Below are 51,760 nucleotides of genomic sequence, written 5' to 3'. Positions count from 1 at the left end.
TCACTTCGATCAACTCGCAACCCGGAAGCTGCTTCGTCGCCGTCGTTTTCAGCGGAGCCTTCGATTATGACACAGTTTTTAGAACCAGATCAAGACCGAAGGGCCTTTTTTGTTCTCGGCGATCTTTCGATCTTCTTCTTGTAGTCCCCTGAAGTTTCCTTCGTGGAACCCGGCGAAGTTGCCTTCGCGTTTTGCCGAGCCCACGAGTATATGCCACTTTGGGAGCCTCGCCAGCACTTCGCTCCGATAATCGCTCCCACATGGCACTCATCACACTCCTCGACGCGCAACTCGCGTTCGGCCACGTCCCGCTGCTCGACCATGCGGACTTTTCTCTCATCGAAGCGGAGCGCATCGGCCTGATCGGCCGCAACGGCGCCGGCAAGTCTTCGCTGCTCAAGATACTGGCCGGGCTCGAGAAGCCAGACGACGGCACCCTGCAGATTCAACAGAATGTGCGCGTCACCTACGTGGCCCAGGAGCCGGTGCTGGACATGGAGGCGGATGTATTCACCGCCGCCAGCGCCGGCCTCGGCGAGGTGATCGCCATCCGTGATCAATATCTGTCGGGCGCCCCGGGCCTGGACCTGGACGCCTTGCAGTCGCAGATCGAGGCCTACGATGCCTGGAACTGGGAGCAGCGCGTGGAGGAGACCCTGCATCGCCTGCACCTCGACGGCGCGGCCCGCATCGGCTCGCTCTCGGGCGGCACGCGCAAGCGGGTCGCACTCGCGCAGGCGCTGGTGGCCGCCCCCGACGTGCTGCTGCTCGACGAGCCCACCAACCACCTGGACCTCGATTCGATCGAGTGGCTGGAGCAGCTGCTGATCGACTTCAAGGGCAGCGTGGTGACCATCACCCACGACCGCAGCTTCCTCAACCGGGTCGCCACCCGGATCGTGGAGCTCGACCGCGGCAAGCTCGGCTCCTACCCGGGCAATTTCGAGCAGTACCTTCTACAGAAGGAAGAGCAGCTGGCCCAGGAAGCGGTGATCAATGCCAAGGCCGACAAGCTGCTGGCGCAGGAAGAGATCTGGATCCGCAAGGGCGTCGAGGCGCGCCGCACACGCAGCCAGAGCCGCATCAGCCGGCTGCAGGAGCTGCGGGCCAACCGCGCGTCGCGGCGCGAGGTGCAGGGCAGCGTGAACATGGACGTGGCCTCGGGGCAGTCGAGCGGCAAGATCGTGGCGGAGCTGACCGAGGCGACGAAGTCCTTCGGCGACAAGACCGTGATCCGCGGCTTCACCGGCACCATCCTGCGCGGCGACAAGGTCGGCCTGATCGGTCCCAACGGCGCCGGCAAGACCACGCTGCTGAAGCTGATCCTCGGCGAGCTCGAGCCCGATGCCGGCAAGATCCGCCGCGGTGCCAACCTGCAGGTGGCCTACTTCGACCAGATGCGCAACGCGCTGAACCTGGACGCCACGCTGGAAGACTTCATCAGCCCGGGCAGCGAATGGATCGAGATCGGCAGCCAGCGCAAGCACGTCAAGAGCTACCTGGCCGATTTCCTGTTCTCGCCGGCGCGCGCCCATTCGCCGGTGAGATCGCTGAGCGGCGGCGAGCGCAACCGGCTGCTGCTGGCCCGCCTGTTCGCGCGGCCGGCCAACGTGCTGGTGCTCGACGAGCCGACCAACGACCTCGACATCGACACGCTTGAACTGCTCGAGGACCTGCTGCAGAACTACGACGGCACCGTGTTCCTGGTGAGTCATGACCGGACCTTCCTCGACAACGTGGTGACCAGCACCATCGCCTTCGAGGGCGACGGCCGCTGGCGCGAGTACGAGGGCAGCGTGCAAGACTGGCTGACCCAATCCAAGCGTGCACGCGAGATCGCGCAGCAGCGCGCCGCGGCCGCGCCGCCGCCGGCCGCCGCCGCCCCGGTCACTGCCGCGCCGCCCCCCGCGGCCGCCGCCAAGCCCGCCGCGGCGGCCCGCAAGAAGCTCAGCTACAAGGAACAGCGCGAACTCGAGACGCTGCCGGCGCGGATCGCCGAGCTCGAAGAAGAGCAGAAGCGGATCAGCGAGATCCTCGCGCTCGACGGCGGCGCGATCTACGCCACCGACGCCTCGCGGGCGGCCGAGCTGGCCGAGCGCCATGCCCGCATCGACGAAGAGTTGATGGCCGCGCTGGAACGCTGGGAAGCGCTCGGGTCCGCAGGCTAGCGGAGGCTTTGTCCGACGCGGGCGGTGACGGTGGCGCTCTATATATAGCGCCGTCCTGGCTCTTTTCCTCGCCGCATGCCCTTTAGAAACGCCCTCGGGCGAACCGCAGCCTGCCTCGCACTCGTCCTGGCCTTGGGCCTCGGGGGCTGCGCGGAACTGCCCAAGAACGTCGATCGGCCGGTCTCGACCGCGCTGGCCGCTCCCGCCACGACGCCGCTGGGCGAGCTGGTGCAGCAGCGGCGGGCCGCCGCCGGCACGCGCTACGAATCCGGCTTCGTGCTGCTCGACGGGCCGCCGGCGGCCTACGGCAGCCGGCTGGCGCTGGTCGAGGGCGCCCGCAAGACGCTGGACCTGCAGTACTACGCGATCCACGCCGATGCCAGCACGGCCCGGCTGCTGAAGGCGGTGCGCGAGGCGGCCGAGCGCGGCGTGCGGGTGCGGATCCTGCTCGACGATCTGCACAGCACCGGCCGGGACGCGGTCGTGATGCGGATGGCGCTGGTGCCGAATGTAGAGATGCGGATGTTCAATCCGCTGGCGGGCGCCCGCGCCTCGACGCTGGGCCGGCTGTTCGGCTCCATCGACGATGCCGCGCGGATCCAGCAGCGCATGCACAACAAGCTGTTCATCGCCGACAACGTGCTGGCGGTGGCCGGCGGCCGCAACCTCGGCGACGCCTACTTCGGCAAGGACCGCAAGGGCAACTTCATCGATCTCGACGTGCTCGTGGCGGGGCCCCTGGTGCAGGACCTGTCGCGCAGCTTCGACGCCTACTGGAACAACGAGCGCGCCTACCCGGTGCAGTCTCTGGTGACGGCCAAGGAACTGGACCAGATCCGCGAGCAGGCGCGCGCCGACGCCAAGGCCGAGCGCGAACGGCAGGCCGGCGACCCGGCGCCGGCCGATGGCGCAGCGGGCACCGGCACCTCCGCCGCCGAGGTCCGCGCACAGGTCTGGGACGAACGGCCGATGGACCTCCGGACCGCCGATTTCGTCTGGGCCCCGGCGGTCGTGCTGGCCGACAAGCCGGGCAAGATCCCGCCGGACGGCGCCAACGCCGATGCCGGCAAGGCACCCGGCCTGACGGTGACGCAGGCGGGCCGGCGCCCGCAGGGCGGGGCCGCGAAAAACGATGCGTCGCTGGCTGCGGCCGCCGACGCCGCGGCCGATGGCGAGACGGTGGTCGACGGACTGCTGCAGCTGATCGGCCAGGCCCGCAGCGAACTGCTGGTGATCTCGCCCTATTTCGTGCCCGGCGCCGACATGAAACAGGCCTTTGCCGCGGCCCGCGCCCGTGGGGTGCGCATCCGCGTGCTGACCAATTCACTGGCGTCGAACGATGCGCCGGTGGCCCATGTGGGCTACGCGCGGCACCGCGACGAACTGCTCGCCATGGGCGTGGAGCTCTACGAACTGCGCAGCGAGCAGGCCGGACTCGGCAACGCCTTCGGTTCGGGCAGCGGCGGCAGCGCGCCGGGCGGATCGCGCTCGATGCTTCATTCGAAAGTGCTGGTGATCGACGGCCGGCTGCTGGTGGTCGGATCGATGAACCTCGACCTGCGCTCGCAGCACCAGAACACCGAGATCGCAGTGCTGGTGCGCAGCGATGCGCTGTCGCGGACGGCCGCCCAGATGATCGACCAGGCGATGCGCGAAGGCGCCTGGCACGTACTGCGCAGCGACGGGCGCATGGTCTGGCATGCGCCCGAAGGCAGCGGCCTGGAGGACGCCACCGCCGAGCCCGACACCAGCGCCGGCCTGCGGGCGCTGGTGAAGCTCTTCGGCCCACTGGCACCGGACGCCCTGCTCTGAGCGCTGGGCACAGCCCCTGTCAGATCTGGTCGCGGACCCTCGCGAACACCTTCCAGAAGGTCGCGTCCTGCGCGGTCGCGAAGTTGATCCGCATCAGCGTGGTCGGCGGCCGCCGGGCATGGAACAGCGAGCCGGGCGCCAGCAGGTAGCCCTCGTCGAGCATGCGCTGGGTCAGCGCGTCGGTGTCGACGCCGGTGTCGACCCAGCCGAACAGGCCGGCCGGCTCCGAGGCCAGCGTGCAGCCGGCGGCCAGCGCCAGCTTGACCGTGCGGCCGCGGGCGCCGTCGAGCCTGACGCGCACCCGCTCGGCATGCCGGCGCAGCTGGCCCTGGTCGATGCACCAGGCCAGCGCGCGCTCGAACAGGGCGGGCGAGGTCAGGGTCGCAAGCAGCTTGGTCTCGAGCAGGCGGCCGATCAGTGCCGGCGAGGCGGCGACGAAGCCGATGCGCCAGTTGGGCGCCAGGATCTTGGCGAAGCCGCCGACATAGATGGTGCGCTGCAGGCCGTCCATCGCGCAGAGGCGGGTCGCGTGTTCGGGCGCCAGGTGGCTGTAGGTGTCGTCCTCGACGATGTGGAAGTCGTGCCGGTTGGCGAGCTGCAGCACCCGGTGCGCGCTGCCCGGCGTCAGGCTGTAGCCGGTCGGGTTGTGCAGCACGCTCACGCTGACGAAGAGCTTCGGCTTGTGGGCATCGCCCGCCGTGCAGTAGCGCTCCATCACCTCCAGGTCGGGGCCGTCGGCCTTGCGCGGCACCGGCAGGATGCGCATGCCCAGCGCCTCCAGTCGGGCGAACTCGAGCGCCCAGCCCGGCTCCTCGACCATCACGGGATCGCCGGGCCGCAGCAGGGTTCGGCTCACGATGTCGAGCGCATGGGTGGCGCCGATGGTGGTCACGATCTGCTCGGGCGAGGCCGGCACGCTGATGGCGGCCAGCCGGGTCGACAGGCTGCGCCGCAGGCTGCCGTCGCCCGCCGGCTCGCCATACTGCAGCGACAGTTCCTGCAGCGCCTTGCCGCTGGTCACCCGGCGCACCGCCGCCGGCATGAAGGTCGATTCGAGCCAGTCGGGCGGAAAGACGCCCATGCCGGGCTGCGGTTTGTCGCTCGGGCGATGGAACATGCCGCGGATGAGCGTGCTGGCATCGGCCGCCACCAGGGGCGCGGGTGCCAGAGCCGGTGCGGGGCCGGCGCTGTCCGGCGGCGGACCCGCGGCCGGGCCCGAATCGCGCACGTAGAAGCCTCGCTGGCGGCGCGCCTCGACCAGGCCCTGGGCCAGCAATTGATCGTAGGCGGCGACCACCGTGTGCGGGCTCACGCCCTGCTGGCGCGCACACTCGCGCACCGAGGGAAGCCGCGCGCCCGGCGGCAGCAAGCGGTTGCGGATGCGCTCGGAAAAGCGGTCGGCGAGCTGCCCGGTCAGCGACTGGGCGGAGGTTCGTGTCAGCATGACGCGTATTGTTCTGTGTCAATGAGTCGACTGATACAGACAGCATCTATGTTCGTTTATCTGTACCGGTACTGTAATGGTCATCAGTTTAAAGTGTGTCCCATGAACTGGCAAGAATTCACTGCGCTGCTGGTGTTGGCCACGGCGATGAGTTTCTCGCCGGGCCCCAACACCACGCTGTCTACCGCGCTGGCCGCCAACGGCGGCCTGCCGCGCGCCATGCGCTTCGTCTGGGCGGTGCCGGTCGGCTGGAGCCTGCTGCTCGCCCTGTGTGCGGCCGGCATCGGCGCCCTGGTGGTCGCGGCGCCTTCGGTGCGCTGGTTCATCAAGGCCTTCGGCATCGCCTACCTGCTCTGGCTGGCCTGGAAGCTCAGCGGCAGCCGCGCCCTCGGCCAGGCCGACGGCGCGCAGTTGCGGGTCGGCTTCAAGCAGGGCGTGATGCTCCAGTTCCTCAACATCAAGGCCTGGCTGCTGGCGCTGACCTTGGTCGCCAACTTCATCGCCGGTCAGCCCGATGCCTTGCAGCGCTACGCCATCGTGGCGCCGGTGATGCTGGTCTATGCCTTCGCCAGCAACTTCCTCTATGCGCTGGCCGGCGCCGTGCTGCGCCACTGGCTGGCCCAGGGGCAGCGCCTGCTGTGGTTCAACCGCGCGATGGCGGCCCTGCTGGCACTCACGGCCTGGTGGATGGCGGGCGCATGAAGACCCGGGACGAAACCCTCGGCATGTGGCTGGGCGTGCTCGGCGTCGCCATCTTCGCGGTGACGCTGCCGATGACCCGGCTGGCCACCGGAACGCAGGCCGCCCCGCAGCTGTCGCCCTGGTTCGTGACGCTCGGGCGGGCGGCGCTGGCCGGCGTCCTGTCGGTGATCTTTCTGCTCGTCACCCGCTCGCCGCGACCGCAGCGCGTGCACTGGAAGCCGCTCGGCATGGCGGTGCTCGGCAACGCGATCGGCTACCCCTTGCTGCTGGCCTATGCGCTGCGCGTGGTCAGTGCCAGCCACGCCGCGGTGATCACCGCCCTGCTGCCGCTGGTGACCGCGGCCTGCGCTGCCTGGGTGCTGCACCAGCGCGCGCGCCTGGGCTTCTGGCTCTGCGCCATCGCCGGCAGTGCGCTGGTGGTCGCGTTCTCGGTGCTGCGGGCGCAGTCGCACGGCGGCGGCTTCGGCTTCGAGTGGGCCGACGTGCTGCTGGTGGGCGCGGTCGTGGCGGCATCGCTGGGCTACATCTACGGCGCCCAGGTGACGCCGGCGCTCGGCGCCGAGCGCGTGATCTGCTGGGTCTGCGCGATGGCCCTGCCTGTGACCTTGCCCGGCACCCTGCTGCTGTGGCCCGAACAGCCGGTGGCGGCCTCGGCCTGGGTCGGCTTCGTCTACGTCGGCGTATTCTCGATGTGGATGGGCTTCTTCGCCTGGTACCGCGGCCTGGCCATGGGCGGCGCACTGCGCGTCAGCCAGACCCAGCTGCTGCAGCCGTTCCTCTCGATCCTGGCGGCCGTGCCGCTGCTCGGCGAACCGCTCGATGTCGTCACCCTCGGCTTCGCCGCGGCGGTGGTGGCCACCGTGGTCGCAGGCAAGAAGCTGTCCCAGCCGCGCGCGCCGCTGGTCGCCGCCGCGGCCTCCCGTTAGTCTCTCGCACTCCAAAGGAAACAACATGAACTGGAAACTCGCCGCCCGCGCCGAAAAGATGAATCCTTCGGTGCTGCGTGAAATCCTCAAGGTCACCGAACGCCCCGGCATCATCAGCCTGGCCGGCGGCCTGCCCTCGCCCAAGGCCTTCCCCATCAACGCCTTCGCCGAAGCCTGCGCCGAAGTGCTGCACAAGGACGGCCAGGCCGCCCTGCAGTACGGCGCGAGCGAAGGCTATGGCCCGCTGCGCGAAGCCGTGGCCGAGATGCTTCCCTGGCCGGTGGACCCGGCCCAGGTGCTGATCACCACCGGCTCGCAGCAGGGCCTGGACCTGGTCGCCAAGGTGCTGCTGGACCCCGGCAGCCGGGTGCTGGTCGAGACGCCGACCTACCTCGGCGCGCTGCAGGCCTTCTCGCCGATGGAGCCGGAGCCGGTCAGCGTCGCCAGCGACAGCGGTGGCGTGGTGGTCGACGACATGGTCGCCAAGGCGCCGGACGCGCGCTTCATCTACCTGCTGCCCAACTTCCAGAATCCGACCGGCCGCACCATGACCGAGGAGCGCCGCGCCGCGGTGTCGGCCGCCGCCGCCAAGGCCGGCCTGCCGATCGTCGAGGACAACCCCTACGGCGAGCTCTGGTTCGACAGCGCGCCGGCGCTGCCGCTCACGGCCCGCAACCCCGAAGGCTGCATCTACCTGGGCTCGTTCTCGAAGGTGCTGGCACCGGGCCTGCGCCTGGGCTTCATGGTGGCGCCCAAGGCGATCTTCCCCAAGCTGCTGCAGGCCAAGCAGGCGGCCGACCTGCATTCGCCGAGCTTCAACCAGCGCATGGTCCACGAGGTCATGAAAGACGGCTTCCTGTCGCGCCACGTGCCGACCATCCGGGCCCTCTACAAGCGCCAGTGCGAGGCCATGGTGGCGGCGCTGCAGCGCGAGATGAAAGGCCTGTCGGTCGAGTTCGTCAAGCCGGCCGGCGGCATGTTCCTGTGGGTGCGGCTGCCCGAGGGCATCGATACCGTGGCGCTGCTGCCGAAGGCGGTCGAGCGCGGCGTGGCCTTCGTGCCGGGCGCGCCTTTCTATGCCGGCCAGGGCGATCCGCGGACCTTGCGCCTGTCCTTCGTGACCGCCAGCGTCGACGAGATCGACACCGCGATCGCGGCCCTGGCCGAGGTCGTGCGCGAACAGCTCGCCCACCACATGGCGGCCGAGGTGCAGCGGCAGCTGGCCGCCAGCCCCGCCTGATACGCCCCGCAGCCCTCCGCGATGATCGACGCCGGAAGCTTCCTGCTGTTTCTCCTCGCGGTGCTGGCGTTGTTCGTCTCGCCCGGGCCCAACATGGCCTTCGTGCTCTCGCACGGCGTCTCGATGGGCCCGCGGGCCGGCCTCGCGGCCGGACTGGGCATCGCCGCGGCGGACCTCGTGCACACCGTGTCGGCGGCGACCGGCGTCACGGCGCTGGTGGCGGCCTGGCCGCCCGCCTTCGACCTGCTGCGCTACGCCGGCGCACTCTACCTGCTGTGGCTGGCCTGGCAGGCGCTGCGTGCCGGCAGCGTGTCGCCAAAGGCGCGGGCCGACGCCGCCAGCTTTGCGCGCGTGGTGCGCAGCGCCTGGCTCAACAACCTGGTGAATCCGAAGGCGCTGCTGTTCTTCATGGTGTTCCTGCCGCAGTTCGTCGACCCCGCGCGCGGCAGCGTGCCGATGCAGCTGGTGCTGCTGGGCATCACGTTGTCGCTGGCCGGCCTGCTCTTCAACACCCTGCTCGGCGCCTGCAGCGGGCAGGTCGGCCGCTGGCTGCAAAAACGCGGCGCGGCCGGCTTCCAGCGCGGACTTCTGGCTGCGATGATGGCGGGGCTGGCGTTGCGCCTTCTTCTGCTCGATCGCCCATCGAAGGGACTCTGACAATGCTCAATATCTGGGGGCGCATCAGCTCCATCAACGTTCGCAAAGTGGTCTGGTGCGCCCAGGAACTCGGGCTCGATTTCCAGCGCACCGAGGCGGGCGGCCGCTTCGGCGTGGTGCAGACGCCCGAATACCTGCAGCTCAACCCGAACGCCATGGTGCCGACCATCGACGACGGCGAGGGCCCGGACCGGGTCACGCTGTGGGAGTCGAACGTGATCGTGCGCTACCTGTGCGCCAAGCACTCGCCCGGCAAGCTCTATCCCGAGCCGCTGGCCGCACGCTTCGATGCCGAACGCTGGATGGACTGGCAGCAGACCACCTTGAACCCGGTCAGCGGCGGCGCCTTCAGGCAATGGATCCGCACGCCGCCCGAGCAGCGGCAGCCCGAGGCGATCGCCTATTCGGTGCGCGCCACCGAGCCGCTGTTCGCACTGCTCGACGCCCATCTCGCCGCCCGCGCGTTCATGTGCGGCGACCATTTCACGATGGCCGATATCCCGGTCGGCTGCGAGGCGCACCGCTGGTTCGGGCTGCCCCAGACCGAATACACGCGGCCTGCCTGGCCGCATGTCGAGCGCTGGTTCGCCGACCTGCGCACCCGCGCCGCCGCCCGCGGCGTGCTCGACCTGGCCCTCGAATGACCACCACCATGATCTCCCGCCCCTTCAAGCAGGTCGACGTCTTCACGTCGACGCCCTATATCGGCAATCCCCTCGCAGTCGTTCTCGACGGCAGCGGCATCGACGACGCCGCGATGCAGCGCTTCGCCGCCTGGACCAACCTGTCGGAGACCACGTTCGTGCTGCCGCCGACCGAGCCGACGGCCGACTACCGGGTGCGCATCTTCACGCCGGGCGGCGAACTGCCCTTCGCGGGCCATCCGACGCTCGGCAGCTGCCACGCGTGGCTGCAGGCCGGCGGCAAGCCGAAGGCGGCCGGCCACATCGTGCAGCAGAGCGCGGTGGGCCTGGTGCCGATCCGGCGCGAGGGCGAGCGCCTGGCCTTCGCCGCGCCGCCGGTGAAGCGCATCGCGCCGAGCCCGACCTTGCTGGCCAAGGTCGCGGCCGCGCTGGGGCTGAAGGCGCAACAGATCGTCACCGCCCAGCTGCTCGACAACGGACCCGCCTGGCTCGGGCTGCTGCTCGCCGATGCCGACACGGTGCTCACGCTCAAGCCCGACCACCGCGCGCTGCGCGAACTGGGGCAGAAGGTCGGCGTCGCGGGCCTGCCGTCGTCGGCCGCCTCGCCGGTGCTGATCGCGCGCTCGAACCGCGAGGCGCGCGCCTTCGCGCGCACCGAAGAAGCGCCGGCCGACATCGAGGTGCGCGCCTTCGCGGCGCCGGTCGGCATCGAGGAAGACCCGGTCACGGGCAGTTTCAACGCCAGCCTGGCGCAATGGCTGATCGCTGACGGGCATCTGCCCGAAAGCTATGTCGCGGCGCAAGGCCAGACCCTGGGGCGAGCGGGCCGTGTGCACATCCATCGCGATGCCGACGGCCAGGTGTGGGTCGGCGGCGACTCGGTGACCTGCGTCGACGGCACCGTGATGCTCTGACGACCACGCCGCGCTGAAACGGCCCGCGCCATGCCGACGCGCATCGACCACCTCGTGCTGGCCGCCCGCAGCCTCGACGAGGGGGTGCGCTGGTGCGAAGCGACCTTCGGGGTGACGCCCGGCCCCGGCGGCATCCATCCGCTGATGGGCACGCACAACCGGCTGCTGAAGATCGGATCGGCCGCCTTCCCGCGCGCCTACTTCGAGATCATCGCGATCGATCCGCATGCGAAGCGCGCGCGCGCCGGCGCCCGCCACCGCTGGTTCGACCTCGACGACGGCGCGCTGCAGGCCGCGCTGGCGCGCCACGGCCCGCGGCTGGTGCACTTCGTGGCCGAAGTGCCGGACATCGAGGCGGCGGTGCATCGGCTGGCCGCGCTGCGCATCGACCGGGGCCACATCATCGAGGCCTCGCGCGACACGCCGGCGGGCCGGCTCTCGTGGCGCATCACGGTACGCAACGACGGCCAGCGGCTTTTCTATGGCGCGCTGCCGACGCTGATCGAATGGGGGGCCGTGCATCCGATCGACAGCATGGACGAATCCGGCGTCGTGCTGCGCGCGCTGGCGCTGTCGCATCCGCGGGCCGGCGACCTGGGGGCGGCGTTGGGGACGATCGGGTTGTCGGAGCTGTCGCTGACCTCGGGGGCACCGGGCCTGCGCGCGATGTTCGACACGCCGCGAGGGCTGGTGACGCTATGGTCCGGAGGCGTTTGAAACACCCGTCGCAAGCCTGCCGACCCGCGACGTTGGCCGGGTTGGCTACACCTTTCCAGCCAAGTGCAGCGAGGCGCGCAGCGTGTCGTTGATGCGCGTTTGCCAGCCATCGCCCGTGGCACGCAAGGCGGCGAGCAGGTCCGCGTCAATCCGAAGTTTGACCGGTTCCTTGGTCACCGCCTGCACGCTACCCACCGGGCGGCCTCGCTTGCGCGCCGCCAGTTGCTCTCCGGTGGTCACTCGTGCGTACTGCCCGGCCTTGGCCTGGCGGATCGACAATGCCACGTCGTTGGCAAACGCCAACATTTCGGCATCCATCTTTGGGGTTGCGGTCTTAGGCATCGCAGGCTTCCTTCCACATCTTCAAAACGGCCAATGGCAAGTTGTCGAACTTGGCTTTGGCGTAGGCGGCACCGAACGCTAGCCACCCACCCCCAGCCAGGGCAGCAAGATCGCCGCATCCGCCCGTATCCGCAAATCAGCCGCCTCCCCGTCGTAGCGGCTGTTCACCTGCGCGATCTGGTTGTTGTAGTGGTCGTTCTCGGCGATCAGCACGTCCAGCAGGGTGCGCTTTCCGAGGTGGTACCACTGCTCGTAGAAGATCTTGCGAACGCGGTCGGAGTCCTTGATCAGCGGCGTGTATTCCTCGGCCCGGCTCAGCGCGGCGTCGCGCTGCTGGGCCGAGGTCCGCAGCCGGTACTCGAGGTCGCGCGTGGCGGCCATCGCCTTTTCCTCGCCGGCCTGGGCGCGGCCGAACGCCGCCCGCTCGGCCGCGGCCGCGGAGCCGCCCTGGAAGGCGTTCCACTGCACCGACAGGCCGGTCGCCCACGGCTGCGTGTTGCCGTTGATGTCCTGCTGCGTGGACTTCGACACCACCCAGTTGAGCTGCGGGTAGCGCGAGGCGTGCACGGATTTCGCATACAGGTCCGCCGCCTTGGCCTCGGCCCGCGTCTGGCGCAGCGCGGGATGCTCGGGCGCCGCGAGCAGCGCCTCCTGGACGTCGACCACCGGCGTGCCCCATGTCAGCTGCGGTGGCAGCTTGACCTCTTCGCCGACCAGCTTGGCCAGGTTGATCTCGACCTCGCGCATCTTCGCCACCACCAGGTCGCGGGTCGCCAGCGCCTGCAGGCGGCGACCGCGCGCCTGCACCAGTTCGCTGTCGCGGCCGCGGTCGCTCTTGACGATCTCGGCCAGCATCTCGACCAGTTCGGTCATGCGGCCGACGTACGCATCGCTGAGCACCATCGCCTGCTGGTTGCGGCGCAACTCGATCAGCGCATTGACGGTGTCGTAGGCCACCTGCTGGCGCACCTGCAGCATCTGTTCGCGTGCCGCGTTGGCGGTCTCGGTGCGGCTCTCGACGGTGCGGCTGATGCGCCCCCAGTCGTACACCGGCGTCGTCAGCTGCACGTTGCCGTAGGCATCGCGGGAGGTGTCGTTGGTGCCGCTGCCGAATGTCGTCGACGGCGAAGCCGCGCCGACCTGCAGCTGCGGCCAGCGCTGGCCCTTGGCCTCGTCGATATCGAAGCGGGAAGCCTCCCACCTGGCGGTGGCCTCGCGCACATCCGGACTCAACGCCAGGGCCTTGGCAACCGTGCGCTCGAGGAAGTCGTGAGCCGGCTCGCCGCCCGGCGCCGGGCTGCTGGCGGGGATGGAAGCAGGGGCCGGGGCGACGGCCATCGGCGGCGCGTCTTGCGTACCGCCGACCGGGACTGGCGCGCCGTCGGTCCACTTCTTCTCGGGCCCTGGCGGGACCGGTTCGGCCTCCGCCACGGGTGACGGCGGCGGAGGTGCCGCTGGCACCGGTGCTGGCAATGATGCTGGTGCCGCAGCGGCAGGTGCCGGCGCAGGCGCAGGCACAGGCGCCGCCCGGATCACCGGCGCAGGCGCCACCGGCTTGGCGACGGCTGCCGGACCATCGTCGGCAAAACTGCCCCACTCGAGCACCCTCGGCGGCTCCGGGGAGGCGTCCTGGGCCATGGCGTGGGCGCTCAGCGACAAAGGCAGCAACACCATGGCGCGCGCCAGTCGACGCCCCACGGACGGAGCACCCGGCGAGCGCTTCCTGAACTCGGAATGCTTCACGCTCAACGCTCCCGGAAGGCTTCACGCGCCTTCAGCACCGGCTTCAGCAGGTAGCTGAGAATCGATTTCTCGCCCGTGCGGACTTCCACCGTGGCCGTCATGCCCGGCATGATCGGGAACTCCTTGCCGCCGGCGGAAAGCGCGGCGCGGTCGGTGCGCACCATCAAGCGGTAGTAGGTCGCATCGGCGCGGCCCGCGCGGGCTTTCTCGTCGTCCTTCAACGTATCCGGGCTCAGGTGCTCGACCGTGCCATGCAGGCCGCCGTAGATCGCGTAGTCGTAGGCCGAGATCTTCACGGTGGCCGGCAGTCCCGGGCGCACGAAGGCCACGTCCGACGGCTTGATCTTGGTCTCCACCACCAGTTGGTCCTCGAGCGGGACGATTTCCATGATGTCAGCGCCCTGCTGGATCACGCCGCCGATGGTGGTCACGCGGATGTTCTTCACGGTGCCCTTGACCGGCGCCTTCACCGTGGTGCGGTTCATCACGTCCTCGCGGGCACCGACGTTCTCCTTCGACTGCGCGAGCTCGCCCTCGAGCCGGGTCAGCTCCGAGTTGGCGTCGGCCCTGAACTTGTTCTGGCGCTCGGCGATCTGCAGGCGGAATTCGTTGGCCTGGCGCTTCATGCGCAGGATCTCCACTTCGGACATCAGCCCGCGTGCGGACAGCGGCTCGGACAGCGAGACTTCCTTTTCGGCCAGTTGCAGGCTGCGCTGCAAGGCCTGGACGCTCTCGTTCAGGGTCTGGCGCCGGGCGTTGAAGGCCTGGGTTTCGTCGCGCACGATCGAGGGCACCGCCTTCACGTCGGGCGGGAAATCCAGGGGCGTCTGGTAGGCCTCGGCGCGCAGCCGCGCGATCGAGCCCTTGAGGGCCAGCACCTTGGAGAGGCCTTCGCGATAGGCCGCCCCGGCGCGCGTCGGGTCGATCTCGAGCAGTATCTGACCCTTCTCGACGATGTCGCCTTCCGCCACGTTCATGGTCTCCAGGATGCCGCCCTCCAGGCTCTGGATGATCTGCTCGCGGCTGGCCGGGATCACCCGGCCTTCGCCGTGCGTGATCTCTTCGACCCGCGCGAAGTGCGCCCAGACCACGGCCACCACGAGGATGACCGCGATCAGGTAGAGCACCAGCATGCTGCCGGGCGTCTTCTGGACCAGCATCGCTTCGCGCAGGTCCTGCACGAACGCGAGATCCTCGGCGCGAGCCCGGCCGCTGGGGCCGCGGGCCGCTGGGGTGGTCCGCGGCATGGAGGTCGCGAGGGCGACCGTGTTGGCTTCGCTCATGCCTGGCTCCCTTGTGCTTGATCGTTGTTGGCCGCGCCGTTGTTGGCGGCGCCGTTGTTGGCAGCATTCCCGCTGGTGCGCAGGCGTTCCATCACCACCGCCTTCGGCCCGTCCATGAAGACCTTGCCATCGGCATCCATGACCACGATGCGGTCGACCAGGTCGAGCACCGACAGGCGGTGGGTGGCGACCACCACGGTCTGGCCCTGCGTGGCCGCCGCCATGCGCCGCAGGAAGTAATGCTCGGTCTGCAGGTCCATCGAACTGGTGGGCTCGTCCATCAGCAGGATGCGCGGGCGCAGCAGCAGGCAGCGCGCCAGCGCGACCAGCTGGCGCTGTCCACCCGACAGGCCCTGTCCGCCTTCGCCGATGGGCATGTCGAAGCCGCGCGGATGGCGCGCCGCGATGGCGTCGAGGCCGGTCAACCGCGCCACCTGGAGGAACGCCGCGGTGCTCGCGCCCGGATCGCCGATGGTCACGTTGTCGCGCAGCGTGCCGTGGAACAGGCGCGGCTCCTGGCTCAACATGCCCACCGCCGCGCGCACGTCCGCCGGGTCGATCTGGCCGACGTCGACGCCGTCCATCAACACCTGGCCGCCGGTGGGCTGGTAGAGGGCCGCCATGATCCGCAGCAGAGTGGATTTGCCGCTGCCGATGTTGCCGAGCACGCCGACGCGCTCGCCCGGCCGGATGTCCAGGCTGACGCCCTGCAGCACCGGCGGCGACGGCTGCATCGGCGGCGCCGGGTAGGCGAAGTTGATGCGCTTGAGCGTGATCTGGCCCGCGAATTCGGGCTTGGCGAGGTAGCGGCGGTCGGGCGCCCGGTCGGAGGGGCGGGCCATCACCCCATTGAGCGAGGTCAGCGCCGTCTTGGCCTGCTGGAAGCGCACCGCCAGCCCCACCACCGCGGCCAGCGGCGCGGTCGAGCGCCCGGCCAGGATCACAGTGCCGAACAGCGCGCCCATGCTCAGCGTGCCGTCGTGGATCAGGTACCTCCGTGATCGTCACCTTCGACGCGTCAGGGGCCGTGCTGTCGATCACGACTGAAATCGTCTTGGGATTGCCTTCGTTGCCGGCAGAATGCCTGAAGGGAGCCAACATGACCGCCTTGACTGCCGTGGCCCTGGTCTGGGTCTTGTCATGAGCCGCGCCGCTGCCCGGCGCGCCGCGGTGCTGGCGTATTCACCCCGTTCGCGCGAACTCATCCGCCGCGTGCTGCGTGCACTGGGTCACTCCCCGCTCGTCTTCACGAATCTCGACGAATTCCTGGCACTGGGCCCGGGCGCTGCCAACCTCGATCTGCTGCTGCTGGGCGATGTGCCTGATACCGACAGCCAGGGCCGGTCCGTGGCCACCTGCACGCACGACCTGATCGGGTCCATCGTTCCGGTGCTCCGCGTGCCCATGCAGCAGCAGGGACGTGCGCTCCGCCAGCGCGGGGCGGTGGGCGGCATGGTCGCGGCCTCGCCGCGCTACTTCAGCGATCTCTATCGCGTCATCCTCTCGTTCCTCGATTCGCTCGGATTCGCCAGCACGCCGCGACAGCTCGCGTGGGACCGCTACGCATTCCATCCGACCGAAAGAATCGTCACCTTCAACGATGAGAAACTGAAACTCGATGCGGTGGACTTCGACATCGCGCTCGAACTGTTCTATGGCGCCGGCCGCCCGGTCGCCGGGGCTTGGCTGACGCGCATGCTGCCGGCCGGCGAGCACGGCGCCAACTGGCATCGCATCGACAACCTGGCCTGCACCATCGATGATCTGCGCGTGGCGCTCGCGCTCGACGGCTCGAACGGCTGGGCGCTGGAGGCCTTGCCGGGCGCTGCCTACCGGCTCGAGAACAGGCCGCCGCACAGGGGCCAGCCAGCGCTTGCGCGCGCACCGCTGGCCGCCGCCCCGAAACGCCGCCACGCGGTGCCGGCGGCCGATGTGGGCTGAGCGCGCAGCGCCCATGCCAAGCCCGGCCCAGCGGGCGCCGGCTGGGCCGTCGACTGGCGCGTCCTGCGCCGATCGTCTAGTCTCCGCCCGAGCGGTCATCAGATCGATGCGGAGTCTCCATGATCAAGGCGAATGTGCTGTGGCGGACTGTCGATTCGGGCACTGTCACGATGGCGTTGGCTTGCGTGCTCGGCATCGCGAGCTATTTCTTCGGCCAGCCGATGGCCATCGAGCTGCATTGGTTCTGGATGGCGCTGATATCGTTCAGCATCGTCGCGCTGGTGGTCATGCAGTACCTGCGAACCCGTGCCCGCCAGCGCCTCGACGACCAGATCCATGCCATCCTCGATGCGGTGCCGCACGGCCTGTTCTTCAAGGACACGGACTTGCACTACCAGGTCTTGAACGCCGAGTTCGAACGAGCCTTCGGCCTGCGCGCGTCGGCGGTCATCGGCAAGAATGATCTCGACGTTTTCGGCACCGCGCTGCACGATCGCTTCGTCGCCCAGGACCGCGAGCTCATCGCCTCCGGCCAGGCGCGCAGCTTCGACGAAGACATCGTGGTCGACGGCGTCCGGCGCAGTTTCCTGGCGAGCAAGCGCCCGGTGCGCGACCGTCACGGCGAGCTGCACGGCATCGTCGGCGTGGTGGTCGACGTGACCGAGCAGAAGCAGCTGCAGCGCGATCTCGAAGTGGCCCTTGGCCGGCTGCGCATCGCACTCGACGCCGCGGGCATGGGCACCTGGGAATTGAACCTGAGCACCGACGAAGTGCATGCCGACGCGCGGGCGCTGAAGATTCTCGGCATGAAGCGCGGCGAAGCCGGCCTTTCCGCGGCTTTTGCCCGGGTCCATCCGGACGACGCCGCTCAACTCGACCGGCGGCTGGCCAGCGCGCGGCAGTCCGACGAGGTGATGGCGTACGAGTGCCGTATCGTCGACGACGCGGGCGCGGTGCGCTGGGTCGAGGGCTTCTCCTCGCGGAACCGGCGGCGCGGCGGCCACGATTTCCTGATCGGCATCAACCGCGATATCACCGACCGGCGCCTCGGCGAGCTGGCCCTCCGCGACGCCAAGCGCGAGGCCGAGCGGGTGCTGGCGGAACTCGAGCAGTCCCAAGCCAACCTTGCGCTGGCACTGACGGTCGGCGGCCTCGGCGTCTGGCGCTCGGTGACCCGCGCCCACAAGGATTCCGCCGCCGCCGACATGGCCCTGGGCGACACGGTCATCACGGCCGACCCCAAGATCCGGGAGATCTTCCGCCGGCCGGACCAGACCGACATCTGCTATCGCGATCTGCTCAGGATGCTGCCTCCCGAGGACCGCTATCGGGCCGGGCGCGCCATGCGCAAGGCTTACCGGCGCGGCCATGGCGCCTACCGGGACCACCTTCGGATCTGCGGCCGCGATGGCGAGCTGCGCACGCTCGACGTGCGCGGCAGCGTGACGTCCAGCGTCGAGGACGGCGCCGATCCGGCGTGGGTCACCTTCACCGGCATCGTCAAGGACATCACGCGCGAAGAAGCGCTCAAGGCCGACCTGACCGCCAAGGCCGAGGAGGCGCGCGCGGCGCTCGACGCCAAGCGGCAGTTCCTGGCGATGATGAGCCACGAGGTGCGCACCCCGCTCGCCGGCGTGCTCGGGACCATCGATCTCGTGATCGACACGCCGCTCACGGATGACCAGCGCGCGATGCTCCTGCGCAGCCGGGAATCATCGGTCGCCTTGCTGACGATCATCAACGACATCCTCGACTTCTCCAAGATCGAGGCCGGCAAGCTCGAGCTCGAGAACCGGCCGCTGTCGTTGCACGGGCTGGTCGAGGACATCTGCCTCACGCTGGCCCCGGACGCGCAGCGCAAGGCGATCGGCCTGACATTCGACGTCGACCCGCGGATTCCCCAGTTCATCGTGAGCGATGCGGTGCGCCTGAGGCAGATCCTGACCAACCTGATCGGCAACGCGCTCAAGTTCACCAAGGAGGGTGGCATCACGGTGGCGGCGCGCCGGCCCTCCGAGACCTCGCTGGAGCTGTCGGTCGCGGACACCGGCCGAGGGCACGAGCTCCGATGAGGTCGCCGCGGCGCTCTGTGCCACGGCGCGCGGCGAACTGGTGGCGGCGCTGTCGCGCGCCGAGGCCTTCGCGAGCAGACACGGGAGCCTCGTCTGAGCGCTTCCAGCCGACTTTCGGAAATTTCATTGCCGAGTCGCGCCCCGTTCTCATTCTGCATTTGCGCCCTCTTCAATACAGTCCGCGACTCAAGCTGGTAGAGGTGGGTCGTCGATGCGATTCGGCGCCCCTCGGCAGTGCATCACAGCGGCGCCATCGAGGCCATGACAGCTGGTCGTGAAGCTCGGGCGACGAAGGGTCGATCGCAAACGGGAAGCGCAGGGGAGGAACCCGTTTGCTTTCGGGTGCTGCCGCTGCGGGCCCTGCTGGCCTGCAACTCGACCCGCAAATTGTTTGTTTGGTTTTTTCTATTCTCTTCACAGGGCTGGGGTATTCAGTGGCTAAAAAAAAGACGGCTGTAGTCATCAACAAGAACGGCAAGAAGGCGGGCGATCCGATCGCCCTGGATGGTGCGGCGCCGCTCAAGATCAAGGCTTTGCCGAATGTCAAATACCTCCTGAAGGGCGAGGGCGACGTCGGACCTGAAAACGCCACGTTGACGCGCGTCGGCGACGACCTCCATGTCACGCTCGAGGGCGAGGCCAGCCCGGCCCTGGTGCTGGAGGGCTTCTATGCCCTGGCCGAGCCTTCGGGCATCTACGGGGTGGCCGAGGACGGACAGCTCTATGCGTATGGGTTCGGGCAAGACGTGGTCCTATGAACTCCCTGCCGAGGAGGCACTGCTGCCGGGTGACAACTACTATGCCCAGGTGATGGTGACCGATCCGGCTGGCAATTCGACGGGTGATCTGTCCGACAAGTTCTTCTTCAGCGTCGACCTGCTGGGCCCCGACACGACCGCGAAGCTGGCCGATGCGTCCAACTCCGGCGACAAGAAAGACAACGTCACCAACGACAGGACACCGACGATCGAAGGCACGACCGAGGCTTTCGCCGACATCAAGGTGACGCTGCCTGGTGGCACCATTCTGGAAACGAAGGCCAATGACAAGGGTGTGTGGTCGGTGACGCCCACTGAGCCTTTGGACGAGCATGAGAACGACATCGTCGTTGTCGCCACGGATTGCGGATCACGCATGCCGCGTTCTGTTGAGGATGGATGCCGACGCGGGGTCGGCGGATGTCGATCGGCCTGTGATGGCCGCCTCCGGGATCGGCAGGAAGGCTGCGATGAATCGTACGGACCGCATCGATCGCGGAACATCAGAAGGATCTGAAAACACCCAGCGAAAAATCACACGAAGTACTACGGTGCCGTGCCTACCGTTGGTAAAACAATGCCGGGCGATCGCGCGACAAAAAGGGGCGCCATGCTCAGCGTGACGCCCCTTCTTCATTCAGCCGGACGCCGACTTACCAGTGGAAGCCGATGCCTGCGCTCACGCCGGCGTTGCCGCGCGTGTTGACCGTGCCCGCAACCTTGGTGACCCAGCGGCTGTTCTCCGACACCTTCGACACGCCGATGGCGAGGGCCGACTCGCCGCCCATGTTGCTCAGCGCGGCCGATGCCATGCCCCGCCCCGGGATGATCGACTGCGGCAAGGTCGCCACCGCCATGGCCGACGCGGCCGCTGCGTTCGAATCGCGCTTGACGCTGGCGATGTCCGACTGGACCTGGTCCATGCGCTGGTCGGTGTAAGCCTTGGCGCTGTCCGCGACCGAGTCGAGCTGACGCTTGTTGACGGCATCAGTGTCCATGACGGCATCCGCCACGTTGGCGATCGCACGCTCGTTGCCTGCCGATCCGACGGACACGGTGTTCTCGCGATTGCCGGTCGTGGAGCCGGCGCCGATCGCCACGCTGTTCAGGGCCGAAGCCGTCGCGCCGGCGCCGATCGCCACCGCGTTGTCGCCGCTGGCCACGGCCGCCTGCGTCGCATCGCCGCTGGTGGCCACATGCGCATTGGCCTGCGAGGTGCTCGTGACCTTCTCGACCTGGGTGATGCGATTCTTCGCGGAATCCATCGTGCCGGCCAAGCCGTTGAGGGCATCGGCCACGCTGCCGTACGTGGCGTTGTTCACCGTGTAGCTCGGTGCCACCATCTTGCCGTTGGCATCGATCGTGGCGCCGCCGCCCAGCGAGGAGGCGACATCGCGCAACTGCCCGACGTTGGCCGCATCGGTGTTCGCCATGCCGGCGCCGACGTTCTGCAGCAGCACCGCAGCGCCGCCCTGGTTGAAGGTCACCGTGCCGCGGTTGGAGCCCGCGTCGTAAGTCACCGCGTCGAGCGTGTTGCCGCCGGCGTCGACCAGGCCGGCCTTCTGAAGCTGACCGACGTTGACCGCATCGGTTTCGGCCTTGCCCGCGGCCACGCCGCTCAGCACGCGGTCACCATCGGTGCCAGCGAAGTTCACTGAGGTGCCGGCCTTGTCGCCCGCCACCGTGATCGCATGGGTCGTCGCATCCTGCTGCACCAGGCCCACCGTGCCGTTATCGAGCTTGTTCGAGATGTTGGTGATCTCGTTCGTGTTGCCGGCGATCTTCGTCTCGGCCGTGCCCAGGCGTCCGTTCGTTGCGTTCAGCTGCGACATGTTCACCGCGTCGTAGTCGGCGACGCCGGCCGTGACGTTCTTCAGCGTGCGGGTGTTGCCGTCCTTGTCGGCGAAGTCCACGGCCACGCCGTTGGTGGCCTTGCCCACCGTCAGGTCGGCGCCAGCTGCAGCTTGCTGCACAAGGCCCACCGTGCCGCTGTTCACGTTGTTCTTGAGATTGGTGATCTCGTCCGTGTTGCCGGCGATGTTGGTCGCGTTGGTCGTCACGCGGCTGTCGAGGGCGTCGACGTTCGTGTTGAGCGTGTCGATGCTGCCTTCGGCCGTGCTCAGGCGGCCGTTCGTCGCGTTCAGCTGCGTCATGTTCACCGCGTCGTGGTCGGCGACACCGGCCGTGACGTTCTTCAGCGTACGGGTGTTGCCGTCCTTGTCGGCGAAGTTCACCGCCACGCCGTCGGTGGCCTTGCCCACCGTCAGGTCGGCGCCGGTCGAGGCTTGCTGCACCAGGCCCACCGTGCCGTTGTTCACGTTGTTCTTGAGATTGGTGATCTCGTTGGCGTTGCCAGTGATATCGCTCTTGTTCTGCGTCACGCGGCCATCGAGGCTGGTGATCGCACCGCCCACGCCGGTGACCGCCGCGCCGCCCACCGTGTAGCTGGGTGCCGAGACCGTGCCGTCCGCATTGACCGCGGAGCCGCCGCCCAGGGCGCTGGCCAACGAGGAGCTCACGCTATAGAGCTGCGAGCCGTTGATGGCATCGGTACTGGCGGAACCGACCGAGCCTCTGGCAATACCCGTGATCTGGCCGCCATTGAGCCGGATGCCCGCGCCGGAAGCCGTGATGTTGAGACCGACGCCATTGCCATTGGTGGTCTGGACACCTGTCGTGATGCCGTTGATATATTGGTAGCCACCAACGGACATGTTATTGTTGGCAATAACCACATTGTTCGTTTGGTTTACGTTGTTGTAGCCAGAAAAATTGCTACACGCACTCCACGTCGGATTGGAAGAGGTCCCATCCATATATTGGCAACCACCCGGGTCGACAAGGCCAAAAGCAGTGTCATTGACGATAAAACTCGCAAAGGCGCTTTGCGACACGCTAAAACTCGCCAGGCCGACCAAGACCATTGCCGCCGCCAGCATCGAACGTCCAAGGCCCGAGCGCGCCTCCGCACGAGCACCCTCTTGCGCCAGTGCCCGCACGACTGCACCCTTCGAGGCCTTGCCTCGCGCCGAGACTGCTTCACTGGTGGCCACCCAGGCACCAAGGGCTTCATTCCAAATACTGGTATACGCGTTATTCATCAGACGGATCCTTCAAGTTCAAATTGATGCCATTTCGCGCAGACCGTCTGGGCGAAAAAGGCTTTCGATTGCCCTCGACTCCGATTGCATGAACCCAGTTGATGCGCAGGACAAGGACCTGGAGTCAATGATATTGACGGGCCCTTGCGGCGCATATGAGAATCGTCTGATTTGAAATGGAAGCCATGCGATGGAATGATCGATATCCGGACTGTTAAAAAAGTCGTGAAAATTCCTGCCAGCAATTCAATTCCAGGTGCCTCGACCTCTTCGATTTCGCCCACGTGGTCAGCCTCGATCGGTCATCCAAGAAGCCCTTGGTCACCGCCGCGACCGCGGCCAGCGCTCCCGATTGGCAGAATCCACACATGGGAACTCTCTACCTCGTGCGCCACGGGCAGGCCAGCTTCGGCGCCGCCGACTACGACCATCTCAGCGACCTGGGCCGCAGGCAGTCGGTGCGGCTGGGCGAGTACTGGCGCGAGCGCGGCATGCGCTTCGACGCCGTGATCACCGGCACGCTGAAGCGCCATCGCCAGACCTGGGAAGGCATCGCCGAGGGCCTGGGGATCGGGCACGAGGACGTGCTGCCCTGGCCCGGACTCAATGAGTACGACAGCGAGGCGATCATTGCGACGGTCCATCCCGGCAAGCTCGAGAAACCCGATTCGCCGGAGATGTACCGCCACCATTTCCGCCTGCTGCGCGACGGACTGGGCGCCTGGATGCAGGGCCGCACCGAACCGGTCGGCATGCCCAGCTACGTGGATTTCCTGGCCGGCGTGACGACCGCGCTGGACCATGTGCGCGACCGGCACCACGGCGCCAAGGTGCTGGTGGTGTCCAGCGGCGGACCGATCAGCACCGCCGTGGGCCATGTGCTGGGCACCAGCCCCGAGACCACGGTCGAGCTGAACCTGCGGATCCGCAACACCGCGGTGACCGAGTTCGCCTTCACGCCGAAGCGCCACATGCTGCTGACCTACAACACGCTGCCGCACCTCGACGGCCCGGCCTACGACGGCTGGGTCACCTATTCCTGAGGACTACTTCGTCACTTCGCGCAGCCACGCGGAGCAATCGGCCGCGGCTTCGATCGGCCAGTCGACCTTGAGCTGGGTGTCGCCACGCTGCAGTTCGATGCGGATGTGACGGCCGTCCGCCGCGCTGCCATGGACGAGCCGCGACCACCAGCCGCGGCCCGCTGACGCGCGGCCCGCCGGGACGGCCGCGGGTGGCGTTGCGACCGGCGCCGCAGCCGGCGCCGCGACGGCTGCAACGGGCCGCGCAGCCACCGCCGCGCTGGCCGGCGCCGCAGCCTGGATCGCAGCCACCTGGGCCCTCGCCGGCGCGGCGGCCATCGGCGGCCCGCCTTCCAGCCGCGCCACCAGGTTCTGGGCGAACTCCTCCCACATCCGGTCGGCCTTGGTCTTCATGACGCTGAGCCCGAAGGTGCCGAGCCGCCCGAGCACGTCGACCTTGACCTTCATGCGCAGCTCGGTGCGACCGTCCGGCAGCTCGGCCAGGAACAGCTCGCTCTGCTGCTTCAGCGAGCTGGCGACCGAGGCGTCCTCGCCGGTGCCTTCGCAGCGCAGGTAGTGCGGCGCCCGCTGCTCGACGATGGTCGTGCGCAGCTTGAACTTGGCGCTGATGAAGGAGATCTTGACGTGGATCTGGGCGATGTACTCGACGTCGCTGACCACCTCGATCGATTTCATGCCGGGCACGCAGCTGCCCATCACCTGGGGGTCGAGCAGCATCTGCCAGACCTGCGCCGCGGGCGCGGCGACCGTCATCGTCTTTTCAATTTCCACGCATCTTCTCCGCAGCGTTCATGACGGATTCGACAATCTGCGTGTAGCCGGTGCAGCGGCACAGGTTGCCGCTCAGGCCGTGGCGCACTTCGTCCACCGTCGGGTCAGGGTTCCGGGCCAGCAGCGCGCACGACGCCATCAGGAAACCGGGGGTGCAGTAGCCGCATTGCAGGCCGCCGCATTGCATGAAACTCTGCTGCAGCGGGTGCAGCGCGTCGCCGTTGCCAAGGCCCTCGACCGTCGTGATGCGGCAGCCGTCGGCCTGCACCGCCAGCGACAGGCAGGACTTGACCACCTCGCCGTCGACGATCACCGAGCACGCGCCGCAGGTGCCCGTCTCGCAGCCGCGCTTGGTGCCGGTCAGGTGCAGGTCGTCACGCAGGAAATCCGACAGCATGCGTCGCGCCGGCACCTCCATCGTTTGCGCCTCGCCATTGACGGTGATCGCGATCAGATGCTTGCTCATGGCTTGTCTCCATCGATGGCCAGGTCGAACAGCTGGGCGATGGTGCGCCGGGCCACCACCCGCACCATGTCGCGGCGATAGTCCTCGCTGCCGCGCGAATCCGAGACCGCGAGGATGTCCGCGCTCGCGATGTCGGCCGCCTCGGCCGCCACCTCGGCGGTGATGGCCTTGCCGGCCAGGAAGGCCTCGGCGCGCGCCACGCGGGCCGGGATCGGGGTCGAGGCGCCGACCACCAGCCGGGCCTCGTGGCAGCGGGCGCCGCTGCGGCGCACCGACAGCGCGACGTTGACCAGCGGCCGGTGCTCAGCCGCGGTGCGCCGGAAGCGGGTGTAGCGGCCGGCGGCGTCGGCCGAGGGCGCCGGCACGCGGATGTCGAGCACCACCTCGTCGGGCTCGATGGCCGTCACGTAGTAGTCGACCAGGAACTCCTCCATGCCGAGCACCCGCTCGCCGCGCGAGCTGGCCAGCGTGACCCGGGCGTCGAGCGCCATCAGGCAGCTGGGCGGATCGGTGGCCGGATCGGCATAGCAGAGGTTGCCGCCGATCGTGCCCTGGTGGCGCACCTGCGGGTTCGCCACCTGCGCCGCCATCGCGGCCAGCATCGGATAGTGCTGCTGCACCAGCGGCGACCGCGCCACGTCGCAATGGCGCGAGAGTGCGCCGATGCGCAAGCCGTCGCGGGCGTCGAATGAGATGCCGCGCAGTGCGTCGAGCCGCGCGATCGAGACGATGTGGGTCGGCGTCAGCATGCGCTGGCGCATCGCCAGCATCAGGGCGCTGCCGCCGGCCATCACGCGGCAGTCGTCGCCGAGCTCGGCGAGCATGCGGCTGGCCTCGTCGATCGTGGTCGGTTGCAGGAAATCGAAATCACGCATCACGCGCTCCTTGCAGTTCGCGCAGGCCCGCCAGCACCTTCTCGGGCGTGATCGGCAGGTCGCGGATGCGCACGCCGATGGCGTCGTAGACCGCGTTCGCAATCGCCGGCGCGCCGGGCAGGATGGCGGTCTCGCTGGCGCCCTTGGCGCCGTAGGGGCCGTTCGGATCGTTCGACTCGACGATGCCGCCGCGCAGCATCGGCACCGCGTCGCTGGTGGCCATCGTGTAGTCGGCGAAGTTGCCGTTGGCCATGCGGCCGCCTTCGAGCTGCAGCTGCTCGTAGAGCGCCCAGCCGATCGCCTGCACGGTGGCGCCGTTGGTCTGGCCGTGGATCGCCAGCGGATTCAGCGCCTTGCCGCAGTCGTCCGAGACGAAGCTGTCGACCAGCGTGACCTGGCCGGTCTGGGTGTCGACCTCGACCTCGACCGCCTGGGCCGCGAACGAATAGGCCGGCGCGATGTTGCCGTAGACCTTGTCGTCGTGCATCTGCGTGCGGGCGTCCCAGCTGCCGCTGACCTGCAGGCCCTCGCCGCCGTGGCGCCAGACGTGCAGGCGCGCCAGCATGGCCAGCGTGCAGCTGCGCCCGGGGTCGGCGATGACCCGCACCGTGCCGTTGGCGCATTCGAGCTGCTCGACCGGCCGTTCGAGCTGGGTCGCAGCGAGCGCGAGCAGCTTGTCGCGGGCCATGCGCGCGGCCACGATCGCCGCGTTGCCGCCGGCGATGGTCACGCGCGAGGCCAGCGAGCCGATCGCGATCGGCGAGGTGTCGGTGTCGGGCGGCACCACGTGCGTGTGGTCCAGCGGGATGTCGAGCTCGTGCGCCACCACCTGGCTCAGCATCGTCATCGCGCCCTGCCCCATGTCGGCTTCGCCGCTGTGGATGAAGACGCGGCCGTCTTCGTTGACCTTGACAACCACGGTCGAACCGTCCCAGTTGCCAATCGTGCGGTTGCCGCTGACGTGCATCGCCGCCGCCATGCCGACGCCGCGGCGGCGGGCGCCGGTGCCCTTCGGCGCGGCGCGCCTGGCTTGCCAGCCGATGGCGTCGATCGCCTGGTCGATGCATTCCTTCAGGCCGGTGCTCCCGATCTGCCAGCCGTGGACCGAGGTCTCGCCGGCGCCGATCGCATTGAGCTTGTGGATCGCGACCGGATCGAGGCCGAGCTGCTCGGCCATGGTGTGGATGTGGCTGTTGAGCGCGAACAGCATCTGCGAGCCGCCGAAGCCGCGGAAGGCGCCGTGCGGCGGCGTGTGGGTGTAGACCAGCGTGGCGTGCGAGCGCACGTTCGGGTTGCGGTGCATGTTGTCGCTGCGCATCGCGCTCACGTGCATCACCTCGGCCGCGAGACCGCTGTAGGCGCCGCAGTCGGCCACGATGCGCACCTCCTTGGCGACGATCAGGCCGGCGCGCGTCATGCCAAGCTTGAGCGTGATGCGCTCGGGCACGCTCGAGGGCGCCGCCAGGAAGTCCTCGAGCCGGTTGTTGACCAGCCGCACCGGCTTGCCGGTCTTGCGTGCCAGCAGGCCGGCGATCAGGTTGTTGGCGTCTTCGACCAGCTTGCCGCCGAAGCCGCCGCCGGTGGTCGCCTGGTGCACCCGGATGCGCGAGATCGGCATCTCGAGCGCAGCCGCGAGCCGCAGCCGCGCCTGCGTCACCGACTGGGTCGATGTCCACACCACCAGCCGGCCATCGGGCTCGAGCGCGGCGACCGTGGCCATCGGCTCGAGGTAGCCCGGGTACTGCGCGTGGGTGGTGTAGGTGGCCTCGTGCACCAGGTCGGCCGAGGCGAAGCCGGCGTCGGCGTCGCCGCGCTCGAAGCGGATCTCGTGCGAGACATTGTTGCGGCCCGGATGGACGCCGGGCGCCTCCTCGTCGAGCGCCTCCTCGGGCGTCAGGATCGCCGGCAGTTCCTCGTACTCGACCTGGATGTGGTCGAGCGCGTCGCGCGCGATCTCTTCGCTGGCCGCCGCCACCGCGGCGACTTCTTCGCCGGCGAACCGGACCACGCCCTCGGCCAGGATGCGACGCTCCTTGTGATGCACGCCCCACATCGCGCGGGGCGCGTCGGCGCCGGTCAGCACCGCCTTGACCCCCGGCAGCGCCAGCGCCGCCGAGGTGTCGATGGCGACGATGCGCGCATGCGGATAGGGGCTGCGCAGCACGGCGCCGTGCAGCATGCCGGCGACCTTGAGGTCGCCCGCGTACTGGGCGCGCCCCAGCACCTTGGCGCGCGCATTCACCTGCGGCACGTCCTGCCCCAGCGTGGACTGGTTGGTTCCCGACGTCATGGCGCAGCTTCTAGTCGGCCTGCACGCCCAGGTCGCGGATCACCTTGCCCATCACCTCGTAGTCGGAGGCGTTGGTCTTGCCCAGCAGCTCGGGCGCACCGCCCACCGGCAGGGCACCGAAGGTGGCGAGCTTCTCGACCACCTCGGGCGACTTCAGGATCTCGTTGATCTGGGTGTTGAGCAGCTTGACCACTTCGGCCGGCGTTCCCTTGGGCGCGAAGAAGCCGTTCCAGGCGCCGACCACCACATCCTTGTAGCCGGCCTCGGCCACGGTCGGCACGCTGGGCGCCAGCTTCGAGCGCTGGGCGTCGCCGATCGCGAGCGGCACCAGCCGGCCCTGCTGGATGTACTGCGTGACCGGGCCGAAAGTGACCCAGGCGGTGTCGACATGGCCTGCGACCACGTCGGTCACCGAGGGGCCGACGCCGCGGTAGGGCACATGGGTGATCTTGACGCCGGCCTCGCGGTTGAGCCACTCGCCGAGGATGTGCATCGGCGAGCCGGCGCCGGGGCTGGCGTAGCTCAGCGGCTTGCCGGCCTTCACGCTCTTGACCATGTCGGGCACCGACTTGACACCGGCGGCCGGGTTGGCGACCAGCACCAGCGGCTGCACCGCCGTCTTGATGATCGGCTCGAAGCCGTGCAGCACGTCGTAGCCCGCGCTCGGCGACAGCTTCATGACCAGCGGCGCGGTGGTGAACGGGTTCGGCGTGAACAGCAGCGTGTAGCCGTCCGCGGGAGCCCGGCCGACGAAGTTGTTGCCGAGCGCGCCGCCGGCGCCCGGCTTGTTATCGATCACCACCGGCTGCTTGAGGCGCTGCGACAGCTTGTCGGCGAACAGCCGCGCGATGGCGTCGGTGTCGCCGCCTGGCGGGTAGGACACCACGACGGTGATCGGCTTGGTCGGGTAGGCAGCGGCGGTCTGGGCTTGCGCGGCACCCAGCGTGGCGGTGAGCGCGCCTGCGATGGCGGCTGTGACGAAGAGTCGGCGGGCGGATTTCATCGAGGGGCTCCAGCAAGGGGCATGGGGGTCAGCCAGGGGTCAAACTGTTTGTTTCACATATGGATCAATCACCCATCGGAGAAACGCACAGCCGTATTCTTCACTTTTCTGGTTGATCGATCAACTAGGCACAATAGCGTATTGACAAATCAACCGAAATGCTCTGAACAGGTCTTTTCCTGCGTTCAATGAGACGATTCGCCCATTGCCCCTGCCGCGAGCGCACGCACCCGCCCTGACCATGGACCCCAACGAAGAACAAAAAGCCCCCCTGCCACGGCCGGCTGCCGAGGCCGGATACGGGCATGACGCATCGCCCTGGGCCGGTCTGGAGGAAGGCGGCGCCAGCCTGGCGATCGACGATTTCCTGACCACAATGATGAGTCACGCCAGCAACGCGCTGCGCCGCGCCATCACCGTGCCCTACGCCGAGCAGGCCGGCCTGACGGTGTCGGAGTGGCGCATGCTGTCGGTGCTGGCCGAGGCGCGGCAGCTGCCTTTCATGGAGCTGGTGACGCGCTCCGCCGCCGACAAGGCGCAGGTGAGCCGCACACTGCGACTGCTCGAGAGCCGGGGACTGCTGTCGCTGCACGCCGAGCAGCTGGGCGCGCGCAAGTGGCAGACCTGCCGGATCAGCCCGCTCGGCCAGGCGCTCTACGAGCAGATCATTCCGCTGGCACGCCAGCGCCAGGCGGCCGTGATCCGCCAGCTGAGCGCGGACGACCGGGTGGTGCTCTACCGCGCCCTCAAGACCCTGCGCCGCATCGGCGAGGCCGCCGCGGACGGACGCGACACGAAGTGAGGGCTCAGGCCTGCCAGACGCCGTAGCCGGCCTCGCGCAGCGCGATGCCGAGCTCGACCTCCATCTCGCGCGCCGCTTCGTAGGGCATCGGGTTGTAGATCGCGTACAGCGCCGGCAGCAGGCGCAGGCCGTGGTCGCGCACGAAGCCGTTGGCCTGGATGCCGGCCTTGTGCTTGTCGAAGCGCACGTCCGGATCGAGCCCGGTCATGCCGACATAGACGAAGGGCATGCCCAGCCGGTAGTCGGGATTGGCGCGCCGGAAGCGCGCCACGTTCCAGACCCGGTCGTCGAGCTCGACCACGTAGACGTGGTGGTGGTGGCGGCTGCGCGCCTTGCGGGCCGGCTTCGCCGGAGCCGGCGCGGGTTCAGGTCTTGCGCTTGACAAGTCCGTACAGGAACAAGAGCACGATCGCCCCGACCACCGAGGCGATGAAACCCGCGCCCTGGCCCGCCGTGTACCAGCCCATGGCCTGGCCGAGGTAGGTCGCGATCAGCGAGCCGGCGATGCCGATCAAGGTGGTGACGATGAAGCCGGCCGAGTCGTCACCCGGTTTGATCGCCCGAGCCACCAGGCCCGCGACGAAGCCGATCAGAATGGTCCAGACGATGCTCATACGGGGTCCTTGGAGTGGTGGAGGCGAGTGCCGCAAGCCAAGGGCCGGCGGCGCCCGAATCGATGATAGCGGGCCGCGGCCGACAACGCCTGTCGTCCTGCGCCCGCGTCCAACCGCCGGCGCTGCTATATAACGGACGAATGCTCGAGAAGCTCCCTGACGTGATCGGCCACGCCTTGCACGGCGTGCGCGCCGGCCTGGACGAAATCGCCTTCAACACCATCGGCCTGCGCGCCGGCATGGCCTCGATCCGGGTCACCAGCCTGGCCTTCGTCGACCATGCGCCGCTGCCCGATCGCTACACGGCCGATGGCGCCGGCCGCTCGCCGCCGCTCGAATGGATCGGCGTGCCGGCCGACGCGGCCGCGCTGGTGCTGGTGGTCGAGGACGCCGATTCGCCGACGCCGCATCCGCTGGTGCATGCCCTGGTGGTCGATCTGCCACCCGCGGACGGCAACCTGCACGAAGGCGCCCTGCCGAGCGTCGACCACGAAGGCGACGGCAGCAGCCATGCCGGCCTCAACTCCTACCTCCAGGCCGCCTGGCTGCCGCCCGATCCGCCGCCCGGCCATGGCGTGCATCGCTATGCCTTCCAGGTTTTCGCGCTCGGCACGGCGCCGTCGTTCTCGTCCCATCCGGGGCGCGACGAAGTGTTCGATGCGCTGCGCGCGCATGCCGTTGCCAGCGGCCTGCTGATCGGCACCTGCGAACGGCCCGACGGGTCGATCAAGCTGCCGGAATCCGCGCCCGCGGGACCGCTGGTCGCCGGCTGATTTCGGTCTCGTTCAGGGCAGCGGCTGCGTGTAGGCCGTCGCCAGCGGCAGCCGCGAGACCTCGCCCAGCAGCGCCGCCAGTTGGGCGGCACTGGCCTCGACCAGCGCCCGGCCCTTGTCAGCGCTCGCGGCGGCGGCATTGCCGGCCGCGCCCGCGGGGTTGTAGTCCTCCATCGCCCAGCCCAGCTTCGCGCTGCGGCCGTTGCCGAGGATCGGGTAGTCGGCGGCGCGCTGGCGCGAGGTCGAGCCGAAGTCGCGCGCCGCGCCCATCGCCACCTGGCCGGGTGCCAGCGCCAGCATCATCGAGGTCTCCATCTCGCCGGCATGGACGCCGAAGCGGTGCTCGTCGGCGCTGAACTGCGCGCCCGCTTCGCCCAGCGGCAGGTTGAACCAGCTGCTGCTGTAGACGATCAGTCCGTGCGCCGCCCGCAGCTCGCGCGCCACGATGTCCATGGCGCCCGAATGCCCGCCGTGGGCGTTGAAAAGCACCAGCTTGCGCAGGCCGGCCCGCGCGACGCCGGCGCCGATCTCGCTCCAGAGCTGGATCAGCGTGGTGGAGGACAGGGTCAGCGTGCCGGGGAAGCGCGCGTGCTCGGGGCTCAGACCGATCTGCTGGGTCGGCAGGAACAGCACCGGCAGCTCGGCCGGCAGCAGCGGCAGCGTGGCGGCGACGATGCCGTCGACCAGCGCCGAATCGACGCCCAGCGGCAGGTGCGGGCCGTGCTGCTCGGTGGCGCCCAGCGGCAGCACCGCGACCGTGGCGGCAGGGTCGAGGGCGGCGAAATCGCGCGTCGTGAGCTGGGACCAGAAGCGGCTGGCGGGGGCTGTCATGCGGTGATCTTAGGGCCAGTTTCCGGCGTCGGGTTCGGCGCGAACTTCAGCGCCAGGAAGTCCACCAGCGCCCGCACCCGCGCCGGCACGAAGCGGCCGCTCGGCAGCAGCGCATGCAGCGGATAGGGCTCGGTGTCCCAGTCGGGCAGCAGGCGCACCAGGGCGCCAGAGGCCACGTCGCGCTGCAGGTCGAGCGCGGACTTCAGGGTGATGCCGTGCCCGGCCAGGGCCCATTCGCGCGCCAGCGAGGCATCGTCGACCACCCGGTCGCCATCGACCCGGACCTCGGTCCAGTGGCCATGGCGGGCGAAGCGCCAGAGCCGCTGGCGCCGTCCGCCGCGGTGGAAGGTGAGGCAGTTGTGCTGCAGCAGGTCGTGCGGCGTCTGCGGCGCCGGATGGCGGCGCAGGTAGGCCGGCGAGGCGCACAGGGCCGGGCGGGAGTCGGCCAGCCGCCTCGCCACCAGCCGCGAATCGGCCAGCGGCCCGTAGCGCAGCGCCATGTCGACCTCGTCGCGCATGACGTCGAGCGGCCGGTCGCCGACCGACAGCGCCAGCTGCAGGCCCGGGTGCAGCGCGAGGAACTCGTCGAACCAGGGCAGCAGCGTGACCCGGGTCAGGTCGGAAGGCGCCGCCACCCGCACCGTGCCGACCAGCGCGCCGCGATCGGCCTGCACCAGCGATTCGCCCTCGGCCAGCAGCTCGAAGGCGCGCACCGCGTAGTCGAGCAGGGTCTGGCCTTGCGGCGTCAGCCGCATGGCCCGGGTCGAGCGCTCGAACAGCCGTGCACCGAGTTGCGACTCGAGCCGCTTGAGCGTCGCGCTGGCCGCCGCCGGCGTGATGCCGAGCGTCGCGGCGGCCGCCGTGAGCGTGCCGCCGCGGGCCGTGTGGACCAGCACCTGCAGGTCGGCGATATTTTCAATCTTCATTTGAAAGTGAAGCTTTCGTCAGGGCTCTTATCAATTTCCGATTGCCACTCTACATTGAGCCTGTCGCAACGATCAAGGAACCCTCATGAAAGCCGTCGGCTACCGCCAGTCCCTTCCCATCGACAACCCCGCCGCGCTCGAGGACATCGAGCTGCCGGCCCCGACGCCCGGCCCCCGCGATCTGCTGGTGCGGGTGAAGGCGATCTCGGTCAATCCGGTCGACACCAAGGTGCGCCGCAACGCAGCCCCCGAAGCCGGCCAGGCCAAGGTGCTGGGCTGGGACGCGGTCGGCACGGTCGAGGCGGTGGGCGGCGCCGTCACCCGGTTCAAGCCCGGCGACCGGGTCTACTACGCCGGCTCGATCGTCCGTCCCGGCGCCAACAGCGAGCTGCACACGGTCGACGAGCGCATCGCGGCGCTGGCGCCCCGCAGCCTCGACGACGCCCAGGCGGCGGCGCTGCCGCTGACCACCCTCACGGCCTATGAACTGCTGTTCGATCGCCTCGGCGTGCCCCAGGGCGGCGGCGCCGGCCAGACCCTGTTGATCGTCGGCGGCGCCGGCGGCGTCGGCTCGATCCTGATCCAGCTGGCGCGCCAGCTGACCCAGCTGCGCGTGATCGCCACCGCCTCGCGCCCCGAGACCCGGGCCTGGTGCCTCGAACTCGGCGCCCATGCCGTGATCGATCATTCGAAGCCGCTGGCCGGGGAATTGAAGGCGGCCGGCATCGGCGAGGTCGAGATGGTGGCCAGCCTGACGCAGACCGGCCAGCACTACGCGCAGATCATCGAAAGCCTCCAGCCGCAGGGCCGGATGGCGGTGATCGACGACATGCCCGTTCTCGACGCCATGCCGCTCAAGACCAAGTGCATCTCGCTGCACTGGGAAATGATGTTCGCCCGTTCGCGCTTCGAGACCGCCGACATGGCGCGCCAGGGCGAACTGCTGGCCGAGGTGGCGCAGCTGGTCGATGCCGGCCGCATCCGCACCACGGCCAACGCGAGCTTCGGCACCATCAACGCCGCCAACCTGCGCCGGGCCCACGCGCTGATCGAAAGCGGCAAGGCGCAGGGCAAGGTGGTGCTGGCGGGGTTCTAGCTACTTTTTCCTGACCCGCCAGACCGCGTTGCCGACGTCGTCGGCGACCAGCAGCGCACCGCTGTTGTCGAACGCCACGCCGACCGGGCGGCCCTGCGCCTTGTCGTCGGCGGTCAGGAAGCCGGTCAGGAAGTCGACCGGCGGACCGCTGGGCCGGCCGCCGATGAAGGGCACGAAGACCACCTTGTAGCCGGCCAGCGGCTTGCGGTTCCAGGACCCGTGCTCGCCGATGAAGGCGCCGTTGGCGAACTCCACGGGCATGGCCCCCGGGCGCGAGAAGGCGATGCCGAGCGGCGCCCGGTGCGAACCCAGCGCGTAGTCGGGCACCACCGCGGTGGCGACCCGGTCCGGCCGTTGCGGGTTCACGCGGGCATCGACATAGCCGCCGTAGTAGCTCCACGGCCAGCCATAGAAGGCACCGTCCTTGACCGAGGTCAGGTAGTCGGGCACCAGGTCGCTGCCGAGCTCGTCGCGTTCGTTGACCACCGCCCACAGCACATTGGTGTCGGGCTCCCAGGCGAGCGCCGTGGGGTTGCGCAGGCCGCTGGCGAACAGCCGCTTCTCGCCGCTCTTCAGGTCGACCTCCCAGACGGCGGCGCGCCCCTCCTCTGCCTCCATGCCGTTCTCGCCCACGTTGCTGTTGGAACCGACCGTGACATAGAGCTTGGTGCCCTCGCGGTTGGCGACCACGTGCTTGGTCCAGTGGTGGTTGATGCCCGCGGGCAGGTCGGTCACCTTGACCGGCGTCGCCGTGACCTGGGTCTGGCCGTCGGCATACGGCACCTTGACCAGCGCGTCGGCATTGGCGATGAACAGTTCGTTGCCGACCAGCACGACGCCGAAGGGCGAGTTCAGGTTCTGCATGAACACCTGCTTCAACTCGGCGACCCCATCATGGTCGGCGTCGCGCAGCAATGTGATGCGGTTGGCGCTCGGCACCCCGGCGCCGGCGCGCTTCATGACCAGGCCGGTGACCCACTGCCTGGCCCGTGCGACCAACCCGCTGCCGCCGTCGTGGCTGCCTTCGGGCTTCGGCGGCTTGTTGCTCTCGACCACCAGCACGTCGCCGTTGGGCAGCGTGTAGACGGTGCGCGGATGGTCCAGGCCGCGGGCCAGCGCCGTCACCGCGAAGCCGTCGGGCGCGGTCGGGCCGGCGGTGTCGGTCCAACCCACGACCGGCGCGACATTGACGGTCGGCAGCAGGGCCTGGCGCGGTGCCGGCAGGGTCGGCGTCGGCCCGGTCTCGGCTTCCGGCGCCAGCTTCGAGGCGTCGCCGCAGGCGGCCAGCAGCAGCGCCGCCGCGGCCGGGGCGAGCAGCGAGCGCCGCATGAAGAGGGGTGGGGTCATGGGCGGGTTCATTCTGGCGCCATCCTGCCCGCCCCGCATCGCCGCGGGTGTCGGCTGTGGGCGCTTTCGGGCGTGGGCCGGCTCCCCCGCAGCCGCGCCGCTACCATCGGGCCATGACCGACGACCTGTTCCGCTCCGATGCCTACCTGCGCGACTGCGAGGCCCTCGTGGTCGCCGCCGACGAGGGCGGCATCGTGCTCGACCGCACCGTGTTCTATCCGATGGGCGGCGGCCAGGCCGGCGACAGCGGCCGGCTGGTGCTGGCCGACGGCCGCGAGATCGCGATCGCCGACACCCGCAAGGCCAAGGATGCCGACGGCAGGCCCACCGACCAGATCGTCCATGTCCCGGCGGCGGGCCAGGAGGCCCTGGTCGCCGCGCTGCAGCCCGGCGTGCGCGTCACGGCCGCGATCGACTGGGAGCGCCGCCACAAGCTGATGCGCTTCCATACCGCCACCCACCTGCTGTGCCACCTGGTGCCGCAGCCGGTCAACGGCTGCTCCATCACGCCCGACTACGCGCGGCTCGATTTCCACATGACCGACCCGCTCGACAAGGAGGCCCTGACGGCCGGCCTCGCGCGGCTGGTGGCGGCCGCCCATCCGCTGGTGGTCGGCGCCATCAGCGATGCCGAGCTGGACGCCAACCCGGCCCTGGTCAAGAGCATGAGCGTGCAGCCGCCGCGCGGCACCGGCACGGTCCGCACGATCCGCATCGGCAGCGACGGCCAGGCCATCGATTTCCAGCCCTGCGGCGGCACCCACGTGGCGAACACCGGCGAGATCGGTGCCGTGGTGGTCACCAAGATCGAGAAGAAGAGCGCCAACAGCCGGCGCGTGGTGCTGGGGTGGGGCGGATGAGCCGGAACTTCGTCGCGCGCGCCCGCTCCGACTGACGGCATGTCCCTCCTTTCCCGATTCCGCCTCGCGGCATTCCTCTCTGCCAGCCTCGCGGCCTGCCTGCCGGCCGTGGCCCAGCTGTCCGCCAGGACCGGCCCGGTCGTCACCACCCCGCATGTGCGGGCCGAGCTCGTCGCCCATGCCCCCGAGGGCGTGTCGCCCGGGGCGCCGCTCTGGGTCGGCCTGCAGATCGCCCACCAGCCCGGCTGGCACACCTACTGGAAGAACGCGGGCGACTCCGGCCTGCCGACCGAGCTGGCATGGTCGCTGCCGGCGGGCGTTTCCAGCGGCGACATCGCCTGGCCCGTGCCGCGCAAGATCCCGATCGGCAACCTGGCCAACTACGGCTACGAGAACACCGTGCTGCTGCCGGTGCCGCTGACCGTCGGCGCCGACTTCAAGCCGCCAGCGGCGCTCACCGGCGCGGCCGAGATGGAAGTCCGGCTCAAGGCCTCCTGGCTGGTGTGCAGCAAGGAGTGCATTCCCGAAGACGGGGAATTCCTCCTCAAGCTGCCGCTGCAGGGCTCGACGGCGCTGCACAAGGCCGATTTCGATGCCGCGCTCGCCGCTCAGCCCGCCGCGCTGGCGCAGCCGGGCCGGATCACCATCGACGGCGACAAGCTGCAGGTGCGCCTCGACGGCCTGCCCGCCGCCGCCCGGGGCAAGACCCTGGAGTTCTTTCCCGAAACCGCCGAGGTGATCCGCACCGGCGCCGTGCTGGGCAAGGACTGGACCCAGGCCTGGCAGGGCGATGCCTGGACCGCCACCGTGCCGCTGGCCGACCAGCGCAGCGCCAGCCCCGCTGTCATGCCGGTGGTGGTGGCGCTCGCGGAAGCCGATCGCCGGCCCAACCAGCCGACCGCCTGGCGCGCCGAGGCGCCGGTGGCCGGCAGCTGGCCGAGCGTCGCGGCGCCGGCCCAGGTGTCGCCGGCCCTGACGGCCGCGCTCGCGGCCAATGCCACAACGCCCGCGCCGCGGCCGGCACCGCCCTCGGCCGGCTTCGTCGCCGCCCTGCTCGGCGCGCTGATCGGCGGCCTGCTGCTGAACCTGATGCCCTGCGTCTTCCCGGTGCTGGCGATCAAGGTGCTGGGTTTCACGCGCCATGCCGACGACCGCCGCGCCCACCGGCTGGCTGCCCTGGCCTACACCGGCGGCGTGATCCTGTCCTTCCTGGCCCTGGGTGGCGCGATGCTCGCGCTGCGGGCCGCCGGCGCCCAGCTCGGCTGGGGCTTCCAGTTGCAGTCGCCCGCGGTGGTGGCGGCCCTGGCCGCGCTGTTCACGCTGATCGGGCTCAACCTGGCCGGCCTGTTCGAGTTCGGCCGCATGGCGCCGGCATCGATCGGGGCCGTGCAGGCCCGCCATCCGGTGGCCAACGACTTTCTGTCGGGCGTGCTGGCGGTGGTGGTCGCATCGCCCTGCACCGCGCCCTTCATGGGCGCCTCGCTGGGTTTCGCGATCGCCCTGCCCGCCGGCCAGGCGCTGCTGATGTTCGCGGTGCTCGGCCTCGGCCTGGCGCTGCCCTACCTGGCGGCCGGCTTCGTGCCTGCCGTGGCCCGGCTGCTGCCCCGGCCGGGCGCCTGGATGAACACGCTGCGCCGCCTGCTCGCGTTCCCGATGTTCGCCACGGTGGCCTGGCTGGTCTGGGTGCTGGGCCAGCAAAGCGGCATCGACGGCGCCGGCGCCCTGCTGGGCCTGCTCGTCTGCCTGGCGGCGATCGCCTGGACCCTGACCCTGCGCGGCCGTACCCGCCTGGTGCTCGCCAGCCTGACGGTCGCCCTCACGGCCGTGCTGGCGGGCGCCATCGGCGGCCATGTCGTGCGGCCGCTCGAACCGGTCGCGACGGCCGCGGCGGGCCAGCGCTGGCAGCCCTGGTCGGCCGAACGCGCCAGCGCCCTGGCGGCGGCCGGGCAGCCGGTGTTCATCGACTTCACGGCCGCCTGGTGCGTGACCTGCCAGTACAACAAGCGCAGCACCCTGGCCGATGCCGAGGTGCTGGCCGACTTCGATGCCCGCCGGGTGGCGCTGCTGCGCGCCGACTGGACCCGGCGCGATCCGGCCATCACCGCGGCCCTGACGGCGTTGGGCCGCAGCGGCGTGCCGGTCTACGTGCTGCAGGCGCCCGGCCAGCCGCCCGTGGTGCTGACCGAGATCCTGGGCAAGAATGAACTGCGCGAAGCACTCGCCCGGCTTTGACCCCGGGCCCTAACGGGTTGTCACATGGACATGAAGAATCCGTTCTAAGCTGTCGCGGTTATTGAGTATTTATTCAGGAGTCCCAGCCGACATGTCCACATCGTCCACCTCCGGCTCTCGTTCTTACCGCGCCGCGCGCGATGCCCGCGCGGCCCTCAGCCGGGCTTCGCGGCGCGCCATCATGACCGCCGCGGTGGCGCTCGGCGCCACCTTCATGCTCAACGCCCAGGCCGCCGCGGCGCCCGCGGTCGGCCAGCCGGCACCCGATTTCGTCGCCGTCGACACCGCCGGCACCTCGCACCGCCTGTCGGATTTCGCCGGCAAGTTCGTGGTCCTCGAATGGACCAACCCGGGCTGCCCCTTCGTCGGCAAGCATTACGGCAGCGGCAACATGCCCGCCACCCAGAAGGCCGCCACCGCCAAGGGCGTGGTCTGGCTGTCCATCAACTCGACCGAGCGCGGCCACGGCGACTACCTGAAGCCGGAGGCGCTGGCCGCCTGGATGAAGGCGCAATCGGGCGCCCCCACCGCGCTGCTGATGGACGAGGACGGCGTCATCGGCCGCACCTACGGCGCGCGCACCACGCCCCACATCTTCATCGTCGACCCCAAGGGCACCCTGGTCTATGCCGGGGGCATCGACAGCATTCCCTCGGCCCGCGCCGAGGACATCAAGGCCGCCACCAACTACGTCAACCAGGCCCTGGGCGAGGCCTTCGGCGGCAAGGCGATCAGCGCCGCCGCGACCCGCCCCTACGGCTGCTCGATCAAGTACAAGACCTGAGAACGCCCCCGGGCGGCCGGCACGGCCCCCACCTGGACTCCCCCTGCGACAATCGGGGGATGCCTTTCGCCCCCCTGAAGAACGACACCTTCCTGCGCGCCTGCTGGCGCCAGGCCACCGACCACACGCCGGTCTGGCTGATGCGCCAAGCCGGGCGCTACCTGCCCGAATACCTGGCGACCCGGGCCAAGGCCGGCAGCTTCATGGGCCTGGCCACCAACGTCGACTACGCGACCGAGGTCACGCTGCAGCCGCTGGAGCGCTTTCCGCTCGATGCCGCGATCCTGTTCTCCGACATCCTGACGGTGCCCGACGCGATGGGGCTGGGCCTCTCGTTCGAGGCCGGCGAAGGCCCGCGCTTTGCGCGGCCGGTGCGCGACGAGGCCGGCATCGGGGCCCTGGCCGTGCCCGACATGGACAAGCTGCGCTACGTCTTCGACGCCGTGACGTCGATCCGGCGCGCGCTCGACGGCCGGGTGCCGCTGATCGGTTTCTCGGGCAGCCCCTGGACCTTGGCCTGCTACATGGTCGAAGGCGCGGGATCGAGCGACTACCGGCAGGTCAAGACGCTGCTCTACAGCCGCCCCGACCTGATGCACCGGCTGCTGGCGGTCAATGCCGATGCCGTGGCCGCCTACCTGAACGCCCAGATCGACGCCGGTGCCCAGGCCGTGATGGTGTTCGACAGCTGGGGCGGCGTGCTGGCCGACGGCGCCTTCCAGGCCTTCAGCCTGGCCTACACGCAGCGCGTGCTGTCGCAGCTGCGCCGTGACGGCGCCGACGGCCGACCGGTGCCGCGGATCGTGTTCACCAAGGGCGGCGGGCTCTGGCTCGAAGACATGCAGCCGCTGGCCTGCGAGGTGCTGGGCCTGGACTGGACCGTGAACCTCGGCCAGGCCCGCGCGCGCGTCGGCGAAGGGCCCGGCGGCAAGGCCCTGCAGGGCAACATCGACCCCAACGTCCTGTTCGCGCAGCCGCGCCAGATCGAGGAAGAAGTGGCCAAGGTGCTGAACAGCTTCGGCCGCCCACACACCGACCTCGACAGCACCGGCCCGACCCACGTCTTCAACCTCGGCCACGGCATCAGCCAGTTCACGCCGCCCGAGCATGTCGCGGCCCTGGTGGAAGCGGTGCATGCGCAGTCGCGGATGCTGCGTGCTTGAGCGTTTTGTTATGACTTGTAAGTACCTGAGAACGGCTGTCCGGCGTTTGTCAAGCGCCAAAAGCGTAAGGAGGGACTGACTTATGCACAAAACGGCTGTTGCGGTGCGCAAAATCCGCCGAGGCGCGATCTGGCCTGCTCCTAAAGCGATAGCGAAGCTAAGTCATTGATTCATATAGGGTTTGAACTTTGCTTTTTTTACGGGCATTCCAGCCGGAGCCTTGATTTTCAAGGGTTCGCGCGGTGTCGAGCCCTGATATCAACAAAGTTATCCACAGAAACTCTGGATGGACCGCAAAGCACTGGAAAATCAACGACTTATGCTGTTTTGCTCAATTTCGCTTTAACAAACGTGCCTAGCCGGAAGCTGCCTTGAATTGGTGCATCGACGTCGCCGTACAAACTCCGGCGCACAGTGCACTAGGGGATGTACTTAGCTACAAAAGCCCTGAGGCTGTGGCGCCGGGGGCACTGGTGCGCGTCCCGCTGGGCCGCCGCGAGGTGCTGGGCGTGGCCTGGGCGGTGCGCAGCGCCGACGAAGACCCGGACTCGGAGATCGAACTCAAGCCGGTCGCGGGCGTGCTCGACGCGTTGCCGCCGCTCGGCGACGGCTGGCGCGACCTGGTCGCCTTCGCCGCCCGCTACTACCAGCGCTCGCTCGGCGAAATCGCGCTGGCCGCCCTGCCGCCGCAGCTGCGCGACCTGAGCGCAGTCCAGCTGGCGCGGCGGCTCAAGCGCCAGGCGCCGACGGCGGGTGCCGGCGGCGGCGAACCGGCGGCCGCCGTGGTGGCGCTCACGGCCGAGCAGACCGAGGCACTGGCCCGCTTCGAGGCCGAGCCCGGCCCGTTCCTGCTGTTCGGCAGCACCGGCAGCGGCAAGACCGAGGTCTACCTGCGCAGCGTGGCGACGCTGCTGGCGCGCGAGCCGGCGGCACAGGCGCTGGTGATGGTGCCGGAGATCAACCTGACGCCGCAGCTCGAGGCCCGCTTCAAGGCGCGCTTCGGCGCCGACGCGGTGGTTTCCCTGCACAGCGGCATGACCAACCCCCAGCGGCTGGCGAGCTGGCTGGCGGCGCACGGCGGCGCGGCGCGCATCGTGCTCGGCACCCGGATGGCGGTGTTCGCCTCGATGCCGGCCCTGCGCCTGATCGTGGTCGACGAGGAGCACGACCCCAGCTACAAGCAGCAGGAGGGCGCGCGTTACTCGGCCCGCGACCTGGCGGTGTGGCGCGGCCGCCGCGAAGGCGCCAAGGTGATCCTCGGCTCGGCCACGCCCTCGCTCGAAAGCTGGCACCGCAGCCGGCCGGCCGAGGGCGAGGATGCCGGCGGCAGCTACCGGCGGCTGGCGATGCCGTCGCGGGTCGGCGCCGGCGCGCTGCCCGCGGTCCGGCTGGTCGACATGAACCTGCAGCCGCCCAAGACCGTGCTGTCGGGCGCGCTGCTCGACGCCATCGGCCAGCGGATCGCGCGCGGCGAACAGAGCATGGTGTTCCTGAACCGGCGCGGCTACGCGCCGGTGCTGGCCTGCGGCGACTGTGGCTGGAAGAGCGAATGCCCGCACTGCAGCGCCTTCCGGGTCTTCCACAAGATCGACCGCACGCTGCGCTGCCACCACTGCGGCTTCACCGAGCGTGTGCCGCGCGCCTGCCCGGCCTGCGGCAACCCGGACATCGCCCCGGTCGGCCGGGGCACCGAACGGCTCGAGGAGCATCTCGGCGAGCTGTTCGCGCCGGTCCGGCGCCCCGACGGCAGCGCGGTGCGCATCGCCCGCATCGATGCCGACAGCACGCGCAAGCAGGGGGCGCTCGAATCGCAGCTGGCCGCGGTCCATGCCGGCGAGGTCGACGTACTGGTGGGCACGCAGATGATCGCCAAGGGCCACGACTTCCGCCGCATCACGCTGGTGTCGGCGATCAACCCGGACGGCGCGCTGTTCTCCAGCGATTTCCGGGCGCCCGAGCGGCTGTTCGGCCTGTTGATGCAGTCGGCCGGCCGGGCCGGCCGTGATGCCGCCTATCTGACGGCGCAGCAAAGCAGCGCCGAGATGTGGATCCAGACCCATCATCCGCAGCATCCGCTGTTCGCAGCGCTGCGTCGCCACGACTATGCGGCCTTCGCCCAGGGCGAACTGTCGGAGCGCGCCGCCGCCGGCATGCCGCCCTTCGCCTTCCAGGCGCTGCTGCGCGCCGACGCCCGCACCCAGGAGGCCGCGCAGGCCTTCCTGAACGCCGCCAGCGCGGCCGCCGAGGCCCTGCCCGGCGCCGACCGGGTCACGCGCTATCCGGCGGTGCCGTTGACGATCCAGCGGGTGGCGAACGTGGAGCGGGCGCAGATGCTGATCGAGAGCGGCTCGCGCGCCGCCTTGCAGAAGCTGCTGGCCGGGTGGCAGCCGCTGCTGCATGGGCTGCGCCGGCAACCCGAGGGGAAAGGCGTGATCCGCTGGCTGGTGGATGTGGATCCGCAGGCTATCTGAGACCTTGCGGGACAGACCAAGAAACTGCGCAGCAGTTTTTGCTCTGTCCTCGATCCGAGAACTTTGCGGGACAGACCAAGAAACCGCGCAGCGGTTTTTGCTCTGTCCTCAACTGACTAGATCAGAGCAAGCCGACCGGCTCCTTGCCCATCTCCACATACTGCAGACCCGAGCGGCGGCGTCTGACCGCGCCCGGCAGCGCGAACATCAGCAGGCTCAGCAAGGCCGCCGCCAAGGCGGCACCGGTTCCGATCGAACCGCCGAACCAAAGCCAGCCGACAGCGGCCAGCCACACCATCCATAGCACCGTGCGCGTCCAAGTCGTCATGCCACTCTCCCGATCCATGCGCCCACTGTAGCAGCGCTAAAGAATACCTAAGCATTAGTCAAACGGAATACTTCACACTATCTGCTTCTGCGAAGCCCCGTTGTAGGAAATACTCTGCAACAACAGTTGACGAAGCGCCGACGCGCTGTCCAAGCTATGGTCGCAGCGGGACCTACTGCGGGGTCTTGCGAAAGGGTCACTTCGTGAAGACGCTATCAGGGACTTTGTGGGGCCTTGTACTGGCTGGCCTGACCGCCGGCGCGCCAGCGGCGGATCTGGAGCTCGAGGGCAACCGCCTGCTGGTCAGCGGGACGCTCGACGGCAGCGCGGTGAAGGATTTCGAAACCCAACTGGCCGGCGGCCAGGTTCGCACCGTGGTGTTCGAGAACGCCTTGGGCGGCTCCGCCGAGGTGGCCGGCGACTACGCCCGCGCGATCCAGGCGGCAGGCGTCAACACCGAGGTCAAGGGCCAGTGCCAGGCGGCCTGCGCCTATGCTTTCCTGGCGGGCAAGGAGCACCGCTTCGGACACGGCTTCCAGGTCCACGCACTGCTGATCCCGGTGGTCGGGCGCCCGCAGCCCGCCGAACTCGTCACCCGCTGGCGCGGCGACGAGGCCCAGCACACGCTGGCCGAGTTCACGACCCCGGCCGGCGGGGCCGCCGCCCACGGCGCGACCGATCCGGCGGCCGCGCCGACGATCGCGCCCGAGGACGGCGCCAAGGACCGGTGGCAGCCCAACCAGGGCGTGCTGTTCACCTCCTCGCCGACGCTGTTCGGGCGGGTCCGCAACACCTTCTATTGCGACGGTACGCAGGGGCGCGACCTCTCGCGTTGCGAGCTGCTGCCCGACGCCGATCCCTACAAGCTCGGCGTGCTCACGCCCTGACCCAGCCAGCCGGCCGCCAGCGGAAAGCTGAAAAACGCGGCCACGGTGGTCCACAGGATGATGCGGGCGATGCGCCCGTCGTCGGCGCCGAAGCGCTCGGCCAGCATCGAGACATTGCTGGCGCTGGGCAGCGCCGCGGCCAGCACCATCGCAACCAGCGCCGGCCCGCCGAGCGGCACGCCGAGCGCCCGCACGCCGTGCGCCAGGGCCCACACCAGCAGCGGATGCGCCAGCAGCTTGATCGCCACCACGGGCAGCACGTCCGCCAGCGCCGCCTGGGCCGGCGGCTGCGAGCGGCCGGCCGCACTGCCCAGGGCCTGCGCAACCGCCGCGCTGGCGCGGTGCTCGCGCGCCAGCACCGCCGACCGGGCCAGGACCGCGCCGATCGTGAACAGGGCCACCGGCGAGGCCGCCTCGGCCAGCATCGCGACCGTGCGCTCGATCGGGCCCGGGAACGTGAAGCGGGTCGCCGAGGCCAGCACGCCCAGCAGGATCGACCAGGGCATCGGGTTCTGGAAGATGCCGCGCAGCGCCTGCCGCAGGGCCTTGGCGGCGCCATGCCCGTCGGCGCCGTCGAGCCGCGACAGCGCGATGCAGAGCGACGAGGTGACCACCATGTCGAAGGCCATCGTGATGATCGTGGTCGATGCCGCCTGGGCGCCGAGGATCGCCACCAGCAGCGGCACGCCCATGAAGCCGGTGTTCGGAAAGGCCGCCACCAGGGCCCCGAAAGCCGCATCGTTCCAGCCGATGCGCCCATTGCGGCTCAGGGCGACCGTGGCGCCGACCACGATCAGCGCGCTCAGGCACCAGACCAGCGCAACGCCGCCGTCCAGCAACTGGCCGATCGGTGCCCTGGCGCCGAAGCGAAACAGCATGCAGGGCAGCGCGAAATAGAGCACGAAGGCGTTCAGCCCCGGAATCGCGGCCAGCGGCAGCAGGCCGCCGCGGGCCGCGGCATAGCCGGCGGCGATCAAGGCGAAGAAGGGAACGGTGACCAGGAAGATCTGCAGCACGCGGCGATTGTCCATGCGCGGCGCGCCTACCACAGTCGGGCGGCCAGGGCGGCGCAGGGGCGCCCGTATCATTCGCGGTTCCCGCCTCCGAACTCCCCATGTCTTCCGGTCTCAATCTCGCGCAACAAGAAGCCGTCAACTACATGCACGGCCCCTGCCTGGTCCTTGCGGGCGCAGGCTCGGGCAAGACCCGCGTGATCACGCACAAAATCGCGCGCCTGATCCAGGCCGGCCTCGAGCCCAAGCGGATCGCCGCCATCACCTTCACCAACAAGGCCGCCTCCGAGATGCGCGAACGCGCCAAGGGCCTGATCGGGCGCGATGCCAGGCAGGTGGTGGTCTGCACCTTCCACGCTTTAGGCGTGCGCATGATGCGCGAAGACGGCGCGGTGCTGGGCCTGAAGCCGGCCTTCAGCATCCTGGACAGCGACGACGTCACCAAGATCCTGAAGGATGCCGGCGGCACCACCGATGCCGCCACCGCGCGCATCTGGCAGTGGACCATCAGCAAGTGGAAGAACATGGGCCTCAACGCGGCCCAGGCCGAGGCCCAGGCTGCCGACGACAACGAGCGCATCACGGCCCGCATCATGGCGCGCTACGAAGAGCGGCTGGCGGCCTACCAGAGCGTCGACTTCGACGACTTGATCGGCATGCCGCTGAAGCTGCTGCAGCAGCACGACGAAGTGCGTGCCAAGTGGCAGGCGGCGCTCGGCCACGTGCTGGTCGACGAATACCAGGACACCAACGCGACCCAGTACGAGGTGCTGAAGGCGCTGGTCGGCGAGCGCGGCCGCTTCACCGCGGTAGGCGACGACGACCAGTCGATCTACGGCTGGCGCGGCGCCACGCTCGACAACCTCAAGAAGCTGCCGGTCGACTACCCGAATCTCAAGGTCATCAAGCTGGAGCAGAACTACCGCAGCACCAGCGCGATCCTGCGCGCCGCCAACAACGTGATCGGCCCGAATCCCAAGCTGTTTCCGAAGACGCTGTTCAGCGAACTCGGCGAGGGCGAGCCGGTGCGCATCGTCGATGCCGACAGCGAAGCCCATGAAGCCGAGCGCACCGTGGCGCGGATCCAGAGCCTGCGCGCCGGCGACGCCACCACGCAAGGCCCGCAGCACAAGGAGTTCCGCGACTTCGCGATCCTCTACCGCGCCAACCACCAGGCGCGGGTGTTCGAGCAGGCGCTGCGCAAGGCGCAGATTCCGTACAAGGTCTCGGGCGGCCAGAGCTTCTTCGACCGGGCCGAGATCAAGGACCTGTGCGGCTGGTTCCGGCTGTGGGTCAACAACGACGACGACCCGGCCTTCCTGCGCGCCGTGACCACGCCCAAGCGCGGCATCGGCCACACCACGCTGGCCGCGCTCGGCACTTTCGCGAGCCAGTACAAGCTGAGCCTGTTCGAGGCCCTGTTCAGCCCCTCGCTGCCGAGCGTGATGCCAAAGCGCGCGCAAGAGGGCCTGCATGAATTCGGCCGCTACATCAACGATCTCGAGTACCGGGCCCGCCGCACAATGGGCGCCGAGGACGCGCGCGCTTTCCTGGGCGAATGGCTCAAGGAGATCGACTACGAGAAGCATCTCTACGACGGCGAGGACAGCGAGCAGGCCGCGGCCAGCCGCTGGACCAACGTGATGGAGTTCTGCGACTGGATGTCGCAGCGCTGCGGCGGCACCATCGACGATGCCTCCGGCGCCACGGTCGAGAGCGAGCGCAAGAGCCTGCTCGAAGTCGCGCAGACGATCTCGCTGCTGTCGACCATCAGCGAGCGCGAGCAGGACCAGAACGTGGTCACGCTGTCGACGCTGCACGCCTCCAAGGGCCTCGAATGGCCGCACGTGATGCTGGTCGGCGTGACCGAGGGCCTGCTGCCCTTCAAGCTGGACGACGACGGCGGCCGGCAGGAAAAGATCAGCGACGACACGCTGACCCGGCTGCAGGAAGAGCGCCGGCTGATGTACGTGGGCATCACGCGGGCCCAGCGCAGCCTGGCGGTGAGCTGGACCAAGCGACGCAAGAAGGGCCGCGAGATGGTCGCCGCCCAGCCCAGCCGCTTCATCGCCGAGATGGCGCTCGACAAGAAGACCGCCAAGGAAGATCCGCGCGAGAAGCTCAAGGCGCTGCGCGCCGAATTCGCGCGCAAGGTGCAGGACAACGCGGCCGCCGCCGCGGCGGCCGCCTCGGCGCCATGAAGGGCTTGCGCAGGGCCTGGCTGGCCGCGGCCTGCATCGCCTTCGCCGCCGGCGCCGCCGCGCAAGGCGGCCCCGCGGCCTGCCCCGCCAGCGCCTCCGAGCTGCCGCTCCAGGCGCTGTTCGGCGACTGGGAAGCGCGCATCGACGGCACCCAGGGCGTGGCAAAAGTCAAGCTCAACCAACATCCCGACTACGCCGGGGTGCGCGGCACAATCAGGCGGGACGTCGACGGTGGCCCCGCCACCGTGTCGCAGCTGGCGGGCGATATCGACGACGACGGCATGCTGAGCCTCGACGAATCGCTGGACGGCCACGCCATCAGTGGCGTCTGGCTCGGCGCGCTGCAGCCGGGGTCGTGCGGCCGGGAGTTCAAGGGGGTCTGGCGCGACGCCGCGAACGACAGCACGCATCCGTTCGTCCTGAACAAGATTGGCAATTCGGCAACTGATCGATGAATCAACGCACCCTTCTATTCACCGCTCTTTTCACCGGCCTCGGCGCCACCGGCGCCCTGGCCCAGGCGGTGGACAAGCCGCCGAGTCCCCTTTCCGAATCCGAACTGACCTGGCAACAATGCCAGCGCCTGGCGGGCAACAGCAACAACGAGGCGCGGCTCGCCTGCTTCGACCGCTGGGCCCAGCAGCAGACCCTGCCCGCGGCCGCGGTGCCGACGGCGCCGTCGGTGCTGGTCGAGACGATGCCGCCGGTGGACGCCACCGTGCCGGCCACGCGGATTGTCACGATCGCCACCGAGGACGGCTGCCGCGATCGCCAATACTCGCTGCTGTCGCGCTTCTGGGAGCTGGAGGCCGGCAGCAGCTGCGGCACGCTGGGCTTCCGCGGCTACCGACCGCTCAGCGTCGGCCTCGGCGTGGCCGCACGGGAGCCCGAAACGGCGACCTCACCGGCGCCCAACCACACCGGTGTCGACCGGCCCTACCAGGCGCAGGACATGCGCATCGGCCTGTCGCTGCGCACCAAGCTCGCGCAGGGGCTGCTCACCGGCGACGATCCGGTCAAGAAGGACGGCCTCTGGTTCGCCTACTCGCAGCTCTCGACCTGGCAGGTGTTCAACGAAGATCTGTCGCGCCCGTTCCGCACCACCGACCACGAGCCCGAAGTGATCTACAGCTACCCGCTCGACTACAAGCTGCCGGGCGGCTGGCGGCTGCGCTACACCGGCGTGGGGCTGGTGCACCAGTCGAATGGCCAGGACCTGCCCTACTCGCGCAGCTGGAACCGGGTCTACCTGATGGGCGGCGCCGAGCTCGGCGACCAGTTCACGATCACCGGCCGGGTCTGGTCGCGCGTCTCCGAGAACGCCGCCAACGACGACAACCCCGACATCACCAAGTACCTGGGCAACGCCGACATCCGGCTCACCTGGCAGATCGACCGCTTGAACCAGGTCGTGGCCTATGCGCATGGCGGCAAGGGCGCAGTGAAGCTCGAATGGCTGAAGGTCATCGGCGATCCGGTGAGGAGCAACCTGCGGCTGCAGACCCAGCTCTTCTACGGCTACGGCGATACCCTGGTCGACTACAACCGCAAGCGCACGGTGTTCACCATCGGGCTGGCGCTGGTCGACTTCTGAGCGCCCGCGATCAGTGCGGCACCTCGGCGGCTGCGCCGGGGGCGGCACGGCCGGGGCTGCGGATCAGCAGCAGCAGCGGGATCGCGGCCAGCGTGACCGCCATCATGATGCCGAAGTCGGACAGGTAGCCGATCAGCACGCCCTGGCGCGTGACCTCGCCGTTCAGCAGCGCGAGGCCGGCCGGGCTGGACGGGTTCAACAGCTGGGGCAGGCCGGCGAGGCCGTGGTTGCCCGGCCCCACGGTGGCGGCGAGCGTCGCATGGGCCCGGCCCGAGTTTTCGGTCAGCAGGGCCTGCACGATCGAGATCCCGACGCTGCTGCCGATGTTGCGCAACAGGCTGAAGACCGGCGTGCCCTGGTTGCGCAGCCGCGGCGCCAGGGTCGCGAAGGCCGCGGTCGACAGCGGCACGAAGGTGAAGCCGATGCCCAGGCCCTGGATGAAGCCCGAGACGATGATCAGCGAGCTGTCCATCTCGAGCGTGAGGCGCGTCATCTGCCAGAGCGAGAACGCGGTCAGGCCGAAGCCGACGGCCATGATGGCGCGGACGTCGACCCGCTGCACCAGCCGGCCGACCACGATCATCGCGATCATGGTGCCGATGCCGCGCGGCGCGGTCACGGCCCCGGTGTAAACCACCGGGTAGCCCATCAGCCCCTGCAGGAAGCTCGGCAGCAGCGCCATCGTGCCGTAGAGGATCATGCCGACGATGAAGGCGAACAGCAGGCCGGTGACGAAGTTGCGGTCCTTGAGCAGGTCGCGATTGAAGAATGACACGCCCTGCACGGTCCAGGTGTGGACCACGAAGAAGGCGAAGGCGATCAGCGCCGCCGCGGCCTCCAGCCGGATCTCCCAGGAATCGAACCAGTCGAGCTGCTCGCCGCGGTCGAGGAACAGCTGCAGCATGCCGATAGCGAGGCTCAGCGTGACGAAGCCGAAGATGTCGAGCCGCTCGCCCTGCGGCCGGCTCTCGGGCAGGAAGCGCATGATGCCCCAGAGCGCGAAGATGCCCACCGGCAGGTTGATGAAGAAGACCCAGCGCCAGTCGAAGTTCTCGGTCAGCCAGCCGCCCAGCAGCGGCCCGAGGATCGGCCCGACCATGATCCCGGCGCCCCAGATCGCCATCGCCTGGCCGACCTTCTCGCGCGGATTGATGTCGAGCAGCACGGCCTGCGACAGCGGCACCAGCGCGGCGCCGAACACCCCCTGCAGCAGCCGGGCGGCGACGATCTCGACCAGCGAGTTCGCCAGCCCGCAGAGCGCCGAGGCGATCGTGAAGCCGATCACCGAGACCATGAAGACCTTGCGCCGTCCCCAGTGGCCGCACAGCCAGCCGGTCAACGGCAGTGCGATCGCCGAGGCCACGATGTAGGAGGTCAGGACCCAGGTGATCTGGTCCTGCGAGGCCTGCAGGCTGCCCTGCATGTGGGGCAGCGCGACGTTGGCGATGGTGGTGTCCAGCGCCTGCATGATGGTGGCGAGCATGATCGACACCGTGATCAGCCCGCGATGGGCGACGCCCGGAGCGGGGTTCATCGCACCTCCTCGGTTTGCAGCGACAGCAGGCCCTCGCGGGCCTTGGCGAGCAGGGCGACCAGCTGGGCCCGTTCGGCCGGCGTGAACTGCGCCAGCGCGCGCGCCTGCAGGCCGTCGCTGAGGCCGAGCGCGGTGTCGAGCGCCTGTTCCGCGCTGGCCGCCGCGCGGACCAGGCGCACGCGCCGGTCGCTCGGGCTGTCCTGGCGATGGATCCAGCCGGCCGCCTCGAGCCGGTCGCACAGGCTGCCGACCGCCATGGCGCTCAGGTCCAGCCGCTGCGCCAGCTCGACCTGCGACATCGGCGCCTCGTCGCCATGCATCGCCAGCGCGCCGAGCACCCGGCACTGGGCCCGCGACAGGCCGATGCGTTCGCGCGCCAGCCGGTCGAACTGCTCGCCGTAGAGCTTGGCGACATCGTTCACGAGGAAGCCGAAGCGCTGGCTGAAGTCTCTTTTCATAAGGGGCCTTATTATAAATAGGCTTAGTAGTTCGTGCGGCCCGTCCAGCGCGACAATCCGGCGATGACCTCCTCCCTGCCCACCCTCTCGCTGCTCGAAACCCGCGTCCTCGGCGTGCTGGCCGAGAAGCAGCGCACCGTGCCCGACAGCTATCCGCTGACGCTCAACGCGCTGGTCGCGGGCTGCAACCAGAAGACCAGCCGCAATCCGATCCTGGAGGTGACGGACGCCGAGGCCACGGCGGCGCTGGACAGCCTGCGGGGCTACAGCCTGGTGTCCGAGAGCAGCGGCGGGCGGACCTTCCGCTATGCCCACAACATCGACGGGGTGCTGCGGATTCCTTCGCAGTCGATCATCCTGCTGACCGTGCTGATGCTGCGCGGGCCGCAGACCGCGGGCGAACTGCGCATCGCCTGCGACCGGATGCACAACTTCGCCGACATCTCGGCGGTGGAGGGCTTCCTCGACGAGATGGCGGAACGCCCGGCGGGCGCGCTGGTCGTGAAGCTGGCGCGGCTGCCCGGGGCGCGCGAGAGCCGCTGGGCGCATCTGCTGAGCGGGACGCCGGCGGAAGATGCGGCGAGTCCGTCGGCGGTCGCGGGGGGCAGCACCGATGTGTCGCTCGGCGAGGTGGCGGCGCTGAAGGCCAACGTGGCGCGGCTCGAGAGCGAGGTCGCGGGACTGAAGGCGCTGGTCGCGCGGATCTGCTCGGAGCTCGGGATCGACGGCTGAGATGGCGGGGGCGCCGCGCGGCGCTCAGCCCTTCACGCACACCACCTGCTTCAGGGTGTGGACGACCTCGACCAGGTCCTGCTGCGCCGCCATCACCGCATCGATGTCCTTGTACGCGGCCGGCGTTTCGTCGATCACGTCGCGGTCCTTGCGGCATTCGACGCCTTCGGTCGCTGCGCGGTGGTCAGCCAGCGTGAAGCGG

Annotated in this window: 49 protein-coding genes and 1 pseudogene (1 of these 50 cut by a window edge); 28 read left to right on the top strand and 22 right to left on the bottom strand. The window is 69.4% G+C overall.

The window, feature by feature from the left end; genetic code table 11:
- The first annotated feature begins 260 nt into the window (after positions 1 to 260).
- Together QTI68_RS05580 and QTI68_RS05575 are read left to right on the top strand one after the other, a co-directional pair.
- On the top strand, positions 261 to 2,168 hold the full coding sequence (locus QTI68_RS05580) for an ATP-binding cassette domain-containing protein (RefSeq protein ID WP_286520162.1): 1,908 nt from the start codon (positions 261 to 263) through the stop codon (positions 2,166 to 2,168).
- 75 nt (positions 2,169 to 2,243) lie between these two features.
- Complete coding sequence (locus QTI68_RS05575; protein ID WP_286520161.1) at positions 2,244 to 3,980, top strand: phospholipase D family protein; 1,737 nt, start codon at positions 2,244 to 2,246, stop codon at positions 3,978 to 3,980.
- A 19-nt stretch (positions 3,981 to 3,999) separates the two neighbouring features.
- Here the strand turns inward: QTI68_RS05575 and QTI68_RS05570 are convergent, their stop codons facing one another.
- Positions 4,000 to 5,424 carry an aminotransferase-like domain-containing protein gene (locus QTI68_RS05570; RefSeq protein ID WP_286520159.1) on the bottom strand — a complete coding sequence of 475 codons (1,425 nt, stop codon included), beginning with the start codon at positions 5,422 to 5,424 and terminating at the stop codon, positions 4,000 to 4,002.
- 102 nt (positions 5,425 to 5,526) lie between these two features.
- On the opposite strand from QTI68_RS05570, the gene QTI68_RS05565 reads away from it, so the two are divergent.
- From QTI68_RS05565 to QTI68_RS05535, 7 genes are read left to right on the top strand one after another with little or no spacing between them, the layout of a single operon-like run.
- Positions 5,527 to 6,126, top strand: coding sequence for a LysE family translocator (locus QTI68_RS05565; RefSeq protein ID WP_286520158.1), 600 nt, complete (start codon positions 5,527 to 5,529; stop codon positions 6,124 to 6,126).
- Positions 6,123 to 7,052 (top strand): DMT family transporter, encoded by a 930-nt coding sequence (locus QTI68_RS05560; protein WP_286520156.1) that lies wholly within the window; start codon positions 6,123 to 6,125, stop codon positions 7,050 to 7,052. Before QTI68_RS05565 ends, QTI68_RS05560 begins: the two co-directional genes overlap by 4 nt.
- A 25-nt stretch (positions 7,053 to 7,077) precedes the next feature.
- The gene (locus tag QTI68_RS05555) at positions 7,078 to 8,292 is read left to right on the top strand and encodes an aminotransferase-like domain-containing protein (RefSeq protein WP_286520155.1); all 1,215 of its coding nucleotides are present in this window, start codon (positions 7,078 to 7,080) and stop codon (positions 8,290 to 8,292) included.
- A 21-nt stretch (positions 8,293 to 8,313) separates the two neighbouring features.
- The gene (locus QTI68_RS05550; protein WP_286520153.1) at positions 8,314 to 8,949 is read left to right on the top strand and encodes a LysE family translocator; all 636 of its coding nucleotides are present in this window, start codon (positions 8,314 to 8,316) and stop codon (positions 8,947 to 8,949) included.
- A 2-nt stretch (positions 8,950 to 8,951) separates the two neighbouring features.
- The gene (locus tag QTI68_RS05545) at positions 8,952 to 9,593 is read left to right on the top strand and encodes a glutathione S-transferase (RefSeq protein WP_286520151.1); all 642 of its coding nucleotides are present in this window, start codon (positions 8,952 to 8,954) and stop codon (positions 9,591 to 9,593) included.
- 8 nt (positions 9,594 to 9,601) lie between these two features.
- Positions 9,602 to 10,507, top strand: a complete 906-nt coding sequence (locus tag QTI68_RS05540; RefSeq protein ID WP_286520233.1) for a PhzF family phenazine biosynthesis protein — start codon at positions 9,602 to 9,604, stop codon at positions 10,505 to 10,507.
- 30 nt (positions 10,508 to 10,537) lie between these two features.
- Positions 10,538 to 11,224 (top strand): VOC family protein, encoded by a 687-nt coding sequence (locus tag QTI68_RS05535; protein ID WP_286520150.1) that lies wholly within the window; start codon positions 10,538 to 10,540, stop codon positions 11,222 to 11,224.
- Between the two features lie 45 nt (positions 11,225 to 11,269).
- Here the strand turns inward: QTI68_RS05535 and QTI68_RS05530 are convergent, their stop codons facing one another.
- From QTI68_RS05530 to QTI68_RS05515, 4 genes are all read right to left on the bottom strand, one after another.
- The gene (locus QTI68_RS05530; RefSeq protein WP_286520148.1) at positions 11,270 to 11,566 is read right to left on the bottom strand and encodes a BrnA antitoxin family protein; all 297 of its coding nucleotides are present in this window, start codon (positions 11,564 to 11,566) and stop codon (positions 11,270 to 11,272) included.
- A 78-nt stretch (positions 11,567 to 11,644) separates the two neighbouring features.
- Positions 11,645 to 13,309, bottom strand: coding sequence for a TolC family protein (locus QTI68_RS05525; RefSeq protein ID WP_286520147.1), 1,665 nt, complete (start codon positions 13,307 to 13,309; stop codon positions 11,645 to 11,647).
- Between the two features lie 2 nt (positions 13,310 to 13,311).
- Positions 13,312 to 14,556, bottom strand: coding sequence for an HlyD family type I secretion periplasmic adaptor subunit (locus tag QTI68_RS05520; RefSeq protein WP_286520232.1), 1,245 nt, complete (start codon positions 14,554 to 14,556; stop codon positions 13,312 to 13,314).
- A gap of 32 nt (positions 14,557 to 14,588) precedes the next feature.
- On the bottom strand, positions 14,589 to 15,557 hold the full coding sequence (locus QTI68_RS05515) for an ATP-binding cassette domain-containing protein (RefSeq protein ID WP_286520146.1): 969 nt from the start codon (positions 15,555 to 15,557) through the stop codon (positions 14,589 to 14,591).
- A 32-nt stretch (positions 15,558 to 15,589) separates the two neighbouring features.
- Between QTI68_RS05515 and QTI68_RS05510 the strand changes: the two genes are divergently transcribed.
- From QTI68_RS05510 to QTI68_RS05490, 5 genes are all read left to right on the top strand, one after another.
- Positions 15,590 to 15,736, top strand: coding sequence for a hypothetical protein (locus tag QTI68_RS05510; protein ID WP_286520144.1), 147 nt, complete (start codon positions 15,590 to 15,592; stop codon positions 15,734 to 15,736).
- Entirely contained in the window at positions 15,733 to 16,533 is an 801-nt protein-coding gene (locus QTI68_RS05505) for a hypothetical protein (protein ID WP_286520143.1), read from the top strand. Before QTI68_RS05510 ends, QTI68_RS05505 begins: the two co-directional genes overlap by 4 nt.
- A 119-nt stretch (positions 16,534 to 16,652) precedes the next feature.
- Positions 16,653 to 18,605 (top strand): PAS domain-containing protein, encoded by a 1,953-nt coding sequence (locus QTI68_RS05500; RefSeq protein ID WP_286520140.1) that lies wholly within the window; start codon positions 16,653 to 16,655, stop codon positions 18,603 to 18,605.
- A gap of 332 nt (positions 18,606 to 18,937) precedes the next feature.
- Entirely contained in the window at positions 18,938 to 19,363 is a 426-nt protein-coding gene (locus QTI68_RS05495; RefSeq protein ID WP_286520139.1) for a hypothetical protein, read from the top strand.
- Positions 19,329 to 19,880 (top strand): Ig-like domain-containing protein, encoded by a 552-nt coding sequence (locus QTI68_RS05490; protein WP_286520137.1) that lies wholly within the window; start codon positions 19,329 to 19,331, stop codon positions 19,878 to 19,880. The genes QTI68_RS05495 and QTI68_RS05490 overlap by 35 nt, the downstream gene beginning before the upstream one ends.
- 136 nt (positions 19,881 to 20,016) lie before the next feature.
- On the opposite strand, the gene QTI68_RS05485 is transcribed toward QTI68_RS05490, so the two are convergent.
- Entirely contained in the window at positions 20,017 to 22,077 is a 2,061-nt protein-coding gene (locus QTI68_RS05485) for a YadA family autotransporter adhesin (RefSeq protein ID WP_286520135.1), read from the bottom strand.
- Positions 22,078 to 22,356: 279 nt separating this feature from the next.
- Positions 22,357 to 22,464, bottom strand: a pseudogene (locus QTI68_RS40120) (ESPR-type extended signal peptide-containing protein); the annotation flags it as partial.
- A 368-nt stretch (positions 22,465 to 22,832) separates the two neighbouring features.
- On the opposite strand from QTI68_RS40120, the gene QTI68_RS05480 reads away from it, so the two are divergent.
- The gene (locus QTI68_RS05480) at positions 22,833 to 23,507 is read left to right on the top strand and encodes a histidine phosphatase family protein (protein ID WP_286520134.1); all 675 of its coding nucleotides are present in this window, start codon (positions 22,833 to 22,835) and stop codon (positions 23,505 to 23,507) included.
- A 3-nt stretch (positions 23,508 to 23,510) separates the two neighbouring features.
- Here the strand turns inward: QTI68_RS05480 and QTI68_RS05475 are convergent, their stop codons facing one another.
- From QTI68_RS05475 to QTI68_RS05455, 5 genes are read right to left on the bottom strand one after another with little or no spacing between them, the layout of a single operon-like run.
- Positions 23,511 to 24,278: an SRPBCC family protein gene (locus tag QTI68_RS05475; protein WP_286520133.1), complete on the bottom strand. Its 768-nt coding sequence runs from the start codon at positions 24,276 to 24,278 to the stop codon at positions 23,511 to 23,513.
- Positions 24,268 to 24,744 carry a (2Fe-2S)-binding protein gene (locus QTI68_RS05470; RefSeq protein WP_286520132.1) on the bottom strand — a complete coding sequence of 159 codons (477 nt, stop codon included), beginning with the start codon at positions 24,742 to 24,744 and terminating at the stop codon, positions 24,268 to 24,270. Before QTI68_RS05470 ends, QTI68_RS05475 begins: the two co-directional genes overlap by 11 nt.
- Complete coding sequence (locus QTI68_RS05465; protein WP_286520131.1) at positions 24,741 to 25,619, bottom strand: FAD binding domain-containing protein; 879 nt, start codon at positions 25,617 to 25,619, stop codon at positions 24,741 to 24,743. The genes QTI68_RS05470 and QTI68_RS05465 overlap by 4 nt, the downstream gene beginning before the upstream one ends.
- Positions 25,612 to 27,909 (bottom strand): xanthine dehydrogenase family protein molybdopterin-binding subunit, encoded by a 2,298-nt coding sequence (locus tag QTI68_RS05460; RefSeq protein WP_286520130.1) that lies wholly within the window; start codon positions 27,907 to 27,909, stop codon positions 25,612 to 25,614. The genes QTI68_RS05465 and QTI68_RS05460 overlap by 8 nt, the downstream gene beginning before the upstream one ends.
- A gap of 10 nt (positions 27,910 to 27,919) precedes the next feature.
- Positions 27,920 to 28,912, bottom strand: a complete 993-nt coding sequence (locus QTI68_RS05455; protein WP_286520129.1) for a Bug family tripartite tricarboxylate transporter substrate binding protein — start codon at positions 28,910 to 28,912, stop codon at positions 27,920 to 27,922.
- 241 nt (positions 28,913 to 29,153) lie between these two features.
- Between QTI68_RS05455 and QTI68_RS05450 the strand changes: the two genes are divergently transcribed.
- Positions 29,154 to 29,714: a MarR family winged helix-turn-helix transcriptional regulator gene (locus QTI68_RS05450; RefSeq protein WP_286520128.1), complete on the top strand. Its 561-nt coding sequence runs from the start codon at positions 29,154 to 29,156 to the stop codon at positions 29,712 to 29,714.
- A 4-nt stretch (positions 29,715 to 29,718) separates the two neighbouring features.
- Here the strand turns inward: QTI68_RS05450 and QTI68_RS05445 are convergent, their stop codons facing one another.
- Together QTI68_RS05445 and QTI68_RS05440 are read right to left on the bottom strand one after the other, a co-directional pair.
- Positions 29,719 to 30,099, bottom strand: coding sequence for a hypothetical protein (locus QTI68_RS05445; RefSeq protein WP_503011625.1), 381 nt, complete (start codon positions 30,097 to 30,099; stop codon positions 29,719 to 29,721).
- Positions 30,080 to 30,328, bottom strand: coding sequence for a GlsB/YeaQ/YmgE family stress response membrane protein (locus QTI68_RS05440; RefSeq protein WP_286520126.1), 249 nt, complete (start codon positions 30,326 to 30,328; stop codon positions 30,080 to 30,082). The genes QTI68_RS05445 and QTI68_RS05440 overlap by 20 nt, the downstream gene beginning before the upstream one ends.
- Positions 30,329 to 30,468: 140 nt before the next feature.
- On the opposite strand from QTI68_RS05440, the gene QTI68_RS05435 reads away from it, so the two are divergent.
- Positions 30,469 to 31,101, top strand: a complete 633-nt coding sequence (locus tag QTI68_RS05435; RefSeq protein WP_286520124.1) for a YbhB/YbcL family Raf kinase inhibitor-like protein — start codon at positions 30,469 to 30,471, stop codon at positions 31,099 to 31,101.
- 12 nt (positions 31,102 to 31,113) lie between these two features.
- On the opposite strand, the gene QTI68_RS05430 is transcribed toward QTI68_RS05435, so the two are convergent.
- Positions 31,114 to 31,932, bottom strand: coding sequence for a creatininase family protein (locus QTI68_RS05430; protein WP_286520122.1), 819 nt, complete (start codon positions 31,930 to 31,932; stop codon positions 31,114 to 31,116).
- Positions 31,929 to 32,858, bottom strand: coding sequence for a LysR family transcriptional regulator (locus QTI68_RS05425; protein WP_286520120.1), 930 nt, complete (start codon positions 32,856 to 32,858; stop codon positions 31,929 to 31,931). Before QTI68_RS05425 ends, QTI68_RS05430 begins: the two co-directional genes overlap by 4 nt.
- 85 nt (positions 32,859 to 32,943) lie before the next feature.
- Here QTI68_RS05425 and QTI68_RS05420 point away from each other — a divergent pair, with 85 nt between their 5' ends.
- Positions 32,944 to 33,954, top strand: a complete 1,011-nt coding sequence (locus tag QTI68_RS05420; RefSeq protein ID WP_286520119.1) for a zinc-binding alcohol dehydrogenase family protein — start codon at positions 32,944 to 32,946, stop codon at positions 33,952 to 33,954.
- On the opposite strand, the gene QTI68_RS05415 is transcribed toward QTI68_RS05420, so the two are convergent.
- Positions 33,955 to 35,301 (bottom strand): PQQ-dependent sugar dehydrogenase, encoded by a 1,347-nt coding sequence (locus tag QTI68_RS05415; protein ID WP_286520116.1) that lies wholly within the window; start codon positions 35,299 to 35,301, stop codon positions 33,955 to 33,957.
- A 113-nt stretch (positions 35,302 to 35,414) separates the two neighbouring features.
- Between QTI68_RS05415 and QTI68_RS05410 the strand changes: the two genes are divergently transcribed.
- From QTI68_RS05410 to priA, 5 genes are all read left to right on the top strand, one after another.
- Positions 35,415 to 36,161 carry an alanyl-tRNA editing protein gene (locus QTI68_RS05410; RefSeq protein ID WP_286520115.1) on the top strand — a complete coding sequence of 249 codons (747 nt, stop codon included), beginning with the start codon at positions 35,415 to 35,417 and terminating at the stop codon, positions 36,159 to 36,161.
- A 39-nt stretch (positions 36,162 to 36,200) separates the two neighbouring features.
- Positions 36,201 to 38,393: a protein-disulfide reductase DsbD family protein gene (locus tag QTI68_RS05405; RefSeq protein ID WP_286520113.1), complete on the top strand. Its 2,193-nt coding sequence runs from the start codon at positions 36,201 to 36,203 to the stop codon at positions 38,391 to 38,393.
- A 91-nt stretch (positions 38,394 to 38,484) separates the two neighbouring features.
- Positions 38,485 to 39,177, top strand: coding sequence for a redoxin domain-containing protein (locus QTI68_RS05400; RefSeq protein WP_286520111.1), 693 nt, complete (start codon positions 38,485 to 38,487; stop codon positions 39,175 to 39,177).
- Between the two features lie 59 nt (positions 39,178 to 39,236).
- Positions 39,237 to 40,340, top strand: a complete 1,104-nt coding sequence (gene hemE, locus QTI68_RS05395) for a uroporphyrinogen decarboxylase (protein ID WP_286520108.1) — start codon at positions 39,237 to 39,239, stop codon at positions 40,338 to 40,340.
- 371 nt (positions 40,341 to 40,711) lie between these two features.
- A complete protein-coding gene (priA, locus tag QTI68_RS05390) occupies positions 40,712 to 42,811 on the top strand; it encodes a replication restart helicase PriA (protein ID WP_286520106.1) in 2,100 nt (699 codons plus the stop codon).
- A 121-nt stretch (positions 42,812 to 42,932) separates the two neighbouring features.
- On the opposite strand, the gene QTI68_RS05385 is transcribed toward priA, so the two are convergent.
- A complete protein-coding gene (locus QTI68_RS05385) occupies positions 42,933 to 43,139 on the bottom strand; it encodes a hypothetical protein (RefSeq protein ID WP_286520104.1) in 207 nt (68 codons plus the stop codon).
- A 203-nt stretch (positions 43,140 to 43,342) separates the two neighbouring features.
- Between QTI68_RS05385 and QTI68_RS05380 the strand changes: the two genes are divergently transcribed.
- Complete coding sequence (locus tag QTI68_RS05380) at positions 43,343 to 44,026, top strand: hypothetical protein (protein ID WP_286520103.1); 684 nt, start codon at positions 43,343 to 43,345, stop codon at positions 44,024 to 44,026.
- On the opposite strand, the gene QTI68_RS05375 is transcribed toward QTI68_RS05380, so the two are convergent.
- Complete coding sequence (locus tag QTI68_RS05375) at positions 43,999 to 45,057, bottom strand: AEC family transporter (RefSeq protein ID WP_478141857.1); 1,059 nt, start codon at positions 45,055 to 45,057, stop codon at positions 43,999 to 44,001. The genes QTI68_RS05380 and QTI68_RS05375 overlap by 28 nt on opposite strands.
- Positions 45,058 to 45,140: 83 nt before the next feature.
- On the opposite strand from QTI68_RS05375, the gene QTI68_RS05370 reads away from it, so the two are divergent.
- The 3 genes from QTI68_RS05370 to QTI68_RS05360 are packed head-to-tail and all read left to right on the top strand — an operon-like array spanning position 45,141 to position 48,834.
- A complete protein-coding gene (locus QTI68_RS05370; protein WP_286520102.1) occupies positions 45,141 to 47,240 on the top strand; it encodes an ATP-dependent helicase in 2,100 nt (699 codons plus the stop codon).
- Complete coding sequence (locus QTI68_RS05365; protein ID WP_286520101.1) at positions 47,237 to 47,695, top strand: hypothetical protein; 459 nt, start codon at positions 47,237 to 47,239, stop codon at positions 47,693 to 47,695. The genes QTI68_RS05370 and QTI68_RS05365 overlap by 4 nt, the downstream gene beginning before the upstream one ends.
- Positions 47,692 to 48,834 carry a phospholipase A gene (locus QTI68_RS05360; RefSeq protein WP_286520099.1) on the top strand — a complete coding sequence of 381 codons (1,143 nt, stop codon included), beginning with the start codon at positions 47,692 to 47,694 and terminating at the stop codon, positions 48,832 to 48,834. The genes QTI68_RS05365 and QTI68_RS05360 overlap by 4 nt, the downstream gene beginning before the upstream one ends.
- 10 nt (positions 48,835 to 48,844) lie before the next feature.
- On the opposite strand, the gene QTI68_RS05355 is transcribed toward QTI68_RS05360, so the two are convergent.
- Both QTI68_RS05355 and QTI68_RS05350 read right to left on the bottom strand, forming a co-directional pair.
- Entirely contained in the window at positions 48,845 to 50,368 is a 1,524-nt protein-coding gene (locus QTI68_RS05355; RefSeq protein WP_286520097.1) for a DHA2 family efflux MFS transporter permease subunit, read from the bottom strand.
- The gene (locus QTI68_RS05350; RefSeq protein WP_286520096.1) at positions 50,365 to 50,826 is read right to left on the bottom strand and encodes a MarR family winged helix-turn-helix transcriptional regulator; all 462 of its coding nucleotides are present in this window, start codon (positions 50,824 to 50,826) and stop codon (positions 50,365 to 50,367) included. Before QTI68_RS05350 ends, QTI68_RS05355 begins: the two co-directional genes overlap by 4 nt.
- 63 nt (positions 50,827 to 50,889) lie before the next feature.
- Here QTI68_RS05350 and QTI68_RS05345 point away from each other — a divergent pair, with 63 nt between their 5' ends.
- The gene (locus QTI68_RS05345; RefSeq protein ID WP_286520095.1) at positions 50,890 to 51,558 is read left to right on the top strand and encodes a YceH family protein; all 669 of its coding nucleotides are present in this window, start codon (positions 50,890 to 50,892) and stop codon (positions 51,556 to 51,558) included.
- A gap of 24 nt (positions 51,559 to 51,582) precedes the next feature.
- Here the strand turns inward: QTI68_RS05345 and QTI68_RS05340 are convergent, their stop codons facing one another.
- A protein-coding gene (locus tag QTI68_RS05340; RefSeq protein WP_286520094.1) for an RtcB family protein crosses the window boundary here: on the bottom strand, positions 51,583 to 51,760 show its 3' end. The gene runs 1,043 nt beyond the window's last position; the window shows 178 of its 1,221 coding nt (coding positions 1,044–1,221); the start codon falls outside the window, past its right edge; it ends in the stop codon at positions 51,583 to 51,585.

Source organism: Variovorax sp. J31P207 (genome assembly GCF_030316965.1).
In the GTDB taxonomy this organism is placed as follows: Bacteria; Pseudomonadota; Gammaproteobacteria; order Burkholderiales; family Burkholderiaceae_C; genus Variovorax; species Variovorax ginsengisoli_B.
Note: the sequence above shows the minus strand (reverse complement) of the source record. Positions and strands in the feature narration are given on the sequence as shown.

What these genes read in the sequence shown, in the direction of transcription:
- QTI68_RS05580 (WP_286520162.1), top strand. Translation starts at nt 261, where the DNA reads ATGGCACTCATCACACTCCTCGACGCGCAACTCGCGTTCGGCCACGTC.
- QTI68_RS05575 (WP_286520161.1), top strand. Translation starts at nt 2,244, where the DNA reads ATGCCCTTTAGAAACGCCCTCGGGCGAACCGCAGCCTGCCTCGCACTC.
- QTI68_RS05570 (WP_286520159.1), bottom strand. Translation starts at nt 5,424, where the DNA reads ATGCTGACACGAACCTCCGCCCAGTCGCTGACCGGGCAGCTCGCCGAC.
- QTI68_RS05565 (WP_286520158.1), top strand. Translation starts at nt 5,527, where the DNA reads ATGAACTGGCAAGAATTCACTGCGCTGCTGGTGTTGGCCACGGCGATG.
- QTI68_RS05560 (WP_286520156.1), top strand. Translation starts at nt 6,123, where the DNA reads ATGAAGACCCGGGACGAAACCCTCGGCATGTGGCTGGGCGTGCTCGGC.
- QTI68_RS05555 (WP_286520155.1), top strand. Translation starts at nt 7,078, where the DNA reads ATGAACTGGAAACTCGCCGCCCGCGCCGAAAAGATGAATCCTTCGGTG.
- QTI68_RS05550 (WP_286520153.1), top strand. Translation starts at nt 8,314, where the DNA reads ATGATCGACGCCGGAAGCTTCCTGCTGTTTCTCCTCGCGGTGCTGGCG.
- QTI68_RS05545 (WP_286520151.1), top strand. Translation starts at nt 8,952, where the DNA reads ATGCTCAATATCTGGGGGCGCATCAGCTCCATCAACGTTCGCAAAGTG.
- QTI68_RS05540 (WP_286520233.1), top strand. Translation starts at nt 9,602, where the DNA reads ATGATCTCCCGCCCCTTCAAGCAGGTCGACGTCTTCACGTCGACGCCC.
- QTI68_RS05535 (WP_286520150.1), top strand. Translation starts at nt 10,538, where the DNA reads ATGCCGACGCGCATCGACCACCTCGTGCTGGCCGCCCGCAGCCTCGAC.
- QTI68_RS05530 (WP_286520148.1), bottom strand. Translation starts at nt 11,566, where the DNA reads ATGCCTAAGACCGCAACCCCAAAGATGGATGCCGAAATGTTGGCGTTT.
- QTI68_RS05520 (WP_286520232.1), bottom strand. Translation starts at nt 14,556, where the DNA reads ATGCCGCGGACCACCCCAGCGGCCCGCGGCCCCAGCGGCCGGGCTCGC.
- QTI68_RS05515 (WP_286520146.1), bottom strand. Translation starts at nt 15,557, where the DNA reads ATGGGCGCGCTGTTCGGCACTGTGATCCTGGCCGGGCGCTCGACCGCG.
- QTI68_RS05505 (WP_286520143.1), top strand. Translation starts at nt 15,733, where the DNA reads ATGAGCCGCGCCGCTGCCCGGCGCGCCGCGGTGCTGGCGTATTCACCC.
- QTI68_RS05500 (WP_286520140.1), top strand. Translation starts at nt 16,653, where the DNA reads ATGATCAAGGCGAATGTGCTGTGGCGGACTGTCGATTCGGGCACTGTC.
- QTI68_RS05490 (WP_286520137.1), top strand. Translation starts at nt 19,329, where the DNA reads ATGCGTATGGGTTCGGGCAAGACGTGGTCCTATGAACTCCCTGCCGAG.
- QTI68_RS05485 (WP_286520135.1), bottom strand. Translation starts at nt 22,077, where the DNA reads ATGTCCGTTGGTGGCTACCAATATATCAACGGCATCACGACAGGTGTC.
- QTI68_RS05480 (WP_286520134.1), top strand. Translation starts at nt 22,833, where the DNA reads ATGGGAACTCTCTACCTCGTGCGCCACGGGCAGGCCAGCTTCGGCGCC.
- QTI68_RS05470 (WP_286520132.1), bottom strand. Translation starts at nt 24,744, where the DNA reads ATGAGCAAGCATCTGATCGCGATCACCGTCAATGGCGAGGCGCAAACG.
- QTI68_RS05465 (WP_286520131.1), bottom strand. Translation starts at nt 25,619, where the DNA reads ATGCGTGATTTCGATTTCCTGCAACCGACCACGATCGACGAGGCCAGC.
- QTI68_RS05460 (WP_286520130.1), bottom strand. Translation starts at nt 27,909, where the DNA reads ATGACGTCGGGAACCAACCAGTCCACGCTGGGGCAGGACGTGCCGCAG.
- QTI68_RS05455 (WP_286520129.1), bottom strand. Translation starts at nt 28,912, where the DNA reads ATGAAATCCGCCCGCCGACTCTTCGTCACAGCCGCCATCGCAGGCGCG.
- QTI68_RS05450 (WP_286520128.1), top strand. Translation starts at nt 29,154, where the DNA reads ATGGACCCCAACGAAGAACAAAAAGCCCCCCTGCCACGGCCGGCTGCC.
- QTI68_RS05440 (WP_286520126.1), bottom strand. Translation starts at nt 30,328, where the DNA reads ATGAGCATCGTCTGGACCATTCTGATCGGCTTCGTCGCGGGCCTGGTG.
- QTI68_RS05435 (WP_286520124.1), top strand. Translation starts at nt 30,469, where the DNA reads ATGCTCGAGAAGCTCCCTGACGTGATCGGCCACGCCTTGCACGGCGTG.
- QTI68_RS05430 (WP_286520122.1), bottom strand. Translation starts at nt 31,932, where the DNA reads ATGACAGCCCCCGCCAGCCGCTTCTGGTCCCAGCTCACGACGCGCGAT.
- QTI68_RS05425 (WP_286520120.1), bottom strand. Translation starts at nt 32,858, where the DNA reads ATGAAGATTGAAAATATCGCCGACCTGCAGGTGCTGGTCCACACGGCC.
- QTI68_RS05420 (WP_286520119.1), top strand. Translation starts at nt 32,944, where the DNA reads ATGAAAGCCGTCGGCTACCGCCAGTCCCTTCCCATCGACAACCCCGCC.
- QTI68_RS05415 (WP_286520116.1), bottom strand. Translation starts at nt 35,301, where the DNA reads ATGACCCCACCCCTCTTCATGCGGCGCTCGCTGCTCGCCCCGGCCGCG.
- QTI68_RS05410 (WP_286520115.1), top strand. Translation starts at nt 35,415, where the DNA reads ATGACCGACGACCTGTTCCGCTCCGATGCCTACCTGCGCGACTGCGAG.
- QTI68_RS05405 (WP_286520113.1), top strand. Translation starts at nt 36,201, where the DNA reads ATGTCCCTCCTTTCCCGATTCCGCCTCGCGGCATTCCTCTCTGCCAGC.
- QTI68_RS05400 (WP_286520111.1), top strand. Translation starts at nt 38,485, where the DNA reads ATGTCCACATCGTCCACCTCCGGCTCTCGTTCTTACCGCGCCGCGCGC.
- hemE (WP_286520108.1), top strand. Translation starts at nt 39,237, where the DNA reads ATGCCTTTCGCCCCCCTGAAGAACGACACCTTCCTGCGCGCCTGCTGG.
- QTI68_RS05385 (WP_286520104.1), bottom strand. Translation starts at nt 43,139, where the DNA reads ATGACGACTTGGACGCGCACGGTGCTATGGATGGTGTGGCTGGCCGCT.
- QTI68_RS05375 (WP_478141857.1), bottom strand. Translation starts at nt 45,057, where the DNA reads ATGGACAATCGCCGCGTGCTGCAGATCTTCCTGGTCACCGTTCCCTTC.
- QTI68_RS05370 (WP_286520102.1), top strand. Translation starts at nt 45,141, where the DNA reads ATGTCTTCCGGTCTCAATCTCGCGCAACAAGAAGCCGTCAACTACATG.
- QTI68_RS05365 (WP_286520101.1), top strand. Translation starts at nt 47,237, where the DNA reads ATGAAGGGCTTGCGCAGGGCCTGGCTGGCCGCGGCCTGCATCGCCTTC.
- QTI68_RS05360 (WP_286520099.1), top strand. Translation starts at nt 47,692, where the DNA reads ATGAATCAACGCACCCTTCTATTCACCGCTCTTTTCACCGGCCTCGGC.
- QTI68_RS05355 (WP_286520097.1), bottom strand. Translation starts at nt 50,368, where the DNA reads ATGAACCCCGCTCCGGGCGTCGCCCATCGCGGGCTGATCACGGTGTCG.
- QTI68_RS05350 (WP_286520096.1), bottom strand. Translation starts at nt 50,826, where the DNA reads ATGAAAAGAGACTTCAGCCAGCGCTTCGGCTTCCTCGTGAACGATGTC.
- QTI68_RS05345 (WP_286520095.1), top strand. Translation starts at nt 50,890, where the DNA reads ATGACCTCCTCCCTGCCCACCCTCTCGCTGCTCGAAACCCGCGTCCTC.